Annotated in this window: 44 protein-coding genes and 1 riboswitch (1 of these 45 running past the window's edge); of the genes, 11 read left to right on the top strand and 33 right to left on the bottom strand. The window is 59.9% G+C overall.

The features are described from left to right. The 14 genes from RQ593_RS03915 to sdhC form a co-directional block, all read right to left on the bottom strand. A protein-coding gene (locus RQ593_RS03915) for an exopolyphosphatase (RefSeq protein WP_311449876.1) crosses the window boundary here: on the bottom strand, positions 1-279 show its 5' portion. It extends 675 nt beyond the left edge of the window; only the first 279 of its 954 coding nucleotides appear in the window; its start codon is at positions 277-279; its stop codon lies off the left edge, out of view. A 152-nt stretch (positions 280-431) separates the two neighbouring features. Then, on the bottom strand, positions 432-1031 hold the full coding sequence (locus RQ593_RS03910; RefSeq protein WP_070614690.1) for a DUF501 domain-containing protein: 600 nt from the start codon (positions 1029-1031) through the stop codon (positions 432-434). A gap of 84 nt (positions 1032-1115) precedes the next feature. Beyond that, positions 1116-1760 (bottom strand): septum formation initiator family protein, encoded by a 645-nt coding sequence (locus RQ593_RS03905; protein WP_102033969.1) that lies wholly within the window; start codon positions 1758-1760, stop codon positions 1116-1118. Between the two features lie 100 nt (positions 1761-1860). Next, positions 1861-2769 carry a beta-1,6-N-acetylglucosaminyltransferase gene (locus tag RQ593_RS03900; RefSeq protein ID WP_049354986.1) on the bottom strand — a complete coding sequence of 303 codons (909 nt, stop codon included), beginning with the start codon at positions 2767-2769 and terminating at the stop codon, positions 1861-1863. A gap of 355 nt (positions 2770-3124) precedes the next feature. Next, positions 3125-4405 (bottom strand): phosphopyruvate hydratase, encoded by a 1281-nt coding sequence (gene eno, locus RQ593_RS03895; RefSeq protein ID WP_049350039.1) that lies wholly within the window; start codon positions 4403-4405, stop codon positions 3125-3127. 302 nt (positions 4406-4707) lie between these two features. Continuing rightward, complete coding sequence (locus RQ593_RS03890; RefSeq protein ID WP_053089016.1) at positions 4708-5511, bottom strand: macro domain-containing protein; 804 nt, start codon at positions 5509-5511, stop codon at positions 4708-4710. Beyond that, positions 5508-6455, bottom strand: coding sequence for a Sir2 family NAD-dependent protein deacetylase (locus RQ593_RS03885; RefSeq protein WP_294643962.1), 948 nt, complete (start codon positions 6453-6455; stop codon positions 5508-5510). Before RQ593_RS03885 ends, RQ593_RS03890 begins: the two co-directional genes overlap by 4 nt. A 145-nt stretch (positions 6456-6600) precedes the next feature. Next, on the bottom strand, positions 6601-7347 hold the full coding sequence (locus tag RQ593_RS03880) for a MazG family protein (protein ID WP_294643964.1): 747 nt from the start codon (positions 7345-7347) through the stop codon (positions 6601-6603). Positions 7348-7435: 88 nt separating this feature from the next. Continuing rightward, positions 7436-11194 (bottom strand): ornithinee aminotransferase, encoded by a 3759-nt coding sequence (locus tag RQ593_RS03875; RefSeq protein ID WP_311449875.1) that lies wholly within the window; start codon positions 11192-11194, stop codon positions 7436-7438. Between the two features lie 248 nt (positions 11195-11442). Further along, a complete protein-coding gene (locus RQ593_RS03870; protein ID WP_049354982.1) occupies positions 11443-12693 on the bottom strand; it encodes an amidohydrolase in 1251 nt (416 codons plus the stop codon). A gap of 242 nt (positions 12694-12935) precedes the next feature. Then, positions 12936-13724, bottom strand: a complete 789-nt coding sequence (locus RQ593_RS03865; protein WP_005506828.1) for a succinate dehydrogenase iron-sulfur subunit — start codon at positions 13722-13724, stop codon at positions 12936-12938. 1 nt (position 13725) lies between these two features. Beyond that, positions 13726-15489, bottom strand: coding sequence for a succinate dehydrogenase flavoprotein subunit (sdhA, locus tag RQ593_RS03860; RefSeq protein ID WP_049346822.1), 1764 nt, complete (start codon positions 15487-15489; stop codon positions 13726-13728). A 51-nt stretch (positions 15490-15540) separates the two neighbouring features. Then, a complete protein-coding gene (locus RQ593_RS03855; RefSeq protein WP_049341505.1) occupies positions 15541-16026 on the bottom strand; it encodes a succinate dehydrogenase hydrophobic membrane anchor subunit in 486 nt (161 codons plus the stop codon). 3 nt (positions 16027-16029) lie between these two features. Beyond that, positions 16030-16488 (bottom strand): succinate dehydrogenase, cytochrome b556 subunit, encoded by a 459-nt coding sequence (sdhC, locus tag RQ593_RS03850; protein ID WP_005506819.1) that lies wholly within the window; start codon positions 16486-16488, stop codon positions 16030-16032. Between the two features lie 348 nt (positions 16489-16836). Here sdhC and RQ593_RS03845 point away from each other — a divergent pair, with 348 nt between their 5' ends. Together RQ593_RS03845 and RQ593_RS03840 are read left to right on the top strand one after the other, a co-directional pair. Next, positions 16837-17946 carry a mannose-1-phosphate guanylyltransferase gene (locus RQ593_RS03845; RefSeq protein ID WP_311449910.1) on the top strand — a complete coding sequence of 370 codons (1110 nt, stop codon included), beginning with the start codon at positions 16837-16839 and terminating at the stop codon, positions 17944-17946. A gap of 287 nt (positions 17947-18233) precedes the next feature. Then, positions 18234-19646 carry a hypothetical protein gene (locus RQ593_RS03840; protein ID WP_311449874.1) on the top strand — a complete coding sequence of 471 codons (1413 nt, stop codon included), beginning with the start codon at positions 18234-18236 and terminating at the stop codon, positions 19644-19646. A gap of 118 nt (positions 19647-19764) precedes the next feature. Here the strand turns inward: RQ593_RS03840 and RQ593_RS03835 are convergent, their stop codons facing one another. The 3 genes from RQ593_RS03835 to RQ593_RS03825 all read right to left on the bottom strand — a co-directional run bounded on the left by RQ593_RS03835 (position 19765) and on the right by RQ593_RS03825 (position 22421). Then, positions 19765-20343, bottom strand: coding sequence for a 2'-5' RNA ligase family protein (locus RQ593_RS03835; RefSeq protein ID WP_311449873.1), 579 nt, complete (start codon positions 20341-20343; stop codon positions 19765-19767). Between the two features lie 51 nt (positions 20344-20394). Then, on the bottom strand, positions 20395-21459 hold the full coding sequence (gene trpS, locus RQ593_RS03830) for a tryptophan--tRNA ligase (protein WP_070676095.1): 1065 nt from the start codon (positions 21457-21459) through the stop codon (positions 20395-20397). Positions 21460-21545: 86 nt separating this feature from the next. Further along, on the bottom strand, positions 21546-22421 hold the full coding sequence (locus RQ593_RS03825) for an exodeoxyribonuclease III (RefSeq protein WP_294603979.1): 876 nt from the start codon (positions 22419-22421) through the stop codon (positions 21546-21548). Between the two features lie 80 nt (positions 22422-22501). On the opposite strand from RQ593_RS03825, the gene RQ593_RS03820 reads away from it, so the two are divergent. Continuing rightward, on the top strand, positions 22502-23335 hold the full coding sequence (locus tag RQ593_RS03820) for a GntR family transcriptional regulator (RefSeq protein ID WP_397545895.1): 834 nt from the start codon (positions 22502-22504) through the stop codon (positions 23333-23335). Positions 23336-23439: 104 nt separating this feature from the next. Here the strand turns inward: RQ593_RS03820 and RQ593_RS03815 are convergent, their stop codons facing one another. From RQ593_RS03815 to purN, 5 genes are all read right to left on the bottom strand, one after another. After that, positions 23440-24318: a bifunctional methylenetetrahydrofolate dehydrogenase/methenyltetrahydrofolate cyclohydrolase gene (locus RQ593_RS03815; RefSeq protein ID WP_294603980.1), complete on the bottom strand. Its 879-nt coding sequence runs from the start codon at positions 24316-24318 to the stop codon at positions 23440-23442. 204 nt (positions 24319-24522) lie between these two features. After that, a complete protein-coding gene (gene glyA, locus RQ593_RS03810) occupies positions 24523-25797 on the bottom strand; it encodes a serine hydroxymethyltransferase (protein WP_311449872.1) in 1275 nt (424 codons plus the stop codon). 288 nt (positions 25798-26085) lie between these two features. Further along, the gene (locus RQ593_RS03805) at positions 26086-26667 is read right to left on the bottom strand and encodes a TetR/AcrR family transcriptional regulator (protein WP_005506809.1); all 582 of its coding nucleotides are present in this window, start codon (positions 26665-26667) and stop codon (positions 26086-26088) included. 225 nt (positions 26668-26892) lie between these two features. Continuing rightward, a complete protein-coding gene (gene purH, locus RQ593_RS03800; protein ID WP_311449871.1) occupies positions 26893-28503 on the bottom strand; it encodes a bifunctional phosphoribosylaminoimidazolecarboxamide formyltransferase/IMP cyclohydrolase in 1611 nt (536 codons plus the stop codon). Between the two features lie 214 nt (positions 28504-28717). Next, the gene (gene purN, locus RQ593_RS03795) at positions 28718-29299 is read right to left on the bottom strand and encodes a phosphoribosylglycinamide formyltransferase (protein ID WP_311449908.1); all 582 of its coding nucleotides are present in this window, start codon (positions 29297-29299) and stop codon (positions 28718-28720) included. 262 nt (positions 29300-29561) lie between these two features. Between purN and RQ593_RS03790 the strand changes: the two genes are divergently transcribed. Next, positions 29562-30140 carry a 4-hydroxyphenylpyruvate dioxygenase gene (locus RQ593_RS03790; protein WP_311449870.1) on the top strand — a complete coding sequence of 193 codons (579 nt, stop codon included), beginning with the start codon at positions 29562-29564 and terminating at the stop codon, positions 30138-30140. Between the two features lie 12 nt (positions 30141-30152). On the opposite strand, the gene RQ593_RS03785 is transcribed toward RQ593_RS03790, so the two are convergent. From RQ593_RS03785 to RQ593_RS03770, 4 genes are all read right to left on the bottom strand, one after another. After that, positions 30153-32585, bottom strand: coding sequence for a DUF6350 family protein (locus tag RQ593_RS03785; RefSeq protein ID WP_311449869.1), 2433 nt, complete (start codon positions 32583-32585; stop codon positions 30153-30155). Between the two features lie 117 nt (positions 32586-32702). Then, positions 32703-33137, bottom strand: coding sequence for a plasmid stabilization protein (locus RQ593_RS03780; protein ID WP_049337480.1), 435 nt, complete (start codon positions 33135-33137; stop codon positions 32703-32705). 10 nt (positions 33138-33147) lie between these two features. Then, positions 33148-33375 (bottom strand): hypothetical protein, encoded by a 228-nt coding sequence (locus RQ593_RS03775; protein ID WP_005506796.1) that lies wholly within the window; start codon positions 33373-33375, stop codon positions 33148-33150. 35 nt (positions 33376-33410) lie between these two features. Next, positions 33411-33545: riboswitch (SAM riboswitch) on the bottom strand. 56 nt (positions 33546-33601) lie between these two features. Continuing rightward, entirely contained in the window at positions 33602-33832 is a 231-nt protein-coding gene (locus RQ593_RS03770) for a hypothetical protein (protein ID WP_311449868.1), read from the bottom strand. Here RQ593_RS03770 and RQ593_RS03765 point away from each other — a divergent pair. Together RQ593_RS03765 and RQ593_RS03760 are read left to right on the top strand one after the other, a co-directional pair. Continuing rightward, a complete protein-coding gene (locus tag RQ593_RS03765; RefSeq protein ID WP_311449867.1) occupies positions 33812-37984 on the top strand; it encodes a DEAD/DEAH box helicase in 4173 nt (1390 codons plus the stop codon). The genes RQ593_RS03770 and RQ593_RS03765 overlap by 21 nt on opposite strands. Before the next feature lie 199 nt (positions 37985-38183). After that, positions 38184-39020, top strand: a complete 837-nt coding sequence (locus RQ593_RS03760; RefSeq protein WP_311449866.1) for an aldo/keto reductase — start codon at positions 38184-38186, stop codon at positions 39018-39020. A gap of 163 nt (positions 39021-39183) precedes the next feature. Here RQ593_RS03760 and RQ593_RS03755 read toward each other — a convergent pair whose 3' ends face one another. Beyond that, positions 39184-41715, bottom strand: a complete 2532-nt coding sequence (locus RQ593_RS03755) for a Tex family protein (protein ID WP_311449865.1) — start codon at positions 41713-41715, stop codon at positions 39184-39186. A 412-nt stretch (positions 41716-42127) separates the two neighbouring features. Between RQ593_RS03755 and RQ593_RS03750 the strand changes: the two genes are divergently transcribed. Beyond that, entirely contained in the window at positions 42128-43717 is a 1590-nt protein-coding gene (locus tag RQ593_RS03750; RefSeq protein WP_311449864.1) for a dehydrogenase, read from the top strand. A 147-nt stretch (positions 43718-43864) separates the two neighbouring features. Here RQ593_RS03750 and RQ593_RS03745 read toward each other — a convergent pair whose 3' ends face one another. Both RQ593_RS03745 and RQ593_RS03740 read right to left on the bottom strand, forming a co-directional pair. Beyond that, entirely contained in the window at positions 43865-45340 is a 1476-nt protein-coding gene (locus tag RQ593_RS03745) for an amino acid permease (RefSeq protein ID WP_311449863.1), read from the bottom strand. 438 nt (positions 45341-45778) lie between these two features. Next, the gene (locus RQ593_RS03740; protein ID WP_311449862.1) at positions 45779-47272 is read right to left on the bottom strand and encodes an amino acid permease; all 1494 of its coding nucleotides are present in this window, start codon (positions 47270-47272) and stop codon (positions 45779-45781) included. 475 nt (positions 47273-47747) lie between these two features. On the opposite strand from RQ593_RS03740, the gene trmB reads away from it, so the two are divergent. After that, the gene (gene trmB, locus RQ593_RS03735; protein ID WP_005508988.1) at positions 47748-48554 is read left to right on the top strand and encodes a tRNA (guanosine(46)-N7)-methyltransferase TrmB; all 807 of its coding nucleotides are present in this window, start codon (positions 47748-47750) and stop codon (positions 48552-48554) included. A 225-nt stretch (positions 48555-48779) separates the two neighbouring features. On the opposite strand, the gene RQ593_RS03730 is transcribed toward trmB, so the two are convergent. The 4 genes from RQ593_RS03730 to dnaK all read right to left on the bottom strand — a co-directional run bounded on the left by RQ593_RS03730 (position 48780) and on the right by dnaK (position 52974). After that, the gene (locus RQ593_RS03730) at positions 48780-49286 is read right to left on the bottom strand and encodes a heat shock protein transcriptional repressor HspR (RefSeq protein WP_311449861.1); all 507 of its coding nucleotides are present in this window, start codon (positions 49284-49286) and stop codon (positions 48780-48782) included. A gap of 3 nt (positions 49287-49289) precedes the next feature. Next, positions 49290-50276 carry a DnaJ domain-containing protein gene (locus RQ593_RS03725; RefSeq protein ID WP_311449860.1) on the bottom strand — a complete coding sequence of 329 codons (987 nt, stop codon included), beginning with the start codon at positions 50274-50276 and terminating at the stop codon, positions 49290-49292. Between the two features lie 284 nt (positions 50277-50560). Beyond that, positions 50561-51139: a nucleotide exchange factor GrpE gene (locus tag RQ593_RS03720; protein ID WP_311449859.1), complete on the bottom strand. Its 579-nt coding sequence runs from the start codon at positions 51137-51139 to the stop codon at positions 50561-50563. 2 nt (positions 51140-51141) lie between these two features. Beyond that, positions 51142-52974, bottom strand: coding sequence for a molecular chaperone DnaK (dnaK, locus tag RQ593_RS03715; RefSeq protein ID WP_311449858.1), 1833 nt, complete (start codon positions 52972-52974; stop codon positions 51142-51144). A 703-nt stretch (positions 52975-53677) separates the two neighbouring features. Between dnaK and RQ593_RS03710 the strand changes: the two genes are divergently transcribed. The 3 genes from RQ593_RS03710 (at position 53678) to RQ593_RS03700 (ending at position 57449) form a co-directional block, all read left to right on the top strand. Then, the gene (locus tag RQ593_RS03710; protein ID WP_311449857.1) at positions 53678-55399 is read left to right on the top strand and encodes a pentapeptide repeat-containing protein; all 1722 of its coding nucleotides are present in this window, start codon (positions 53678-53680) and stop codon (positions 55397-55399) included. A gap of 135 nt (positions 55400-55534) precedes the next feature. Beyond that, positions 55535-55663, top strand: coding sequence for a hypothetical protein (locus RQ593_RS03705; RefSeq protein ID WP_304268824.1), 129 nt, complete (start codon positions 55535-55537; stop codon positions 55661-55663). Between the two features lie 181 nt (positions 55664-55844). Next, entirely contained in the window at positions 55845-57449 is a 1605-nt protein-coding gene (locus RQ593_RS03700) for a pentapeptide repeat-containing protein (RefSeq protein ID WP_311449856.1), read from the top strand. Positions 57450-57671 lie beyond the last annotated feature (222 nt).

Below are 57671 nucleotides of genomic sequence, written 5' to 3'. Positions count from 1 at the left end.
CGCATCACGGGTCGCACTAGTCGCCACGAAACGCACCGAATCAGCGCCGTGCTCCTTCAGCAGCTGCGCATACTCACGCGCCGCAGCGAAAGTACGGTCCAGCGCCTCCTGCGCCAGCCAGCCGGTCGCGTCCACGCCCTGACCCAGACGCACAATGCGCATCTCACGCACAACGTCCTTCAGGACGGTCTTCTCGACCCCGTCCACCACCTCAGTAGTGGAATCAGCAACCAGCAGGCGAATAGAGTTCGTACCGCAGTCAATCGCACCAACGCGCACGGTGGGTTCCTTTCAGGTCTTCAATACCAATCAGTGCCAAAGGCAACGCGAGCGCCGCAGGCGAAAAATTTTCGCTTTTCGGCGCTCTTTCTTCTATCTATTATGCGCCCGCACCGTCCTTCAAGACGATGCGGGCGCACCAGAATCAATATTTAGGCTTCTTCACGCCACGCGGGGTCGCAGGAGCAGACCTCGGGGGTCCACCACTCGGCGATAGCGTCCAGGCCGCGGTCACCCATCGGGTTCACGCCGCGACCCACCGACAGGGTGTGGCCGATAACGGCGTGCAGGCACTTCACGCGGGTCGGCATGCCGCCGGCAGAGATGCCGTCAATCTCCGGGACCTCTTCGGTGCCGCTGATCAGGCGGATGCGCTCACGCTCAGCCAGGTAGTTCTCGTGTGCAGCAGCGTACTGTGCCGCCAGGTCCGCATCCTCAGCGAGCGAGTCGGTCATCTCGTACATCAGGCCGCCCGCCTCCAGACGGGAAGCCGCAGCGGTAATCACCGGATGCGCCAGGTAGAACACGGTCGGGAAGGGGGTGCCGTTGCTCAGGCGCGGCGCGGTAGCAGCCACGAGCGGGTTACCGCACACGCAACGCGCCGGAATCTCGACCACGTCGCGGACCTTACGGCCCAGCTGCGCGGAAAGAACGCGGACGTCCTGCTCGGTGGGGGTCAGAGTTTCAACAGTTACGCCGAAGCCGCCGGGGGTGCGTGCCTTCAGCTCTTCAATGGTGTTTTCGGTGCTCATAATCCTAAGTTTCTGGAACGAGGGGTCGCCTCGTCCACTTGTGCCGGGTGTCTGCATGTGCAGGGTTGCTGCCGGCAGCTGGGGCTAGTTCTTCTCGAGAGAATTCCAAACCTTAGTAGTCCAGGCTTCCTCGGGGGCGTTCTTCGCATTCGCAGAAGTACCGTCCGCCTTCGTAGAGTCCTCGGTAATGCCGGTGACCACGTAGGGGGTGTCGCCGGGGTTCACATAGTAGAGGCGGCTACGTGCCTGCTGGCGAACATAGTTGTCGTCGTTCCACCAGGTCTGCTCCGCCTTCAGCTGCGCGTTCTCCTGCTGCAGCTGAGAAATGTGCGTGTTGATTCGCTTAATTTCCCGGTCCTGGTCAATGTAGGTGACCACCGGGTATGCGGTACCGAGCGCAATCACGCCCACCACAACAGCGGTCAAGAAGCTACGGCCGGAGAACATGTGAGCCGCCACGGGGGCGTCATATCCGCCCTCTTCACGGCCCTGCTGCGCCGCGGCGCGGCGGCGGGCACGTTCCTCACGACGAGCCTGCGCCTGACGTTCACGCTCAGGATGACGCTGGTTCAAACCCACGCCAAAGAAGAGGGCGCTGGCCTTCTTCATCAGGGAGGTGCCGGCTTCCTTCGCGGCTCCACGCGGTTCCTCGGAGGTGGTAGCGCCCTGAGCGGGTTCGGTGGAACTCGTAGAGTGCGACCGGGTCTGCTGGTTTGCTCGCTGGCTCATTGCTCTATCCTTCGTTCCTTCTGTACCGCTAAACGCTTCCTTCATATTCTACCGGGTTTGTAGCACCACTTTTCTTCACGGGTGAGGCAGAATCTGAGGATTATAGAATCTGTCGTTGACGCAGAATATCGAGCAAATCCTGCGATTTTTCAGCATCAACTTTTCGGATGAACCACTTGCCTGACGCATCAATCTTCTCAAGGTCACCGCTATGTAGAAGAGCAGGGTTCTCGCGTTCAGGATCCCAATCAATGTAATGGTGGTAAACCTTGTTCTCTTCCTTCATAGTTCCAGGAACAAGCTGACCATCAGTATCCCAGTTGGCAGCATGTTCCTTCGCAGAAGAATTCAGGAGAGCAGTAGCACCCCAAATCTCATCAGAAACGTGGGTTTTTCGCAAGAACTTCTGCATAGCCTTGCCCTGGTTGGAATCGAGGAATTTCACCATTGCCAGCGCTCCTTCACGAGAAACAACCCAAGAAGAAGAGCCACGGTAAAACTGCACCGGATACTTCATACGAGGCCGGCGAGAGTAGTATACGTCCCAAAGTTTCTGAACCAGGGAGTACATCTTATTGCCCAAACGTGCTTTCAAGTCATAGGAACGCGGGTACTTCAAAACAGTGTAGAACTGCGTACCCGGTGCCATTGCATAGAAGTTCATCCAGCATCGGTCACGGTTCTCTTCTCGGCTTAGGTACTCAATGTATTCAGTGAGTGGACGAGCCGGATAATCTTGGCCAGACAAGAAAATATAGTGATGAGCGTCGGGGAAGGTCTGCAGAGCCTCACGCAGCAGAACTTGCATAGCATGGGTTAGGGAATAACCTCCCCAGTTAACGTTAAACCGGCGGCTGACAAAATGAGCATCAGCAGTTTCAAATTCCTGCAAATTAGCTTTTTTATCGATAAAAGCGACTGTTTCTCCACCCGAGTTTTTAATGATTCGGGTGAGTTCAAGAAATTGCTGAGGTCGCGAATGGGCGAGGATCATAAAACATACAGTCATGACAGTCCTTTAAGAAATTGAGTGGAAAAATCTGGGTGTCCTATCAAGGCATAAAAATAAGGTCGCACCGTAACTATCTGTCATGAATCACATCACGATATAGTCAGGTACGACCCGAGTAGCCGAACAGAGAGCACCAGTTAGCTCATAGGTTTAAGTCGTCAATTGACGTCTTAAACCATTTGAAAGTATGAAGCGTGAGTGAGTATATACCCAAGATTATATGCCTCTAACAAGGAAAAACCGGGTCGACCCACAATACATGACGTGATGAATTACCTCACGATGTATCCGGATCGACCCGGCCTGTTCAGGGAAGTTCAACAGAACATCCCTTATAAGCTTTCAAGCGTCATTATGCCTTGAAGCGGGGGAAAGCGGACTTGCCAGCGTAAACAGCTGCATCGCCCAGCTCTTCCTCAATGCGCAGCAGCTGGTTGTACTTAGCAACGCGCTCGGAACGTGCGGGAGCACCGGTCTTGATCTGGCCAGCGTTGGTTGCAACAGCCAGGTCAGCAATGGTGACGTCCTCGGTCTCACCGGAACGGTGAGAAACCATGCAACGGTACTCGTGGCGCTGAGCCAGCTCCATTGCGTCCAGGGTCTCGGTCAGCGAACCAATCTGGTTCACCTTCACGAGCAGAGCGTTAGCAGCGCCCTCCTTGATACCGCGAGCCAGGCGCTCGGGGTTGGTCACGAACAGGTCGTCACCAACGATCTGGACCTTGTCACCAATCTGCTCGGTCAGGGTCTTGTAGCCCTCCCAGTCGTTCTCATCCAGGGGATCCTCGATGGAAACCAGGGGGTACTTTGCAACGAGGTCAGCGTAGTATGCGCTCATCTCAGCTGCGGACTTCTTCTGGCCCTCGAACTCGTATGCGCCGTCGTTGTAGAACTCGGAGGAAGCAACGTCCAGTGCCAGTGCAACCTGCTCGCCCGGCTTGTAGCCAGCCTTCTCGATTGCCTCAACAATCAGGTCCAGTGCAGCTGCGTTGGACTCCAGGTTGGGTGCGAAGCCACCCTCGTCGCCCAGGCCGGTTGCCAGGCCGCGGTCGTGCAGCACGGACTTCAGGGAGTGGTAAACCTCAACACCTGCGCGCAGAGCGTCAGAGTAGTTGTCGAAGCCGATGGGAGCAATCATGAACTCCTGGATGTCAACGTTGGAGTCTGCGTGAGAACCACCGTTGAGGATGTTCATCATGGGGACGGGTAGAACGTGAGCGTTCGGGCCGCCGAGGTACTTGTACAGGGGCAGGTCAGCGGACTCAGCAGCTGCCTTAGCAACAGCCAGGGAGACACCCAGGATTGCGTTTGCGCCCAGCTTGCCCTTGTTGTTGGTTGCATCCAGAGCAATCATGGCTGCGTCAACAGCGCGCTGGTCGGAAGCCTCAATGCCGATGACCTCTTCAGCGATTTCTTCGATAACAGACTTCACTGCACCCAGAACGCCCTTGCCCAGGTATACGGACTTGTCGCCATCGCGGCGCTCAACAGCCTCCCACTCACCGGTGGATGCGCCCGAGGGCACAGCTGCGCGTGCGAAAGCACCGTCTTCGAGCAGAACCTCAACCTCAACGGTCGGGTTGCCACGGGAATCCAGGATCTGGCGTGCGTGAACTGCGGTAATAACAGCCATGAATTGTTCTCCTTATGAGATGTCAAGGATGTGAACGGCTCACCCGGTAGTGGACAAGTCGCGTCCCCTAAATTCTAGCAAAACTCCCACACAAACACACTAGTTGCCACCGCTTTTTTATCGCCATAATGAAGGTCTCAATAACCCTTAGTCAGGCGCTACAAAGCGGAACAAGACCCACACTCCCCCACATTGGGAGAGTGTGGGTACCCGCCCAAAGCACAACATGAGCCCAAATACCGCGGTAGAACGCACAGGTAACCAGGCGAGAAATAAATCCCCATCCCGGCACCCCCTGTCCCCTACGACAACCCTAGAAGTTCCGTGTACAGTTGCTCATCACGTTCAGTGAACACATTGAAAACCACCGCGGGCACCATTTGATGCGCCGCGCGTGCCGCATCCAGCTCCTCACGGACCGTTTCCACGGCACAGCGAGCCGCTTCGTCCTGAGGGAACCGGAACTCGCCGGTACTAATGCAACACAAGGCAACAGAACGCATACCCTGCGCTATCGCAGCCCGAAGGCAAGAACGGTAGCAAGAAGCTAAAGCCTGCCGGTCGGCGTCCGTCAACTCCCCGGTAATAATCGGCCCGACCGTATGCAGCACATAGCGGCTCGGCAAACGATGCGCGTCAGTCACCATCACCGAGCCGGTCGGCTCCGGCATCGGACGTTGAGCGACCTCTCGGGCGCACTCAGCACGCAAACCAACCCCGGCAGCACGGTGAATCGCGTTATCAATGCAACGATGCTGCGGCACAAAACACCCCAGCAGACGTGAGTTCGCCGCATTCACAATGCCATCAACCCGCAGACGGGTAATATCTCCGCGCCACAGATACATTCCCGCATATTCACCCTCCGCTGCAGTAGCATCAGCCAAACTAGCTAGCGACGGCAACTGCGCCTCATATTCGGCGAATGCCGCCTCCTCCAAGGCGAGAAGCTCCTCCCCTGGTTCAGCTGGAACACGCACAGCGTTAAGGGAACCAATCAGCGTCCACAGCTGATGCGGGTCATCAGGCAGAGTTGGCAACACCTGACCGGAATTCTGCGCATACTCCTCCGCGAGAGCGAGAGCATAGCTTTTGAGGGCGTTCACGAGGCGACCTCCTCACCTTGAGCCTCTGCTACCGAGGTACCCTTCTTCGTCAGCAGGTCCCGTAGAACCTGGTGCATATCCTCAGCAAAAGATACGGTTCGTTCCTTGTTCTCTGCCATAGCCTCCGGATGGTCACGGTTCAGCCGCACAAGGGTTGCAGTCTCCAGCACATGCGTAATCCGTTCAAAGGGGAAACGAATCCAGACCGGGGTCATAAAACCAACCCCAAGTTCCAGAAGAAGAACCTTCTTACCCGGCATGGACTGCAGAACCTCTTCCCACCGCTTCTCCTGACGCTGACGAGCCGACGAATTCACAAAAGAACCGTCAACACGCAGGTGAGTGGTCAGAGGTGCACCGCATCGCGGACATACGGGCACCAGATTCGAAGGGATACGCAGATTCTCGTCCGTCTGCTCAACCATGGCACGGACCATCTCTTCGTTACTGTAGACCTCCTGACTACAGGGTCGAGAGCACTGGAAATCACCGTAATTGCCCTGCTGCTCAAAGATGCGCTCAGGATCAAAACCGGCCTTAGCAAAGAGAGAATCAACGTTAGTGGTCAGCACAAAATACTCTTTACCCGTCACCAGTTCACGCAACTGCTCGTACAGGGGAAGACTACCCGGTTCGTAGCGGTTCACAAGGATGTGCCGAGCCCAGTAGCCCCACTTCTCTTCCAAGGTTTTGAAGGGATAGAAACCAGCCGAGTACATATCGGTCATACCGTATTTCTGGATGTACGGGGCAAAGTTACGCGTGAAGCGCTCCCCACTGTAGGTGAGTCCGGCGGCGGTAGAGAAACCCGAACCGGCACCAATCACAACAAGGTCGGCTTCTTGAATAGCCTTGGCGGCACGCTCAATCGACTGAGAGTAGGCAGATTCAGCAGACATTCCGTGCATACTCTGCTGGGCTTTCGGGCTGGACGAGGTGGTCATTCTTCCTCCTGACAGGGCTTCCGGTCATTACTATCTTTTAGAAACTTAGTGATACTCAGATAGTAAAAGAGGGCCCCGCAGTCACTTCAACGTAACTACGGGACCCTCAAAAAGTAATTTGCCCCACAAAGAAGCTCAAGTGTGCCTAGAAGCTCGGCTCGTCATGAGTGTGCTGAGCAATGTAACGGCGAGTGTACGAACGCAGGGCACGCTCGGCATCCAGGCCGTTACGCTGGGCACGGCTCACCAGCGCAAACAGCAGCTCACCGAAATCCTCCTCAGTATGCATATAGCGCAGGTCGTCCTCCATGCTCGTAGGCTCCGGCGGCAGAATAATACCCGCCTTACGTGCCTTCACAGCAGTCTTCTCCGCCATAGCGAGCGCCGGCAGATGAGGAGGCACACCATCCAGCGCGCCGCGGTCGCTCTTCTCCTTCTTCTTCAGTGCATCCCACGCCACCTGCTGTTCAGCTGCGGTGCGGGGCGCCTCCAAAGAGTTCTCGGACTCAGCTGCGAACACGTCCGGGTGGCGCGAACGAAGCTTCTGCACCAGACCCTCAACCACCTGCACAATGTCGAAGCCCTGGGGGTTCGCCGCAGCAATATCGGAGTGGAATACCACCTGCAGCAGCACGTCGCCGAGCTCTTCACGTAGCAGCTGCATGTTCGGCTCGCCGCCGGTTTCTACCGCCTCGACAACCTCGTAGGCTTCCTCCACCAGGTAGCGGATTAGGGAGGCGTGGGTCTGCTCAGCGTCCCACGGGCAACCGCCCGGGGCTCGCAACAGCGCCATCGTCTCAACCAAGGTGCCAAAAGCTTCAGCCGCGCGGGCGGCGGTGTCCTGAACGTTCTGCGCCGCAGAAGTGTCAGGCGTATTAGGGGTATCAGTCATAACAATCTTCCTCATCGAAAAAATGACAAACATAGCACGCCGCGCCGACCCCCACACGGGGAGCCGGCGCGGCGCACCTTACAAGGGTTTAGAGGTTCCAGTGCGACAGGGCGCTCGTCATATGAGCCGGAATCTTCGAACCCAGACGCGGGAACATGCGCAGCTCCTCAACGTAACGTTCAACATCCAGCGGACGCGGGTAGGTGACAAACGCCTGCTCATTCGCATAATCGAATGCCGCCTGAACCGGCACGCCCGGAGTGAAGGTCAGGCTCATGGCCAGCGGCGAGCCCTCGCCCTCGCTGTACGAGTCGGTCTTCAGCGCCGGGATGTCCAGCAGGGTCTCGGGGATCAGCTCGAAGGTGCGGACCTGCTCCCAGAAGCCGTTGCGACGCACGTGAGTCAGAGCATCGTAGTAGGAACCGAGCGCACGCACGCGAATCAGCACGGTGGTTGCGTCCTTTGCGGTGCCGTTCTCGCCGAAGAGGTGCTCGACGACCGGTGCCAGACGCTGAGCGACCTGAGCCTCAGTCAGAACCAGGTTGCCGGTTGCCAGCTGAGTCTCCGAGGGAACCAGCGGGCTCTGCACCGCGGCGGAGGGGGTGTCCGGCTCAGCCACGATGGTGGGCAGCTGGTTGTGCTCGCTCAGAGCCGACGCAGAGATGCTGGAGGAAAGGCCCGCGGGGGCGGTCTCCGGCAGAGCGGCGGGTGCAGCAGGGGCAGCCTGAGCGGCGGTCTCGGATGCAGGCGCAACCGCTGCGGGAGCCTCAGCACCCTTCTCAGCAGTTTCTTCCTTCGCCTCAGATGCCTTTGCTTCGGTTGCCTTCGCAGCGGCGCCGGCGGTACCCACAGCGGCAGCTGCGGCAAGAGCACCTGCCAGGCCGGGAGCGACAGATGCGCTCTCAGCGACGGGCTCAGCGTCTTCCAGGGCAGGTGCCTCAGTGTGCGCTTCAGCGGAAGTAGCGGAGGTCTCCTGCTCGGGCAACAGTTCAGAGTCATCCAGGAACGCGGGCAGGGCGGGCTCTTCAGCCTTCTCTGCGACCGGTTCTTCAGCGGGTTCCTCAACAGACTGGGTACGATCCAGGGTGAAGGACTCAGCAACCACGGGGGCGGCAGCCTTCGACTCCTCCACAGCGGGCGCTTCCTCAGCCGGAGTTTCCTCAGCAACTGCGGCAGTTTCCTCAGCGGCAGGAACTTCTTCCTCAGCGTCCAGCTTCTTCTGAGCGTTGGCAACGATGGCAGCCAGGGCGGCTTCCATATCTTCGCCGGTCTCTACAGAGTCCTCGGCAGATACCTCGGATGCCTCAGCGGCAGATTCTTCAGCATGCTCGGTTTCGGGCTCTACGGTAGCGGCACCGAAGACCGGGTCGTTCTCGTAATCGTGCTCGAACTCAGCTTCAACCGGCGCAAACTCAGCCTGAGCAGGCTCGTCAGAAGCTTCGACAGATTCCTCTACGTCTTTCTTCTCCTGAGCGGAGGCGACAGCAGCACCAGCCGCTACGGTACCGGCCGCAGCAAGACCGGCGGCAGGCAGCAGACCCGAAGAAGTAGCCTCATCAGCAGTTTCAGCAACGGGCTCTTCAGCGGCTTCAACAGCGGCCTCAGCCTCGTTAGCCGCCTGCTTCTGAGCAAGCTCAGCCTCCAGCTCACGCTCGATAGCCTCACGCTCAGCATCAACCGAGTCAACGCGCTGAACAGAAGCTTCCTGAGTCTCCTCCTGCGAGGTAGCCTCAGCAGCCTCAGCGGTTGCAACGGGCTTAGCCTCGACAGCAGCGCCCTCCAGCAGGAAGCTCTCACGGGTGGTCTCGCCGTCCACCATACCCAGGTACGATGCGTGAACCTCCAGGCCGTCACCCAGACGCGGGTTCAGGGAGACCGCCGCACGGTTCCAGGTTGCGCCAGCCTGCTGAGCCTCGGTGTACAGTGCCGCCACGGGCGCGAACCAGTCAACACCGGGCACCACAATGCCGGTTTCAACCTCACGGCCGCGGTGCAGCAGACGGTAGTGCATGTCCTCATCTACTTGGCGCAGTTCCAGGCTCATGGTGCCCGAACCGCGGGTACGCATGAGCTCCGCCAGGCTGTAGAGAGCGCGCTGCTTGGGGAGAGCGGGCAGGGTTGCCGCGCCCTCGGCGGGCTCGCTCAGGACGATGGACTCGGCAACCAGCTCAGCCTCGTCTTCGCTAATCTTCTGCTCAGCTTCCTTCAACTCTGCAGCGGGCTCTTCACGAGCGGAAGCCTCCTGCTTCTCCGCTTCCTTCTTGTCGATGGCCTCTGCGGTCAGGGCGACACCCTGAGAGGTGCCCTTCTCAGCCTTCTCCTCAGCCTTCTCCTCAGCCTTTTCAGCCTTTGCGGCGGAGGCAACAGCAGCGGCAGCAGCCACGGGTGCAGCAACAGCGACAAGAGCAGGAGCTACAGAGGCGCTCTTGGCAGGCTCACCTTCCTCAGAAGCGGAACCTTCAGCTGCGGAGTCCTCAATCTTGGTAGCAGGCTCTTCCGTAGCGGTTTCTTCCACGGTGCTTTCTTCAACAGCGGAAGCGTCAAAGATCAGCTCTGCGGTGTTCTCTTCTTCAGCGTCGAAGTCCTCAGCCTCGAGCGCTTCATGCTTCTCCTCAACGGATACAGCGGAGAGCAACTCGGTCTCATCAGAGACCGCGTCTTCTTCCTCAGTAAGTTCAGATGCCAGCAGTTCGGGTGCCTCAACGACGGCCTCAATCGGCTCTTCCTCACCAGCGGCAACAGGCTCTGCAGCCTCTTCTACGCCTGCGGTAAGGTCAATGGTCTCTTCGGCTTCGAAGTCTTCAGAAACCTCAGCAACAGGTGCGGGTGCCTCAGAGGCCTCAGCGTCTTCGACAGATTCAGCAGACTCTGCTTCCTCGGCAGCTACCTCATCAGCAGGAGCTTCTTCAGCGATTACCTCATCGGAGGCGACCTCGCCAAAGGTCTCCTCTTCGCTATCGAGGGTGATGCCCAGGCGTGCCGCATAGGCTGCCGCCAGGTCGTCCAGACCGGTGTTCTGTGCCTCGGTGACGGCGGCGCGGGTACGGGCAGCCTTCATGTCTTCTACGGTCAGGGACTCCTCAGCATCAGCGGGAGCATCCTCAGATGCAGGCTCAGATACAGAATGAGCGTTCTCAGACTTGTTGTCGGTGGGTTCTACAGATGCTTCGACGACCTCATGTTCTTCGCTGTCTTCTGCCTCGCCTACAGTCTCCTCAGCGACCTCAGCGGCAGTATCTTCGGTGTTCTGGGCACGCACAGCACGCAGGTGCTCCTCAAACTGGGAACGCGCGTCCTCAGCGGCATCCTTAGGTTCCTCAGCCTCTACAGATGCGTCCTCGGCTTCAGTCTCTTCGTCATCACGCAGGAATGCGGGGGTAGCGGGCTTAGCAGCCTCAGCAACCGGGGCGGCTTCTTCTTTAACGTCCTGGACCTCAGTAATCTGCTCGACCTCAACAGGCTCCTCAGAATCCTGGGGGAAAGCGCCAAGCGCCGCCAGCAGGCTACGGCGCTCCTGCTCCTCCGCCTGTTCCTCGGTCAGCTCCTCAGCAGCGGAAGATTCTTCAACCTTCTCATCGCCGTGCAGGAGGGCACGCTTGAGATCCTCAACAGCGCGGTGCTCCTCGCTCTGCTCTTCGTCGTGGTTCTGGTGGCGTGCGCTCTCAGACTTCACGAAGCGGCGCAGGGAGTCCTCCCACTGCTGCTGTTCCATAATCTTCTGGCTCAGTCGTGCATTCTTGGGAGCGTCTTCGCTTGTCTGTTCTTTCTGAGCCTTGGCAGTTTCGGCGCTCTGTTCTTCGCGCGACTGTTCATCCAACTTCTTCTTGCCGATTCCAAAGAAGCTCATTGGGTGTCCTCCTCCGGCGTGCGCCGTGTGATGATGCGCTATCTCCTTCATCCCCCGAGGGTGTGTGAGCACGGGGTCGGGAACATAACGCAAATGTCCTCATAATCCTTTTAATTCTATCGCGTGCATAGAGTTTCACCCCGTCACTCGGTGAGAGGTAACGGGGTGAAACTTGTACAGCTTTCAAGGCTTGATGCGGCTATATAGCCGTACTTTCAAGCCTGGCTTATAAGCTTTCGAAAAGCTCTTTAGCGTGCCTCATCGCGGATGGGGTTTGCCGCCTTCGCTGCCTTCGCCAGCTCAAAACGGACGGCACGCAGGGCAGTTGCCGCCATGACGCGCACACCAATGCCGATCGCCTGCTCGCTCGGGGCGTAATCACCCTGGTGCAGATCATAGGTGGGGTCGCCGGGGGCGCGGGTACCCAGGCGGAACATGGAGCCGGGAACTTCCTGCAACATCCACGCGAAGTCTTCGCCGCCCATGGACTGCTCGACCAGCACGATGGAGTCTTCGCCCAGCTCGGCGCGAGCCGCGTTCTCCAGCATGGTGGTTTCCAGGTCGGTGTTCACGACCGGGGGCACGCCGCGGATGTGCTCAACTCGCGCGTTCACGCCGAAGGGCACAGCGACCTGCTCGATGACTTCATCCAGCATGTTGCCCGCCTGGCGCCACACCTCAACATCCAGGCAACGCATGGTGCCCGCCAGGTAGCCCTCGGCGGGAATAGCATTGGGAGCAACGCCAGCACTGACCTGGCCCCATGCCACCAGCACGCCCGAACGCACGTCGGTGCGGCGGGTCAGCACGGCGGGAACCTGCACAGCAATCTGACTCATCGCGTAGATGAGGTCCTCGGTCAAGTGCGGGCGGGAGGTGTGGCCACCGTGACCGCTCAGGTGAATCTTCACGGTGTCGGATGCACTAGTAATCGCACCGATGCGGGTACCAATCTGGCCCAGGTCCACCTTCGGGTCGCAGTGCAGGGCAAAGGCACGCGGGATGTCCTTCAGCAGACCCTGCGAAATCATCTGCACCGCGCCACCGGGAAGCTGCTCCTCGGCGGGCTGGAAGAGAATACGGACGCTACGACCCAGCGGGGTCTTCTCGTTCAGTTCGTGCAGTGCCAGAGCCACGCCGAGCATGACGGTCTGGTGAATATCGTGGCCGCAGGCATGCATCACACCGGGCACGGTGGAGGCGTAGGGCAGGTCGGTCTGCTCAACAATGGGCAGAGCGTCAATATCGGCGCGCAGAGCCAGGGCGAAGGGGCCGCTTCCAATGTCGACGTAGCAGCCGGTTCCTTCGCAAGCGACCGGGTTCATGCCGGCTTCTCGCAGTCGATTCATGAGGCGCTCAGTGGTCGCCACCTCACGGAAGGAAAGCTCCGGGTTAGCGTGCACTTCGCGGCGGAACTGCACGAGGGTACCCATCATGCGCTCCACCCAGTCGTCAAAGACGGGGGTAGACAAATCGTAGCGAGAATTAGCGAAAACCATACACAGTAGAATAACGCCGCACACCGAGGTTTACCTACCTACTCCCCCTTTCTGACAGCCCTCGAGAATATCTATGACTTTATGACAGATTGTGAAGAGTTTTTGTGTGCCCCGGAGCCCCGATTGATGCTCTGTTCAGCCTTTTCTGCCGGGCCTTTTCTGTCAAACAATTCAAGCCGCCACCCGGTGTGGGTGACGGCTTGAATCGTCAATGCTGTATCAGCTGATACCGCGTGCTCAGATTAGAGCGAGCGGCTCAGGATTGCCTGCTTCACCTCGGCAATAGCCTTGGTGATCTGGATGCCACGGGGGCAAGCCTCGGTGCAGTTGAAGGTGGTACGGCAACGCCATACGCCTTCCTTATCGTTGAGGATCTCCAGACGCAGGTCGCCTGCATCATCGCGCGAGTCGAAGATGAAGCGGTGTGCGTTCACGATAGCGGAGGGGCCGAAGTACTGACCGTCGGTCCAGAAGACCGGGCAGGACGAGGTACATGCTGCACAGAGGATGCACTTGGTGGTGTCATCGAAACGTGCACGATCCTCAATGGTCTGCAGGCGCTCACGCTCAGGCTCGTTCGAGTCGTTGATGAAGAACGGCATGATTTCGCGGTATGCCTGGAAGAAGGGCTCCATGTCAACGATGAGGTCCTTTTCGCAGGGCAGACCCTTGATGGGCTCAACGGTAATCGGCTTGGACAGGTCAAGGTCCTTCAGCAGGGTCTTGCAAGCCAGGCGGTTACGGCCGTTAATGCGCATTGCGTCCGAGCCACAAATACCGTGTGCACAGGAGCGGCGGAAGGAGACGGAGCCGTCTACTTCCCACTTGATCTTGTGCAGGGCATCGAGCACGCGGTCGGTGCGGTACATGGTCAGCGGGAATTCGTCCCAGTAGGCCTCGGAGGAAACTTCCGGGTTGTAGCGGCGAATCTTGATGACCACATCGTACGTGGGGATGGAATCGGAGTCGCCGCCGGTCATACCCTCAAACAGCTTGACGGATTCCGGTTCGGGGAGTTCGTTTTCAGCCATTTTAGTACTTACGCTCCTTCGGCTCGTAGCGGGTGTAGACAACGGGCTTGGTTTCGAATCGCAGGCCCTTGACACCCTCAAACTCGGATTCGGGGTCGAGGTAGACCATCGAGTGCTTCATGAAGTTGACGTCGTCACGCTTGGGGAAGTCCTCGCGGTAGTGACCACCACGGGATTCCTTACGGTGCAACGCGCCAACGGACATGACCTTTGCCAGCTCAATCAGGAAGCCGAGCTCGACAGCCTCGAGCAGGTCGAGGTTGAAACGCTTGCCCTTGTCCTGGATGGAGATGTTCTTGTAACGCTCTTCCAGTTCAGCAATGGTTGCCAGTGCTGCGCGGATGGTCTCGTCGGTACGGAACACCTGCATGTCAGCTTCCATAGCCTTCTGCAGGTCTGCGCGGATAGCGCCGACCTTCTCGGTGCCCTTGCCTTCGAGGATGCCGTTGAGCATGTTCAGAACGCGATCTGCTGCGTCATCCGGAACGGGTACGAACTCAGCGGATGCTGCGTACTCTGCAGCCTTGCGGCCTGCACGCTTACCGAACACGTTGATGTCCAGCAGGGAGTTGGTGCCCAGACGGTTTGCACCGTGGACGGACACACAAGCAACCTCACCAGCTGCGTAGAGGCCGGGGATGGTCTCCTTGCTGTTGTGGTAGACCTCGGTCTCGTTGTTGGTGGGGATACCGCCCATTGCGTAGTGCGCGGTGGGGAACACCGGGATGGGCTGGTGGTGCGGTTCCACTGCCAGGTAGGTACGAGCGAACTCGGTAATATCGGGCAGCTTCTCGTCGATGTGGGAGGGCTCCAGGTGGGTCAGGTCCAGCAGCACGTAGTCCTTGTGGGGACCGCAACCGCGGCCTTCGCGCACCTCGTTTGCCATTGCACGTGCCACGATATCGCGGGGTGCAAGGTCCTTAATGGTGGGTGCGTAGCGCTCCATGAAGCGCTCACCGTCAGCGTTACGGAGAATACCGCCTTCACCACGAGCACCCTCGGTGACGAGAATGCCCAGGCCAGCCAGGCCGGTCGGGTGGAACTGAACGAATTCCATGTCCTCCAGGGGCAGGCCTGCACGCAGTGCAATAGCCATACCGTCACCGGTGAGGGTGTGTGCGTTGGAGGTGGTCTTGAAGATCTTGCCGCAGCCGCCGGATGCGAAGATCACGGACTTAGCCTGGAAGACGTGGACCTCGCCGGTTGCCAGGTCGTAGGAGACGACGCCGGCGGGGCGGGGCTTGCCCTCTTCGTCCTTGACTAGGATCAGGTCGAGAACGTAGAACTCGTTGTAGAACTCCACATTGTGGCGAACGCAGTTCTGGTAGAGGGTCTGTAGAATCATGTGGCCGGTACGGTCAGCTGCGTAGCATGCGCGGCGCACAGCAGCCTTACCGTGGTCACGGGTGTGACCGCCGAAACGGCGCTGGTCGATGCGGCCTTCGGGGGTTCGATTGAAGGGAAGACCCATCTTTTCCAGGTCGAGCACAGCGTCGATAGCTTCCTTAGCCATGATTTCTGCTGCGTCCTGGTCGACCAGGTAGTCGCCGCCCTTGACGGTGTCAAAGGTGTGCCACTCCCAGTTGTCCTCTTCAACGTTTGCCAGAGCGGCGCACATGCCACCCTGTGCCGCACCGGTGTGGGAGCGGGTGGGGTATAGCTTGGTCAGTACCGCGGTGCGAACTCGCTGGCCGGCCTCAATAGCGGCACGCATACCTGCGCCGCCGGCACCGACAATCACTACATCGTACTTATGTACCTGCATGATGTTCTTTCTGTGTTTTAGATGTTTTCGTTTGTCTCGGATACGTCGCCGTTAGCGTGCCGAGCAGAAGCTGGGAAGCAGTTCAGCCGCTGCGCCGGAGGGGCAGGGGTCGAACGCGAAGATGGTGAGGGTACCAATCAGCAGGACGAATGCGCATGCAGCAAAGAGGATAACCTTCAGCCAAACGCGCAGGCGGTCCTTCTCAGCGTAGTCATCGATGATGACGCGGATGCCGTTTGCACCGTGCAGCATAGCCAGCCAGAGCAGCAGCAAATCCCAGACCTGCCAGAAGGGGTTCGCCCACTTGCCGCCCACGAAGCCGAAGTCGATGGCGTGGATGCCGTCGCCGACCATGAGGTTGGAGAAGAGGTGGCCGAAAATCAGCACGACGAGTACGACGCCGGACAGGCGCATACCGAGCCAAGCGAACATCTCAAAGTTGTTGCGCTTGGAGGAGGAGCGGTTGTATTTCACACCGTCGATGCGGTTGTCACGCAGACGGGGTACATAGGTGCGGGGCTTAAGCGGAGTAGCCATAGTTTAGTGACCTCCCATGTGCGAGAAAACGATCGGCAGGTGACGTGCGGCGAAGCCAGCGACGGTAATTGCCCAGAGGAAAAGCACAACCCAAAGAATCTTGATGTGCGTGTAGGTTGCCTTCTGGCTGATTTCGACGTTGCCATCCTTGTTCTTCGCCTGGATGTGCTCCACGTGCGAGTTGGTTGCCTTACCCCAGAAGTCGATGAGGATAATGCGAATACCGTTGAACGCGTGGTAGACGATGGCGGCGACAAGCGCGGTCTCACCCAGACCCATGATGGGGTTCTTGTACAGGCTCAGTACGCCGTTGTAGGCCTCCGGGGAGATACGCACGACGGCAGTATCCAGGATGTGTACAAGAAGGAAGAAGAAAATCGCGATACCGGTAATGCGATGAGCAACCCAGGACCACATGCCCCAGCGGCCGCGGTAGAGGGTTCCTTTAGAACCATTCAACACTGAATAACCTCCTGCTGCGACGGCGAGCATCTGGGTTCTGGTACCGCATTTTTAGGCCCCAGCTTCCAGGCACAGCTGTGTGCTCACCGACTGCTTTTTGTTCGTCTGTTACTTCCAAGATATCAGGTAAATTCACAGCTTACTGACACCCTGTTTAGGGTTTTTTTACAGGTTCTAAAAGGGAATTAGGGCATGTTTTTATTGCGATATCGCCTACTTCCCCGTGTTTGTACGGGACTTACCTTAACCTAACCTCAAACATCGCCTAAATGAGAGCCGCCTGACACTTTTTTGTTAAAACCTAAAAGAATTCGATATATGACAAATTCACCCGCTATTCTTGAAGCGATGAATACTGCACTCACTCGATTCCGCCCGCTCATTCCCGCCGGCGGTGTTGGCTCGCGTTTGTGGCCCCTGTCCCGCGCGCACGCCCCGAAATTCCTGCTCGACCTCACCTCGTCGGGCAATTCTCTGCTGCGTGACACCTACGACCGTCTCATCGACCTCAGCAACGGTTCCGTCATGGTGGTTACCGGCACTTCGCACGCCAATGCGGTCACCCAGCAGATTCCTGAACTGCGTGCCGCTGACCTGGTGCTGGAGCCCTCCCCCAAGGATTCGGCTGCAGCTATCGGCCTGGCTTGCGCTATTATCCACCGCCGCGAACCGGACGCCATCATTGGCTCCTTCGCAGCTGACCACGTGATCAGCCCCGTGGATGAATTCCACCGTGTTGTGACCGAAGCTGTCATCACCGCGGCAACCGGCAAGATTGTCACCATCGGCATTACTCCCACCGAGCCCTCCAGCGCGTTTGGCTACATTCACGCCAGCGAGTCCTTGGGCATCGAGGGTGCCCCCAACACTCAGGCTGTGGACACCTTCGTGGAGAAGCCCGATGCCGCTACCGCGCAGAAGTACCTGGATTCCGGTGAATACACCTGGAACGCAGGCATGTTCGTGGCACCGGCGGCCCTGATGCTCAAGCACCTCGAGGCGAACGAACCCGAGCTGTACGCGGGCATCATGGAAATCGCTAACGCTTGGGACACCCCCGAGCGCGAGGCTGTTATGGACCGCGTCTGGGAGACCCTGCCGAAGACTGCTATCGACTACGCTGTGGCTGAGCCCGCAGCAGCAGCAGGCGACGTTGCAATGGTTCCCGGCTCCTTCAGCTGGGACGACGTTGGAGACTTCGACGCCGTGGCACGCCTGAACACCGAGAAGAGTGGCGAAGAGCTGACCATTCTCGGCGAGAAGGACAACGTCATTAACCACGGTTGCTCCGGCATTATTGTCGCGAACACTGACCGCAAGATCTCTATCATTGGTCTCGATGACATCGTTGTGGTGGATACCCCCGATGCTCTGTTGGTCGCTCCGCGCTCCAAGGCTCAGGCTGTCAAGGACGCTGTGGGTGAGGTCAAGGCGCGAGGCCTGAACAACCTCCTTTAAGTTTTTAGCCCCGAGTAGGTACGTGAACCCTATTCGAGCAAAAGACACCTCTAGAAACCGGCTCTCTTCTTTTCAGAAGGGAGCCGGTTTTTCTTATGCCCTGATGAGACACTTCGCGGGTCGGTTCAAGGCTTTCGCATAGTGGGGCCGGGAAGGAATCCCCCTTCGAATGAGAAGAGCGCAGGACGCCCTGCAGGCCCGACGCAGACTGCACTTCCAGACTCTGATATGAGCCAAGGAGTAGCTTCTATAGAGAACCATTCTCATGTTAATCTTGGTGCATGCACATGACCCGTAAGTTTTTCCTCACCCGTGCCGGCGCACTCGGCGCAGTAGCCGCCCTCGCCCTGACCGCATGCGGCTCCCAGGCCACCCAGAACGCACAGACCAGCCCCAGCGCTTCCACCTCCGCGAGCGCAACCCCCGCACCCATCACCGAAGGCAAGGGCGCAGCAAGTCGCGTCGCCATCACCTACGACGGCGGCGTACTCGTATACGACGCCAAGGACATGAAGCTGCTCGCAGACATCCCCAAGGAAGGCTTCCTGCGCCTCTCCGACGCTGGCGATAACCGCCACCTCGTCGTTGCAGACGGCAATAGCTACACCTTCCTGGACACCGGCGTATGGTCCGTAGCGCACGGCGACCACTCGCACTACTACACCACCGCGCCCTCCCTGTCTTCTCTGTCTCTTGCAGCTGACCACACCGGTCACGTCATCAAGGACAACGGCAAGGTTGCGGCCTTCGCCGACGGCACCGGCTCCTTTGCCGTGTACGATCCGGCGAAGCTGACCCACGATAAGCGCACCGCCTCTTCCCTGGAGACCACCACCGTCACCCTGCCGAAGCCGCACCACGGCTTCGCAATCCCGCTGCCCAACGACCAGTACCTGGTAGCAGTCGGCGACTCAAAGACCCGCACCGGTGCCGCTGTTGTGGACGCGCAGGGTAAGACCGTTCTCGAGAGCCCCGCATGCCCCGGCGTTCACGGTGAAGCTATCGCCAAGGACGGCGCGTTCTCCATCGGTTGCACCGACGGCGCGCTGGTCTACAAGGACGGCAAGTTCACCAAGATCACCAACCCTGAAGACCCATACTCTCGCTCCGGTAACCAGGCGGGCAAGGCTGACTCCCAGTACGTTCTGGCGGACTACAAGACCGACAAGGACGCTAAGCTGGAGCGCCCGGAGAAGTTCTCAATCATCGACACCGTTGCGGCAACCCGCACCGTCTACTCCCTGCCTTCTGGCGTGAGCTACACCTTCCGTTCGCTGGCTCGCGGCCCCCAGGGTGAGGCACTGCTGCTGACCACCGACGGTAAGCTGCGCGTCTTTGATCCGGCAACCGGTGCCGAGCTGGGCTCCGTACAGCTCATGGAGGCGTGGACCGAATCTGAGACCTGGCAGGACGAGCGTCCGGCGCTGTGGGTGGACGGTAAGACCGCCTATGTGACCGACCCGGCAACCAAGAAGCTCATTGCGGTGTCCCTGTCGAACCCGGCAGCACCCAAGGAGCTGATGAGCGTGGAGCTTCCGAAGACCCCGAACGAGATCCTGGGTGTTTCCTCCGCGAACGCTGCACCGGTTGAGGCTGAGGCGCACGGCTCGCACGGCGCGGCTTCCTCCTTGGCTTCCGCTGACGCGCACGAGCACGAAGCACACGAGTCCGGCGAGGCTCACGAGGGCCACTCCCACTAGGACGCTCCCACCAGCACGCTCACACTGAGATAAACCTAGCGAAAACGTAAAGAGAGATGCGACCGATAACCTATCGGTCGCATCTCTCTTTATGTATGCCGGGTTTATACGCCAGCTCCTAACGCAGCGGCAGAACCCCAATTTCTTCCCAGTTCTGCCCGTCGTAGGAGTAGTAATGCAGATGATCCACGGTGAAGGTACGCTGCTCGGCGGGCAGGGCATCAAACACCTCGTGGGCGTTCGCTACCTGCTCCTCTGTGAGCCCGTGGCCCAGGGTCACGTGCGGCACGTACGGGAAGGACGCCGCACCGGTGCCGAACAGGTCAACCAGCTTCTGATGAATCTGCTCGAACTCGGCCTTGCCTGCCTCCAGGTTCAGGTACTCCACCTCGGTGACCGGGCGGAAGGATTGTACCGAGCCCCAGCGCGCCTCAAAACGCGGTGCGTCCAGCGCCTCGCGGAACTGCGGGGACTGCACCGCAGCCAGCAGCGATTCAGTCAGCTCCGTCAGGTACACGGTCACGTGCGTGCTAATCGGTGCCGCAGCACCGCCAACTACCGTGCGCTTCCACTCTTCCAGGCGCTGAACATTCTCACCGCTCACATGCGCAATAACGCTCAGGTAGCGGTGACCGGGTTTCAGGGTCGGGGATACAGGAGCCGTCGTGGGGCTCGAAGAGTTCTCTTGTGCTGTCATCTCAATCGTGCAGGTAATGCGGCGCCTCAGCCGGGCAGGCTGAACAGCGCGCTAGATTGCGGCGGCAGGCAGGAAGCCAACCTTCTTGTACACGTTCTCAATGGTGACGGTAGCGATCTCGCGGGCAGCGGATGCCCCCACAGCCAGCAGGCGGTCCAGCTCGGCGGGGTCGTCCATCAGCTCGAGGGTGCGCTCACGCACCGGGGTGAGGCGCTCCACCACGATGTCGGCAAGGTCGACCTTCAGGTGGCCGTACATCTTGCCCTCGTAGCGTGCCACGATCTCGTCAATGCTCTCGCCGGTCATTGCCGAGTAGATGGAGAGCAGGTTGGAGACGCCGGGCTTAGCCTCGCGGTCGTAGGCGATGACGGAGCCGTCATCGGTCACGGCGGACTTGATCTTCTTCTGGGTGACCTTGGGGGTGTCCAGAAGCTTAATCAGGCCCTTATCGGATGCCGCCGACTTGGACATCTTCGAGGTCGGGTCCTGCAGGTCGTAAATCTTGGCGGTTTCCTTCAGAATCACCGGCTCGGGCACCACGAAGGTCTCACCGAAACGGGAGTTGAAACGCTGAGCCAGGTTACGGGTCAGCTCCAGGTGCTGACGCTGGTCCTCGCCCACGGGCACGCCGTCCACCTGGTAGAGCAGGATGTCGGCAGCCATCAGAATCGGGTAGGTGAACAGGCCCACGGAGGCATTCTCAGCACCCTGCTTCTGGGACTTGTCCTTGAACTGGGTCATACGGGACGCCTCACCGAAGCCGGTGAAGCAGTTCAGAATCCACGCCAGCTGGGCGTGCTCGGGCACGTGCGACTGCACGAACAGCGGGGTGCGGGTCGGGTCGATACCGGAGGCGATGTACTGCGCCGCGGTCAGGCGGGTACGCTCACGCAGCTCCTCGGGGTTCTGAGGAACGGTGATGGCGTGCATATCCGGGATAAAGAACAGACATTCGTTATTCGGGTCGTCCTGCAACGCCACCCAGTTGTTCACAGCACCAATGTAGTTACCCAGGTGCATCGAATCAGCCGACGGCTGCGCACCCGAGTAGATACGTGCCTTCTGCTGAGAGGCGTTAGGGATGAGGGACTTATCCTGCTTCTTTTCGTCTGCCATAGTTATTTCCTGTGCAGTTCTTCCTGTGCGGTGCTGCGGACGGTGCAGCACATCTTCAAAAACTTATCTGTAGGTGGGTCCGAGTCTTACTCACCGATGCGGTAGTCAACCACGAGCGGCGCGTGATCGCTGAAACGCTCATCGTAGCTTGCCGCACGGTCCACGACCGCTTCCACGGCGCTTTCGGCGAGCGCCGGAGTCGCCATGTGGTAGTCGATACGCCAGCCTGCGTCATTATCGAACGCCTTACCGCGGTAAGACCACCAGGTGTAGGGGCCGGGCACCTGACCCGCCAGCTCACGAGCCACATCGCGGTACCCGATATCGCCGAAGAAACGGTCAAAGTAGGCGCGTTCCTCCGGCAGGAAGCCGGCACGCTTCTGGTTCGCCTTCCAGTTCTTAATATCTAGCTCGGTGTGGCCCACGTTCAGGTCACCCACAATGAGCACGTGGTCCGAGTGCTTTGCGAGTTCGGGCATGCGCACCAACATACGCTCCAAGAAGCGGTACTTATCGTCCTGCTTCTGGGTACCAACCTCGCCGGAGTGAACGTAGGCGCTGACCACGGTCAGGGTCTTGCCATTGGGCAGAACGTAGTCCGCCTCAACCCAGCGGCCCGAGTCGTCAAAGTACTCTTCACCGATGTTCGAGCGGGTTGCGACCGGCTGGTTCTCCAGAACCTCACCGGCGGAGTTCGGGGTGCGGCGGGTCGCCACCAGCACGCCCGCACGACCCTTAGCGGCGGCCTCCGCGTGCAGAATATGCCACTGGGATTCGTCCAGCAGCTCACGCACGATAGCGTCGGGGGCGCGCACCTCCTGCAGGCAGAGAATGTCGATGTCACGGTTCGCCAACCACGCCGCCATATCCTTCTTGTAGGCGGCTCGGATACCGTTCACATTCACGCTTGCCACGCGAAGCAGACCGCTCGGGCGCGGTGCAGGAGTAGTAGAAAAATGCATAGTCTTAATTATGCCAGTTTGAGGGAAGAGAAATTTTCACTCGTGCGCGTTTTTTCTCTGGCTGAACGGTAAACTATTGGGTGATGAATTCACACTCCTCACAGACCACCGACCACGGTGCCCCCTCACATTCTGCAGGCACCACCGCATCCGAAAGTACCGCTCACAACGCTGAGAGCCGCTACGAGCTACCCCCGATTCCCGGCCCGAAGTATGAGCAGGTTATCCACTACATTGAGCAGCGCTACATTATTCCCGGCAAGCCCGGCGATAAGCTGCCCACCGAGCGCATGATTCAGCAGAACTTTGGGGTGAGCCGCCAGACGGTTCGTAGCGCCCTGAAGGTTCTGGTTGAACGCGGCCTGCTCTACAACGTGCAGGGCTCCGGCACCTACGTTGCTGAGCGTAGCGACGCGACCTACATTCCGCGCGTGGACACCTTCGTTGATGATATGCGCCGCCGCGGCTTTGAAGGCTCCACCCGCATGATTGCGACCCGCTGGGTGGACGCTACCGAAGAGATCTCCACTCACCTATCCGTGCCGGTGGGCGAGAAGGTGCTGTTCGTGCGCCGTCTACGCCTTGCCGACCACGAAGTCATTGGCTTTGAGCGTTCCTACTTCGTGAAGGCAGCCGCAAGCAGCATCCTGGACGCCATGATGGCAGAAATGTCCGGCACTTCGAGTTCCCTCGATCAGCTCGCTAACACTCCCAACGCAATCAAGCACGCTCGCGTACGCACCAGCGCGGCGCTCTTCACCGACGCCGATGCCGAAGCATTCAACCAGCAGGTACCCGTGGGCGAGGCGGCGTTCAAGGTCTGCGCAACCGGCTACACCGAGGAAGGTAGCCCCGTCGAGTATGCAGAGACCCTGTACCTCGCTGATGCCTACTTCTACGAGATGATTCTCTAGCATCTGCCTTTTCTTGTGATGACAGTGTGAAGGGCGGTGCCCCGGTAGATTGTTCTACCGGGGCACCGCCCTTTTGAGTTATCAGCTCTGAAACGTTGCGAGCCTTATGCCGCCTGACGCTCCGCGGTCTCAACCACGTTCACCAGCAGCTCGGCACGGGTCATCGGGCCCACGCCACCGGGGTTCGGGGAAACCCAGGACGCCTTCTCAGCCGCCTCCGGAGAGACGTCGCCGAAGAGCTTCTTCTTGCCGGTCTCCGGGTCCTCAGCGCGGGAAACACCAACGTCCAGCAGGATTGCGCCGTCCTTGACCTGGTGAGCCTTCAGCACGTGCGGAACACCCACAGCGGCGACAATGACGTCAGCCTCGCGCAGCACCTCGTCCAGGTTCTCGGTACCGGTGTGAGCCAGGGTTGCGGTCGCGTTCACCTCGCGGCGAGTCAGCAGCAGGCCCAGCGGGCGACCCACGGTAATGCCTCGACCGAGCACGACCACATTCTTACCGTTCCAGTCGATGCCGTGACGCTTCACCAGCTCAATCACACCGTTCGGGGTGCAAGGAAGCGGGGAATCCAGCGGCTCAGAAACGTTCAGCACGAGCTTGCCGAGGTTGGTCGGGTGCAGGCCGTCAGCGTCCTTCTCGGGGGCGATGCGCTCCAGAACGCGGTTGGTGTCCAGGTGCTTGGGCAGGGGCAGCTGCACAATGTAGCTGGTGCACGCCGGGTCGTTGTTCAGCTTGTCAATCTCTGCGTCGAGCTCTTCCTGAGTGATGTCACCGGGCAGGTCCACGCGGATGGAGTTAATACCGATCTCTGCGCAGTCGCGGTGCTTAGCGCCCACGTACGAGCGGGATGCCGGGTCGTCACCGACCAGGACGGTACCCAGGCCGGGGGTGATGCCCTTAGCCTTGAGCGCCTCGACGCGCTCCTTCAGCTCCGCCTTGATGGCTGCGGCGGTTGCGTTACCGTCTAGAATCTGGGGCATTGTTTTTCCTTCCATAGATTGCGGCGGGTTCGCCGAAACGGATGGTCCATGTGTTGGGTTCTAGGGTGTGCCCCTAGAGGTGCCACTCCCCCGTTACATCCCTCGACGGATGTGGCGGGTAGAGCGGCAAAAGTAAGAGGGCGAAATAACCCCGCCCTCGCATCAGCCACACAGGCGGATGCGCGAACGGGGTTATTCATGGGTCTACCAGTTCTCGCTGCCCTGGTAGAGGGGGTACTTGGCGCAGAGCGCATCAACGCGGGCACGCAGAGCGGCAATGTCCGGGTTCGGCAGCAGAACGGAAGCGATGATGTCGGCAACCTCGGTGAAGCCCTCGGCGTCGAAGCCGCGGGTCGCCAGCGCGGGGGTACCGATACGCAGACCGGAGGTCACCATCGGCGGGCGAGGGTCGTTCGGCACAGCGTTACGGTTGACGGTAATGCCGGCGTCGTGCAGCAGGTCTTCTGCTTCCTTGCCGTTGAGCGCGTGGTTGCGCAGGTCAACGAGCACCAGGTGAACGTCGGTACCGCCGGAAGCGATTGAAACGCCGGCGTCCTTCACGTCCTGCTGCAGCAGGCGGTTCGCCAGGATCTGTGCGCCCTCAACGGTGCGCTTCTGACGGTCCTTGAACGCGTCAGATGCGGCGACCTTGAACGCGGTAGCCTTCGCAGCAATCACGTGCATGAGCGGGCCGCCCTGCTGGCCGGGGAACACTGCCGAGTCAATCTTCTTCTTCAGTTCCTCAGTGCAGAGGATGAAGCCGGAACGGGGACCACCCAGGGTCTTGTGCACGGTGGAGGAGACCACGTGTGCGTGCGGGACGGGGTTCGGGTGCAGACCCGCAGCCACCAGACCAGCGAAGTGAGCCATGTCCACCCACAGGTATGCGCCGATTTCGTCGGCAATCGCGCGGAATGCGGCGAAGTCCAGCTGACGAGGGTATGCGGACCAGCCGGCAATAATCAGCTTGGGACGCTCAGCCAGCGCCAGTTCACGCACCTGATCCATGTCAACGCGGCCGTTCTCATCCACGCTGTACGCAACAACGTTGTACAGCTTGCCGGAGACGTTCAGCTTCATACCGTGGGTCAGGTGGCCACCGTGTGCCAGGGACAGGCCCATGATGGTGTCGCCGGGGTTCAGCAGTGCGTGCATGACGGCGTTGTTCGCCTGCGCGCCGGAGTGGGGCTGAACGTTCGCGTGCTCTGCGCCGAAGAGTTCCTTCACGCGAGAGATAGCGAGGGACTCAACGATGTCGACGAATTCGCAGCCGCCGTAGTAGCGGCGGCCGGGGTAACCCTCAGCGTACTTGTTGGTCAGCACCGAGCCCTGGCTTTCGAGGACGGCACGGGGGACGAAGTTCTCGGATGCAATCATCTCGAGGGTGTTCTGCTGGCGCTTGCGCTCCAGCTCAATGGCTTCTGCAACCTCGGGGTCGAGGTCGGCGAGGGGCATCTCGAGGATCTTCTGCTCGGACATTACGCTCCTGGGAGTGTTTTTGCGTTATCTTCGGTCGCTCATCATCGGGGTTGCCGCGGCGTGTGCCGGGCGGTCTTCGGGAGGCGGCGGGCGCCTCCAGCTGAAAACCCCGAATGAAAAAATATGAGCTACACCTCATAATACCGTAAAGCCCGCTTTCCTTCGAGAAGGAAAACGGGCTTTACCAAGCATCACGATGAAGTTTTACAGCGCCAGTACGGCACCAGCGCGGGGCGCACAACACACCCCGACAGGCTTATCATGGCAGTTTACGTAGGTCTGTGCGCCCTACGCCTGACGCAGAATAGCGGATGCATACTCCAGGTACGCCTCGCGAGCGCTTTCCTTCTTACCGCCAGCCACCAGCTGGGTCTGCACCACATAACCGGTCAGCACCGACAGCACCGCGGCACCAATTACGGTCAGCCACTCTTCAAGCTCCTCTTCGGTGAAGTCCAGCTCAGCGGCGCCCCAGGCGCGGTAGCGCTCCAGGGACTGATCGCGCAGGTAGCTCAGCTGCTCAGAAACCACGGTCGCCAGCTGCGGCATTGCCACAGCCTCGCCCCAGGTGACGAGCAGGTGACGGCGAATCTTGGGGGTGTCCAGCACCTTCAGGCACCCGAACACGTAGTCCCAGGGCTGTTCGGCGCGGATGCGGTCGAAGGGCGCCATGTCCATGCGGGCTGCCGCCAGGATAATCTCATCCTTGGAAGAGAAGTGGTTATAGATCGCTCCAGCAGACAGGCCGGTGGCCGCAATAATGTCGCTCATCGAAGCCTTCTGATAACCGTGCTTGATGAAGCATTCGCGGGCGGTCTCTACAATCTGAGAACGCCTGTTCTTTTTGTATTCTTCGCTGACTTTAGGCACAACCTAATCCTAGCGAACTTTTAGCCAATCCGTGCGCATCCGGGTCACCGTTGACGCGCCCTCATGCGCAAATCCGGCGCAAAATAGAGCAAAAATTCTATAAATACGACTGCCCACAATACGGATGCACGGGCACCAGGTATGAAAGCGGGGCACCCCGGGTTTACCCCAGGATGCCCCGCTCACAGCAGGTAGCTCAGCGCGTACTGAGCCCGCTACACATGTTTAGTGGAAGAAGTGGCGGGTACCGGTCAGGTACATGGTCACGCCAGCAGCCTTAGCCGCCTCGATAACTTCCTCGTCGCGGATCGAACCGCCCGGGTGCACGACGGCACGCACGCCGGCGTCCAGCAGAACCTGCAGGCCGTCAGCGAAGGGGAAGAACGCGTCGGATGCGGCAACCGCACCGCGGGCACGCTCGTTACCTTCACCGCCGAGGGTGTTCGCGCGCTCCACCGAGAGCTTGCAGGAGTCCACGCGGTTCACCTGGCCCATGCCGATGCCCACTGCGGCACCGTTATCGGCAAGCAGAATAGCGTTGGACTTGGGCGAACGCAGTGCACGCCAGGCGAACTCGAGGTCGCGCAGGGTTGCCTCGTCAGCTGCCTCACCGGCGACCAGGGTCCAGTTCTTCGGGTCGTCACCCTCAGCCTGCAGGCGGTCAGCCTCCTGGAAGAGTGCGCCACCGGAAATGGGGCGGTACTCGATAGCCTCACGGGCGAAGTTCTCGGGCAGAACCAGCAGGCGCAGGTTCTTCTTCTCGCGCAGGATCTCCAGCGCCTCGGGCTCGAAGCCGGGAGCCACGACAACCTCGGTGAAGATGCCCTTGACGGTCTGAGCCATAGCGGCGGTCACCGGGCGGTTAGCGGCAATCACGCCACCGTATGCGGACAGCGGGTCGCATGCGTGCGCCTTCGCGTGAGCGTCCGCAATCGGGTCAGCCGCGCCGGGGGTTGCCACAGCAATACCGCAGGGGTTGTTGTGCTTGATAACGGCAACAGCCGGCTCGTCGAAGTCGTAAGCGGCACGCAGAGCGGCGTCAGCATCAACGTAGTTGTTGTAGCTCATCGCCTTACCGTGCAGCTGCTCCGCCTGAGCAATACCGGGGGCAGCGGCGGGGTCAACGTACAGGGCGGCACGCTGGTGCGGGTTCTCGCCGTAACGCAGGGTCTCGCTGCGCTCAAAGCCCAGGCCAGCGTACGGGGGCCAGAAGTTAGCATCCTCATCCTGCAGGAACTGGGATGCGGTCCAGGTAGCCACAGCGGTGTCGTATGCGGCGGTGTGGGCGAATGCGCCAGCGGCAAGGCGGCGGCGCTCGTCCAGGGAGAAGCCACCGTTCTTAGCGGCCTCAACGGTGCGCGCGTAGTCGGCGGGGTCCACAACAATAGCGACGGCGTCGTGGTTCTTCGCGGCAGCGCGAACCATGGAGGGGCCGCCAATGTCGATCTTCTCGATGATGGCGTCCTGATCGGCACCGGATGCAACGGTCTCAACGAAGGGGTACAGGTTCACAACCACCAGGTCGAACGCCTCAACGTCCAGCTCGTCGAGGGTGTCGATGTGCTCCTGCTTGCGGCGGTCCGCCAGAATACCGGCGTGGATGCGCGGGTGCAGGGTCTTCACGCGGCCTTCGAGGCACTCGGGGAAACCGGTCACTTCGGTGACCTCGGTGACGGGTACGCCTGCTGCCGCGATGGTGGATGCGGTGGAGCCGGTGGAGACCAGCGCGACGCCAGCCTCGTGCAGGCCGCGGGCGAACTCCTCCAGACCGGTCTTGTCGTAGACAGAAATGAGGGCGCGGCGCAGGGGCACGCGATCGAGCTCAATGAGAGACACAAATACTCCGATGCTTTAGACGTGCACGCCGGTTCTCGGCGGCACAGCTGGTGGATGGACGTAGCCTGCCCGGATAGACAGGATATGTGTGGGGGTATTCCCCGCCGCTGTGCGTGACGCTAAGGTGAGCGCGTCAAATGGGCACAACGGAACGTGTGTGGGCGGCGGGGTTTGAGCTCGGCTCATTCCGCCGCGAAAAATTTAGTGGGCGAAATTAGCTGTCAGATGCAGTGCCGCGGGATTCAGCGCCGCGGGATTCAGCGAGAGACGCGATGGTCTGCACGAGCAGGCGGCGCTCCTGCACCTTAATGCGTTCGTGCAGGGTCTCTTCGGTATCGTCGTCCAGAACGGGCACTGCCGCCTGGGCGAGGATGGGGCCGGTATCAACGCCGGCGTCGACGAAGTGCACGGTCAGGCCGGTAATCTTCACACCGTGCGCCAGGGCGTCACGCACGCCGTGCGCACCCGGGAAGGAGGGCAGCAGGGCGGGGTGGGTGTTGATGATGCGGTTGCTGAAACGCTCGACCAGCTGCGCGTCAACAATGCGCATGAAGCCAGCGAACACAATGTAATCGGGGTTGTAGGAAGCGATCTTTTCTTCCAGCGCGCGGTTCCAGGAGGGGCGGTCGGCGTAGTCGCCGGGCTGAACCAGGAAGGTGGGTACACCCGCCGCCTGGGCACGCTCAATGCCCAGACAGGGCTTGTCGGCGCCCACTGCCGCAATGTCGAGGGGAAGCTCGCCCGCTGCTACAGCGTCGAGGATGGACTGAAGATTCGTTCCGGAGCCGGATACCATAACCACAATTCGCACCCGACTAGTATAACCCGTCTCACACCCTTATCCAAAGGGGGTAAGAGGTTCACAAAACACCCAAAGCCCAAAGGTGAGCACAAAGAAACCCCGGCGGGATGAATCCTCACCGGGGTTCACTGGAGTTCATGGGGGTTCATGGGGGTTCATGGGGGTTCATGGGGCTTCACCGGGGTTTGCTGGGCGCAAACTCAACAGGGCACGCACTCAATAGGTCACGGGCGCACGGGACGGTACCCTTATAGGTATGTCTACTCCCCCGCAGAACACTCCAAACAACGCACCGAACAACGCACCGCAGCAGCCCACCCCGAGCAACGGCGCACCGCAGAACCAGCAGGTTCCGCCGCGAGCGCCGCAGAACATGATGCCGCAGCCTCGAGGACCTCAGGGTAAGAAGCCGCGCAAGCCCATCGACCCCATCGAACAGCAGAAAGCGAATATTCGCACCTCGCTCATGCTGATTGCTGCCGCGCTGGTGATTTTTGCGGCGTCTTCCTTCGTGCTCTCCACGATGCCGCTTTTCTTGGCGCTCTTCATCTTCGCTCTCGCCGGCATTACCCTGAGCATTATTGCGATCGTGCGCACCGCGGTCTACCGCGGCCCCTGGTTCTTCTACATTGCCGCGGGCGTCAGCATTATCTACGGCGCGATGACCCTGCTGGGCGGCATTGGTCTTGCCCTCATGCCCGGCGCGCAGGAGTACCGCGAGTGCCGCGCCGCCGCGCTGACCCAGACCGACATGTACACCTGCGACCAGAAGTTCCAGGGCACGATGGACAAGCTCACCGGCACGTCCAGCTCTAGCTCTTCTGCAGCTCGTTAGGGGTTCTGCGCGCTAGTTCTTCTTGCGGGCGTTAGAACCCTGCGCATTAGAGCCCTGGGACTTCGAGGAGCTGACATCCAGCGGGGGCAGCTCCACGGTAGACGCCTCATCGGTCACCAGCGGAAGGATGCCGGTCTGGCTACGAACCTCAAAGATGCGGCTCATCGCCTGATCGGCAGAGAGGACATCCAGCTCGCGATCCACAAAATCACGCTCTAGGTCGTTCTTCTGCTTCTTGCGTGCCGCCTTGGCCGCCTTCTTCGCCTCGCGCTTCTGCGCACGCTCAAGCGCGCGGTCCTGAGCGGAATCCTGCGGGGCGGGTTCAGCGTGGGCGCTCTCTGCCGCCTCTGAACCCTGCGCTGCGGCGGGCTGCTCAAGACCAAAACCGAAGTACGCCATAATGCGGCTCGCACGGCCCTTCGAACGCGGCGTCTGCTCTGCGGGCTCTTCAACAGCGTTCTCACGCTCAGCTGCCACAGGTTCGGCAGCCTCGTAGACGGGCTCCTGGATCAGCTCGCGAGTCTCCTCCTCGGAGGGGTCATGAGCGTATACGGCGGGGTCATAGGTGCTGTGTTCGTATGCAGTGTGCTCGTTGGAGGCAGGCTCAACAGATGCTTCAATGCTCTCGTAACCCTCAGCCTGCCCAGAGTCAACGTAGGCAGAGTCAGCGTGGGCAGAGTGCAGGTAATCGACCTGCTGAACGGCCTCAATCGGCTCGTACTCCTCAGCGGGGCTCTCTTCAGCAGCAGCCTCTTCGGAAGCGGGCTCTTCAGCCGCCTCTTCACGCTCTTCAACGATGTCTGCAAAAGCGTCCGCCGCCGCACGCTGCGCCAGCTGTTCGGTCGCCTCCACGGGGACGGCAACCACAGGCTCCTGCGGATGCACCGGAACGTGACCGGTCGCGACCTCAGATACAACAGACTGTTCAGGCTCAGCAACGTTCTCGGAAGTCTGTGCGCGTGCCGCCTCCTCAGCTTCACGTTCAGCCGCCTCACGCTCTGCTGCTTCACGCTCTGCCGCTTCACGTGCGGCGGCTTCCTCAGCCTCACGCTCCATACGCTCCGCACGCGCCTGCGCACGCTGCTCACGGTACTCCGCAAAACGCTCACGGGTCGAGGCAGTAAAGCTCATCAGACGCTCACCCAGGTTCGGGCGCTCATCCGCAAAACGAGGCAGCTCACGGCTGCTGTCCGGCACCAGGGCGCGGCTCAGCAGCATACCGAAAGTCACGCCGGCACCCACCGTCAACGCGGTATGCGCCGCGAAGGTCAGCGGCTCAGCACCAACCTCCGTAAAACGACCAATACCCAGGGAGCCGTACGAAATCCAGCCCAGCCACAGGGCACCAAAGGACGTCAGAATACCGGTCACCACGCCCAACGCCACAGCAGAAATCAGCGCAGACAGCGGGCGGAAGGGAACCTTCAGCGCAACCCACTCATCCAGGTGATCCTCACCCTCACGCAAGAACCACCAGCCAGCAATCGCACCGGCAGCCAGCGGCACCAGCAGACCCAGCAGGCCGGCGCTTCCCAGGGACTCGGGCACAGCGCCCAGAATCGGAAGCATCGGCAAAGTACCGGCATCGCTACTGGTCAAACCAACCGAGGTACCCGCGCCAAAGGAGAAACCGGCACCGGTCGACCACGCAATCGCATAAATCACCAAGTTCGGCAAGAAACCCAGCTGCAACAGAGTCACCGCAGTATCACCCACAGCACCCGCGTGCAGCTCCTGGTAGGTGGCAACAATCTGCGACCAGCCCGCCAAAATACCGATACCCAAAAGCACCGCACCCAGACCAATCAGCGCCACAAAAGCAACCACCGCGGCACGCACCACAGCCCAAGCGTACGAACCCGCCCACCGCGAATACTGACTCATCTGCGAAATCTGCTCCGCAGTATCAACACCCACCATGCGCGAAAGCGAACGCGCCTCACGGTAGCCACCCCACATCAGACCAGCCACCACAATACCCAACGGCACCAGGGCAGCATTCAGCGCCTGAAGAGGCTGAGGATGCGGGCTCGCCCAACCGTACATCGCCGAACTAATCAGCGCATAGGTCACCGAACCGGACAGCACCGGAATCAAAAACTCACCCTCATACGAGGCGCGCGCCAGGCGACGACCCGAACGGTAACAAAGCAACAGAGGCAGAATACTCAAACCCAGCGGCACCAGCGTCATCGTGCCGGCAGAAGCACCAAAAGCAGCCGCAAGATCCAGCGGAACACCGTGAATCAGAAGCCACAGGTGCGCCGACATGGCGGCCACGGAGGAGAACTCCATGTCGCCAAAACCCTTAGTCGCCCACACGGCAGACATCGCCGCAAACACGGCAAGCGCAGAGAACAGGGCAGTAACAATTAGCTCAACAACACCCTGAAGCCACAGAGGCATGGGCATGGAATAACGCGAGATAGGTGAGGTGCTTTTCATCGTCCTTCAATCATGCCACGAATTAACGACGAAACCCGCCTCCGATTAACACTCGAAAGCGGGTTCTCACAACTATTCACACAGGTATGCACGCGAGGACGCGCATCCGACAAAGTTTTAATCCTCAGTCCACGGGTTGGAAGCTTCAACACCCCAGGCGCGGTACACCTGCGCCTTAGAAGAAATCAGCTCCAAATCATAGGCACTCGCGCTCGCCGCCATCAGACCCTCCAGGGCGGCGGTAGGCAGCGGACCGGCATCATCACGACCCACAGCATGCACGCCGCGCGGCGCCTGACGGCCCGCCCACTCGAGGCTCACGCGCGCATCCACATTAATAACGTGGTCGCCAAAGCGCTCAAGAAGTTCGGTAATCCAGCGATCAGTTTCCGGGTAGGGGTACAGGCCCTTCAGCTCGCCAATACTCAGCACAGAAATGTACATGTGCCGGAACGAGCGGCGGCGCAGAAAAGCGACCACGGCGGGGTCTGGATCCGCCTTACGGATCTCCGCAAGAACGTCGGAGTCCAGGAGCATACCGGAGAAATTCATACCCCTAATGCTACGCTACGCGCAGACCGGCGTACTCAATAGCGGGGATGCCCTCAGGGTTCGGCAGAAGAAGGAAGTTCAGGAACTCGTCGCGCTTAGAAGAAATGCGGGAGTAATCGTCAATGCTGACTGCGGTGTATCCGCCTCGCGCGGGGACAGCTGCGGCACGCAGGCTTTCCTGGTAGGAGCGGGAGGGGTTCAGAGAGATTGCTGCTTCGGTTGCAGAGCCGTTGTACATGTGACAACCTGCGCCGTGAGTGGCGCGATCCTTTCGCGTTGCTCTTGTCTGTACCAATTACCACCGGTTATTCCGGTGGTGAATACAAACCGCTTCGTCATCCGAGCCACCCGTGAACATGGGGTTGGCGTTCGACCATAGTCGGAGCTTATCAGTCGAAACTCTTGAAGCTGGGTTTAGCTTACAGCATTTTCTCAAGTTAAGTAAAGCGTTTTTTGAAAGAGATTTAGATTATTAGCGTTTTGGCTTGTGGGAACGTTTTAAATGGGGTGAATTTTTGATACTGTGCGGAATATCTTATGTGAATACCGGTGTTTTTATGCGTTAAAAACTCCCCCACCACAAATACGAAATACACCCCAAACCACCGCTCAATAGTCGCCCCGGCAACCAGCCCGGCAGTCAGTCCAACAGCCAGCCCGGCAGCCGCCAGCAAATGACCGGCGACAAGGCGCATACCCGCACAATACGCGATAATGAGCTGGTGAGCGCCAACAATCCCTTCCCCGAAATTCCCGTCACCGTACCGCAGATCATTCGCCAGGCCGGGCACCGCACCTACCAGCGCGGCGTCGCCTACCAGCGCAACCGCGAAGTCATCCGCTACAGCTACGACGAAGACGAGCGAACCCTCACCGGGCTCGTCAACGGAAGCACCATCATCCCCTACGAAGTGACCATTCGCTTCTTCCCCGCCGTCAGCGGCTCCGCAACCTTCACCGCCCGCTGCACCTGCCCCGTGCTCACCGATTGCAAGCACGCCGTAGCACTCATGCTCACCGCGCTCGACCGCGCCTCCGTAGCGAAAAAGGCACTCAGCGAACACCCCGGACCGGTCGGCGTACCCGGTGCCGCGGCAAAGGACGCGGCAGAGGCAAAGGGACCCGCAGATTCAAAGAGCGCGGACGTTGCGGAGGCGAAGAAAGTCGCCGACCCGCTCGCGGCGCTACGCGCCTCCGGTGCGCTCACCACCGCGGCGAAACTGCCCGCGCCCGATGCAGCGACTGCCGAGCCCGCAAACCCCCAGGGAAGCTTTGCACTCAACGAGCTAGGCGCCTCCCCGAGCCTGCAGGCAGAGGCATCCGCAACCAAAATCTCGGCATGGCGACGCGATCTCTCCTCCGTTCTTTCCGCACGTCAGGACCTTGCAGGCATTGATTCAATGCGCGTGAGCGGTGCCCTGGATTTCTCGCTGAGCGTCTCCGGCTCCTACGCGCGCGGCCGCAATATGCCCGGCGCAACCCCCAGCATTAACCTGCTCGCCCGACCGCTCATGGCGTCCAAAACCGGGCGCTGGATCAAGGGCGGACTCAGCTGGGAAACCTTCGCCTCCAGCGTGGGCGGGCCCGTCGGGCGGCACGAAATCTACCCCGAACACGAACGATTCTTCGCCGAGCTCTACTCGATTGCCCGCCCCTGGCAGAACATGTACTCCTCGCACCGCGACTGGATCTCAATCAGCGCTTCTGCCTCCACTCTGCTCTGGGACGTACTCGCCCGCGCGGAGGATATTGGTCTGCCGCTGCTCGTCAACGGTCGCGAGGTGAACTACGCCGTGCTGAGCCCCGCGCAGGTGCGCCTGCACGCCGCCGCCAGCGAAGAGAAACACGCGGAAGGCACCGGACTGCAGCTTCAAGCCGCGCTCAGCTGGGAAGGACGCGAAGGCGAACTACTGCGCCAGCTCTGGCTACCCGCCGCCCACTGCCACCCCATCGGCACCCCGCGCACCGGCTTCTTTGCCCTGGGCGGGCTCGCCCAGCAGGAGTACGAGCAGGCGGCAAAGGCGGTGCACTGGAAGACCGCGCGCCCCGGTGCGCTGGACGAGGTGGGTCGCGAATCCTTTGTGCAGAAGGAGGCGCCGGCTGAGGAGGCTGAGAATAGCGCGCCGACGATTGCCCCGGTACAGGGTGAGCGGGTGCGCTACTCCCCAGCTGTGCCCGAGCTGCCCGAGGGTGTGGAGCTGGCGCTCATCCCCCTGGTTGAGCCGCTCGATGCCGCCTCCGAATCGCTCATTAGCGCCGGAACCGTGCACATTCCCGCCGCGGAACGCGCCACGTTCCAGAAGGAATACCTGCCCGCGCTCAGTCGTTCCATTCCCTCGCTGACCCCCGATCCGGCGCTGGCGCTGCCGCGCGTGAAGCCGCCGCATCTGGTGCTTGAAATCAGCTTTGACGAGCAGGTACGCCACGACGCGCAGCTGAGCTGGCATTGGGAGTACCCGCTGAACCCCTTCGCGGAGGACAGCGCAGAGGAGGCGAGCGCCGAGGATGCAAGCGCGCAAAATCCGGCGACTGGCTCCGATGTGCTGTCCCTGCCGGTTTTCGGTTACCCCGGTGAAGAGGGTGGCGAGGTTCGCGATGAGCGTTTTGAGGCGCGCGTACTGCGTTCGGTGCGCACCATTCTTGCCGCTCACCCGGCGCTTTCCGGGCTGGAAGAGCGCCGCATCGAAGGCTGGGAAACCCGCGAGCTGCTCAGCGCGATTCTGCCGAAACTTCGCCGTGTTTCCGCTGTTCAGGTGCGTTTTAACGGCACCCCGCCACAGTTCGTGGAGACAACCGACGCGCTCATTGAAATCACCGTGAACGAGGGCAATTCTCGCGACTGGTTCGGCCTGGGCATTGCGGTGAAGGTCAACAATTGGACTGTACCGTTTGCACAGATTTTTGAGGCGCTCGATCGCGGGGCGGACCGTATTCTGCTCGGTAACGGCACCTATTTCTCGCTGCGTCGACCCGAGTTTAAGACCCTGCGCACCCTCATTGCGGAGGCTCGCGAACTCGACGATGCGGGCGGTGAGCTGCGCATTAACCGTCACCAGGCGGGGCTGTTCTCTGAGCTGGAGTCGCTGGCGGCGAGCGTGCATACGACCGCGCGGTGGGATGCTCAGGTGCGTTCGCTGCTGGAGCTGGTTGAGGGCCTGGAGGATGCCGAAGAGAGCACCGAAAAGGGTACTGAAAAGGGTACTGAAAAAGCATCTGACAAGGGTGCTAAGCGTTCCTCTGCATCTCAGAAGGCTTCCCGTCGGGTGATTGCTCAGCGCCCGGTGCCCACCGGCCTGCAGGCGACCCTACGCCCCTACCAGGTGGAGGGTTTCCAATGGCTGTCCTTCCTGTACGAGCAGCGTCTGGGCGGTATTCTCGCAGACGATATGGGTCTGGGTAAAACCGTGCAGGCTCTCGCCCTGCTCGCCCACGCGATCGAGGAGCATCGTGCCGCCTCCGAGCGTGCTGCCTCTGAACGTACCGCCTCCGAACATGCTGCCGGGCGCGGTGAGAGCGTCGAGCCGTTCGCGCCTTTCCTCGTGGTCGCGCCGACCTCCGTCATCGCCAATTGGGCGGCGGAGGCTGAGCGATTCCTACCCGAGGCGAAGGTCGTGACCATCACCGAAACCACCGCCGGTAAGACCCCGCTGGCTGAGCGCATCGCGGGGGCACACCTGGTGCTGACCAGCTACACGCTGCTGCGCATGGACGAGGACGCGTACACCGGCTACGCCCGCACGCTGGGCCGCACCGTTGACGAATCCACGGGCGAACTCTCCGCCCCCGAAGGCTGGGGTGCGCTCCTGCTGGACGAGGCGCAATTCGTCAAAAACACCGGCACCCGCGCCTGGTCCATCGCCCGCGCGATGCCCGCCCGCACCAAGATCGCGATGACCGGCACGCCCATTGAGAACAACATCATGGAGCTGTGGGCGCTGCTGGCGATTGTGGCGGACGGCCTGTTCCCCTCCGCCCGCGCGTTCCGTGACCTGTACGCTCGCCCGGCGGAGTCCGGTGAGGACCCGGCGCACGCCGCGGCGACGGCTGCTCGTCTGCGCCGGCGCATCCGCCCGCTCATGCTGCGCCGCACTAAGGAGCTGGTGGCGGCAGAGCTTCCGGCGAAGAACGATACGCGCGTGAACCTGCCGCTGGCTGCCGGTCACCGCCGCATCTATGACACGCATCTGCAGCGTGAACGTCAGAAGGTGCTGGGTCTGCTGGAGGACATGGACAAGAACCGTTTCACGATCTTCCAGTCGCTGACCCTGCTGCGCCGCCTGGCGCTTGATGCCGCGCTGATTGACCCGGAGGCCTACGCCGGGGTGTCCTCGGTCAAGCGCGACTACCTGGTTCAGCAGCTACCCGACCTGCTAGAGAAGGGCCACCGCGTGCTGGTGTTCAGCCAGTTCACCGGCTACCTCAAGAGCATTTCGGCGCGCCTGGCGGAGGAGGGCATCGGCCACCTGTACCTGGACGGTTCGACCCGCAACCGCGCCGAGGTCATCGAGGCGTTCACGAGCGGTCAGGAGCCGGTGTTCCTCATTTCGCTCAAGGCTGGCGGTTTCGGTCTGAACCTGACCGAGGCGGACCACGTGTTCATCATGGATCCGTGGTGGAACCCCGCCGCCGAGCAGCAGGCGGTGGACCGTATTCACCGCATCGGCCAGGACAAGGAGGTGCACGTCTACCGTCTGGTCGCCGAGGGCACAATTGAGGAGAAGGTCATGCAGCTCAAGGAGTCGAAGGCCGCGCTCTTCGATGCGGTGGTCGGTGAGGGCGAGTTCGCCTCCGCGGCGGTGACGGCTGAGGATGTGCGTGAGCTCTTTGCGCCGGCTGTCGAGCGATAGCCGCCCTCGAGCCCGAGCGGTAGCCGCCCTCGAGTCTGAGCGGCATTTCTGGCACCCGTCATTTTTTGTCATTTGGTTACGCCTCAGGCTAGATTCGCGCCCGATTCTGCTGCGGCTCTTCTCAACGGGGGCTCTGGGGCGTAGCCTTGAAGGACTACTTACGGAGGCGCCGCCTCCCCATAGATTCCAAAGGAGCAGCATGAGCTACAACGTACCCAACGTAAAGTTCAACAACGGTCGATCCATTCCGCAGCTGGGCTACGGCGTGTGGCAGGTTGAGGACGAGGTTGCCGAGAAGGTCGTGGCCACCGCCCTGGAGATCGGCTACCGTCACATCGACACCGCCGCTATCTACGGCAATGAGGCGGGCGTGGGCCGCGCTATCGCTAACTCCGGCGTGGCTCGCGAAGACATCTTCCTCACCACCAAGCTGTGGAACTCCGACCAGGGCTACGAGAGCGCTTTTGAGGCGTTCGAGGCGTCCCTGGAGAAGCTGGGCACCGATTACGTTGACCTGTACCTGATTCACTGGGCTAAGCCGCAGCAGGGCCTGTACCTGGATTCGTGGCGTGCGCTGATTGAGCTGCAGAAGCAGGGTAAGGTCCGTTCCATTGGTGTTTCGAACTTCCCCGAGGAGCAGCTGCGCGAGATTATCGAGGAGACCGGTGTGGTTCCGGTCATCCACCAGGTTGAGCTGCACCCCTACTTCTCGCAGGAGGCGCTGCGCGCCGTTCACGCCGAGTACGGCATCGCGACTCAGGCGTGGAGCCCGCTGGGTAACGGTAGTGACCTGCTGCAGAACCCCGTGCTGGCTGAGATCGCGGAGCGCCACGGCGCAACCCCCGCGCAGGTCGTGCTGGCGTGGCACCTGGCTAAGGGCACCGTGGCTATCCCGAAGTCTGTGACCCCCTCCCGCATTGAGGAGAACCTGGCGTCGGTGAACGTGAAGCTGACCGCCGAGGACATCGCGGCTGTAGATGCGCTTTCCAGCCCCGAGGGGCGTATTGGCGCTGACCCGGCGAACATTGACTTCTAAGGTGTAGCTCGGGCGTATAGCTCGATACACACCTAAATAAAGCCCCGACAGGCACGGATAGTGCTTGTCGGGGCTTTTGTACACTCTTGCGGGAGCTAAGGTTTTAGAGAATGCTCATTCGCGGATTGCTCGATAAGTCGGCGAGCGATCGCACTCTCCCCCGCTAGTTCTCGTCCTCTACCAGCAGGGAGAGGGAGATGCGGCGGCGCGCCGGGTCGACCTCCACCACGCGCACCTGCACGATGTCGCCGCTGCGCACAATATCGTGCGGGTTCGCCACGTAGCCGCGGCTCATCTGCGAGATGTGCACGAGGCCGTCCTGGTGCACACCAATATCCACGAACGCACCGAATGCCGCCACGTTCGAGACGGTACCCTCGAGCACCATGCCGGGGCGCACATCCTCGAAGTGCGAGACGGACTCGGAGAAGCGGGCGGTGCGGAAGCTACCGCGCGGGTCCAGGCCGGGGCGGCGCAGCTCGGCGAAGATATCCTCGACCGTGTACACACCGGCGGCGGCTTCGTCCGCGCTCACCTGAGTATCGGTCTGAGTGCCGCTATCCTGCACGTAGTCGGCGGGGTTCAGCCCGGCGAGCGGGTCGGTTCCATCCGAGGTACCCAGGGCGCCGGCAACCCAGTGGGCGCCGTTGCGTGCCTGCGCGTCGGCAATGATGCGGCGCGCGAGCGGGTAGGCTTCCGGGTGCACCGCGGAGGCGTCCAGCGGCTCCTCACCGCCGCGGATGCGGATGAATCCTGCCGCCTGGCGGAAGGTCTTCGCACCCAGTCGCGGCACGTTCAGCAGCTGCTGACGGTTCGTGAAGGGACCGTGTTCGGTGCGGTAGGCGACGATGCGTTCGGCGGTTGCGGTGCCCACGCCCGCCACGTGCGCGAGCAGCTGCACGGAGGCGCTGTTGAGGTTCACGCCCACGGCGTTCACGCAGTCTTCGACGGTGTCGTTGAGGGCGCGGCGCAGGGCGGCGGGCGGCACGTCGTGCTGGTACTGGCCCACGCCAATGGACTGCGGGTCGATTTTGACGAGCTCGGCGAGCGGGTCCTGCAGGCGGCGGGCGATGGAGACGGCGCCGCGTACGGTCACGTCGTAGTCGGGCAGTTCGGCGGCGGCGAGGGCGGAGGCGGAGTAGACGGAGGCGCCCGCCTCGGAGACAGTCACCTTCTGGGGCGCGTCTACGCCTTCTTCACGCAGGGTGCGGATCAGTTCGCTGGCGAGCTTGTCGGTTTCGCGGCTTGCGGTGCCGTTGCCGATGGCGATGAGTTCCACGCCGTGCTCGCGGCAGGCGGCGGCGAGCTCGCGCAGCGCTTCTGCCCACTGGTTGCGCGGGGCGTGTGGGTAGACGGTGCCCACGCGCAGCGGCTCACCGGTGCCGTCAACTACGGCGTATTTCACGCCGTGGCGCAGGCCCGGGTCCAGGCCGAGGGTGGTTTTGTGGCCGGCGGGTGCGGCGAGCAGAATATCGCGCAGGTTGGAGGCAAATACCTCGGTGGCGTGCTGTGCGGCGGCGTCGAGTAGCTGGTGGCGAATGCGTTCGGCAAGCCGCGGGCGCAGGTGGCTGCGCCATGCGGTGCGGACGGTGGCGGCGAGCCAGCCGAGTACGCGGTCTTCGTCGTCGACGGTGTTGAGCACCTGCACGGGGATGCGTAGCGCGGCAGCGACTTCACGCTCGTATGCAGAACGGACGTTCTCGTAATTTTCGGCGGCGGCCTCAGCTTCGGCACGGGCGGCACCGCGCAGGCGGCTGAGCGCCACGGGGGCGGGTGCCACATCCACCTTGAGGCGCACCACGCCGGCGTCCTTGGCGCGGTGCAGCGCCAGCACGCGGTGCGGCGGAATGGAACGAATACGGTCCGAGAAGGCGAAATAGTCGGAGAACTTCGCGCCGGTGCTTTCCTGACCGGCAATCACGCGGGACTCAATCACGCCGCCTTCACGTAGGCGCTTGAGGAGCTTTTCGCTGAGCACCGGGTCGGTGAGGGCGCGGTCAATCAGGATCGCGCGGGCACCGTCGAGGGCCTCTTCGGCGCTGTGAATCTGCAGGGCTTCGTCTGCTTCTGCCGCCTCAATGCCCTCATCCTCGTCGTCTTCGTCGTCTTCGGTGCCGTCGGTAATGTACGCGGCGGCAATGGCGTGCGCCTCGGCGAGGGGCACCTCCAGCAGGTCTTCAACGAGGGAATCAAGCCCGGCGGCACGCGCCATCTGGGCGCGGGTCACGCGCTCGCTGCGGTACGGGGCGTAGATGGCGTTCACGTCTGCGATGGTGGCGGCGTTCATGAGCGAGGAACGCAGCTGCAGCAGGGTGAGCGGGTCGATGAGGCCTTCGTCGGCGCGTTCGGTGAGCGCTTCGAGCACGCGGTTGCGGCGCTCTTCGAGGGCGCGGAGCTGACCCAGACGCGACTGGATGGTGCGCAGCTGGGTGTCGGTGAGTGCGCCCGTTGCTTCTTTGCGGTAGCGGGCGATGAAGGGTACGGAGTTGTCGGCGTCGAGTAGCACCACGGCGGCGCGGATGCGGTGCGGCGCAATGCCGGTTTCTACGGCGAGCGCGTTGATGAGGTGCTCGGCGGGCGGCTCAGCTGCGCCACCGGTTTCGTGTTTTTCGCGGTGTGCGGCGCTGCTGGGCGCGGGGTCTGCAGCTCGATTCGCACGCGGGCGGATACTGCTCGGGAGGGGGTGTTCGCTCATCCTTCCAGTTTCGCATATTTCGCCGCGGCTCACGGGTTGGCCGGTGATGCTGGGGGTAGAGTCAGCGTGGGGCGTATTGTGCTCGTCTGGGCGGGTGCGGGTGAGCGTATTTTTCCGCCGTATTTTCTAGTGCAGAATGCGAGTCTTTGTGCACATTTTGCCCTGTGGGTTCGCTAAACGTTGTCATCTTTACGTAAGAAACCGTGTTGAGGGTTCACCTATTTGAATAGTGGTAAGTTTCAGCGATAAATTTAGATAAAAGAGGATATTTTTTGAAAAAATATCTCTTATTTGTGCAGATAAGGGGTGGCATCACACCACGCAAACGCCCTTGTCTGCGTGCACGCATTCAGGGTTTCGGCGGCACGGTACGACAAGGTGCTGCCACATCCCGCAGATGAAAGAGGGACCCATGCGCGAACAAGCCGCGCTATCAAACGCTCCGGAGGGCTACTTAGATTTTCACGACGAGTACGCGGAACTTATCGCCGAACTCGCCGCGCTGGGGTTCACCCCTAGCCAGGTTCTCCGCCGCCTCAACTTTCTGTACCCGCACATCAACAAGAAGCATCTGAACTATGCCCTGAACTCCGGTATCTGGCAGTTTGGTCCGGTCACGGCAGAGGCCCCGAGCTACACGGTGCTCGCCTGCGGCCTCTGGTATGTTTTCGCGGAAGCCTACGATCTGCCCCCGGAGCCCGAGTACACGGCGCTGATTCTTGATTGCGATATTATCCACGACCTGCCGCCCGCGTTGGAGGCGCGCCACTTCAATAGCGAAGACATCGCCCACATTCTGGCGAAGATCGGCGCTACGCTCAAGTACCTTGCCGCACACCCCTACTCCCAGCTGGAGGAAGAAGCCTACGCGCAGACCCTCGAGGACATCCGGCAGCGCGGCGTGAAAGAAATCGGTACCGAGGGCGGTAGCCTGTACACCCTGCTTGCCGCCAGCATGGAGGGCGAATCGGCGTGGCCGGCACCGGTTCAGACCGTCAACGATTACCTCGGCGACGGCGACTGGTCCCTGGGCATGCTCCGCACCGGCATCTACCCGGCAGAAGCGCTCGAGAACGAGTGGTATATCGACGCCGCGGCGGTACCCGAGGATTTTGCGCCGAAGACTCTGAGCCTCTTTTTGAGCTATTGCGCCCGCTACGACCGCGAGCCGACGGCGCTGAACTACGGCTACTGGTCTACCATTCCCACGCTCATTGAGCAGGTGCCGCCCCTGGGTGCGGTACGCGCCAAGTTCGGCTCCTGGCAGACAACCCTGCATCGCGGACGCACGCAGATTGCCCGCGAGCTACGCCTGTGGACGAGGAACGAAGCCAACGTAGCTGCCGTGGAGGCGAGCGCCACTGAGTCGAACGAGGCCGAGGCGAGCGCCGCTGAGGAGCTTGAGCTCCTCGACGCTGAGCTGACTAACGCTGAGCTCACCGATGCAGAACTAGCAGAGCCGGATACCCCGGACGGCTCCCCTGCGGGCGCTCCCGCAGAATCGGCAGAACCCGCACGTCTGAGCGCCCGCGAACTCACCGAGCAGGGCATCGGCGTGGTGCAGACCGCCCACACCGACCTGGCGGCGTACCACCGCACCCAGTGGGAGCAGACGGTGGAGGTCTTCGGCGAACGCCTCGCGCAGCTTGCCTGGAACCGCCGCCTGAGCACCTACTACTTCTTCGATGGCGCCTCCCTCGAGGACGCCGACCCGACCCCCATGGTGACGATTTTCCGCTCCCCCACCGGCTTCCTCTGCGAGTTCGAACCCACCGTCGAGGCGCTGCCCGCCTTCGACCCGGAGTTCCTACAGGGGCACGGCTGGAGGCACCCGGTGCCGGTGCACGCGCTGTGGAACCTGCACGCACTCGACCCGATGGAGGCGGCTGCCGCCGTCATCGAGGCGATGCGTTCCGGTTGCGGCTGTGAACGCTGGGATTTCTACCGCACCGATGATGACGAGGATCCGCTGGCGGAAGAAGCTGAGGTAGCGTCCGTCTAAGCAAGCACTCCCGCGAGCCTCTCGTCGGGTTCATCCCTGGAGACAGCGAAAGCCCGCGTCCCCGCTCCCTGAGAGGAGCAGGTGACGCGGGCTTTACGCATACGCTGATAGCCGGTACTGGCAACCAGTATGGCTTAGCGTGGGTGTTTAGCGTGCCGAGAAAATCTCGGACGCCTCCACAATCGCAATCTGCGCGGTGCGGGTCGAGATTGCTTCGTGGCGGCGGGCATCAGCGCGGCGCTTGAAGACCCAGCCGATACCCAGAATCACGAACCAGATGGGCATCGCGAGCAGACCCATGAGAGTTTCCTCGTTCATGGTCAGCACACCAATGGTGAAAGCGAAGAACGCCAGCGCCAGCCACGCGGAGAAACGGCCGCCAGGCAGACGGAACTTCGACTTCTTGTGGCGCGAGGGGAACTTCTTGCGGTACATCAGGTAGCTGACCATAATCATGGCCCACGCAAAAATCACGAGCACCGCAGCCACGGTGGTGACCAGGTTGAACGCACGAGAGATCGAGTCGCCCGCGTAGAGCAGCACAATCGAGGACAGCAGCATCACGGCGGAGAGGAACAGCGCGTTACGCGGCACACCGTTCTTAGAAATCTTGCCCAGGAACTGCGGGGCGCTGCGCTCGCGCGCCAGACCGAATGCCATACGCGAGGTGGAGAAGATACCGGAGTTCGCCGAGGAGGTTGCGCTGGTAATCACCACGAAGTTGATGATATGCGCGGCGATACCCAGGCCCGCCAGAGTGAACATGGCGACGAAGGGGCTCTTATCGGGGCTGACCAGGCGCCAGGGGGTGACCATCAGGATGACGGCGAGTGCACCCACGTAGAAGACCATAATACGTACCGGCACGGCGTTAATTGCCTTGGGCAGGGTCTTTTCGGGGTCCTTAGTTTCTGCGGCGGTGGTACCGACCAGTTCGGAGCCCATGAACGCGAAGACGGCAATCTGGAATGCACCGAGGAAGCCAAGCAGGTGGTTGGGGAACATGCCGCCGTCATTCCAGAGGTTTGCAACGGATGCCTGTGCGCCACTGGGTGAGGTGAAGCCGACGGCGATCATGCCGCCGCCAACGATGATCAGGGCGACGATGGCGACAATCTTAATCATGGAGAACCAGAATTCGATTTCGCCGAAGTTCTTCACGGAGACCAGGTTCAGGGTCAGCAGAACGCCGATGACGGCGAGCGCCGGGATCCATGGCTGCAGGTCGGGCCACCACATGTGCAGGTAGCCGACGATTGCGATGATGTCCGCGACGGCGGTGACCACCCACATGAACCAGTAGGACCAGCCGAGGAAGAAGCCCGCCATGGGGCCGACAAGGTCGGTGGTGAAGTCAGAGAAGGACTTGTACCTCAGGTTGGAGAGCAGAATCTCGCCCATAGCTCGCAGTACCAGGAAGATGACGGCGCCGATGAGCATGTACACGAAAATAACTGAGGGACCCGCCATGGAGATGGCGCGACCGGAGCCCATGAACAGGCCCGTGCCGATGGCACCGCCGATGGCGATGAGCTGGATGTGGCGGTTGCTTAGACCGCGGTGTAGTCGCTCTCCCTGTTCGGGAGCTTTAGGATTCAGGCTGACGTTGTTCTGTTCAGTCACGACGTCCTCTTTTCAGCGGTTGTACCCCGTACCGCATGTACCCCTAGTGTAATGAGAATCATTAAGATTCAGGAGGTATAGCTAATGCATGAATATGCGGCCATTTGCTTGCGGGGTGTCCCCGGATTTCGGGGCGAGGCTGAGGCTCTGCCAGCTACCGCGCAGTATTCGGAAGTGTCACACTATCGATTGACGCGGAGTTTTTCTGAGAGCCCTCACAGCTACTTGGATAGTTATTCTACAGGTATTAAGTGCAAGAAAACAGGATTTACGGCAAAAATGTGACCTATTTCTATTATTCACGTCATATCAAGCGGTGTAAAAAATGCCGCCCGGAACGTAAACAGGCAGGCACGAGGGCACGCGAAAGCCCCGCCTCCGCATCCTAAAAGAATGCAGAAACGGGGCTTACCAACAGCGCCGCAGAAAGAGCAGAAACTACTGCTGACCAGCCTTGTCAGCAGCCTTGTCAACAACATTGCCAGCAGCCAGCGCACGAGCATGCTTAGCGGCGTGACGGCGGGTCAGAATCTCGTAGCCAATAGCCAGAGCAATGAACCAGATGGGGGTCAGTGCCAGGCCGATTGCGGTGTCCGGGTACAGGCTTAGGGCGTAGACCATGACGGCGAAGAAGACCAGACCAAACCAGCTCATGCCAATACCCCAGGGCATCTTGTATGCGGATGCCTCGTGGCGTTCGGGGAACTTCTTACGGTAGACCAGGTACGCAATCAGGATCATGCTCCAGGTGAAGATACCCATCATCGACGCCACGGAGGTCACCACGGTGAACGCCTCCATGATGCCGCTACCGGCATACAACATGACCAGGCTAAACAGCAGCATCACGGTGGTCAGGTACAGGGCGTTAGCGGGCACACCGTTCTTGGTGAGCTTACCCAGCGCGGAGGGTGCGGCACCGTCGTGTGCCAGACCGTAGACCATGCGGGAGGTCGAGAAAATACCGGAGTTCGCCGAGGACGCCGCGGAGGTCAGCACCACAAAGTTCACCAGGGAGGCGGCAACAGCAATGCCCGCCAGGGAGAACATGCCCACGAAGGGGCTCATGGACTTATCCAGCTTGTCCCAGGGGGTGACGGCGAGGATGGTCAGCAGCGGCAGCGCGTAGAAGAGGCCAATGCGGAAGGGTACCGCGTTAATTGCCTTGGGCAGGGTGCGTTCAGGGTGTTCGGTTTCCGCCACGGCGGTACCGACCAGCTCAGCACCCACGAAGGCAAAGAGCGCAATCTGGAAGGCACCCAGGAAGCCCGTCAGGCCCTGGGTAAAGATACCGCTACCGGAGGGGCCGGGGTGATCCCAGAGGTTTGCCACAGAGGCGACGGTACCGTCGGGCGCGGTGAAGCTGAAGGCAACCATGAGCGCACCAACAATAATGAGGGCGACAATCGCGACGATTTTAATGACTGCGAACCAGAATTCGATTTCACCGAAGTTCTTCACCGAGGGCAGGTTCAGCAACAGCAGAGCCACGATAACGGTCAGCGCCGGGATGAAGGCTGGGATTTCCGGCCACCAGTATTTGATGTAGCCGGTAATGGCAATGACGTCCGCGATACCTGTGACGACCCAGAAGAACCAGTACGACCAGCCGACGAAGAAGCCGGCGCGCAGACCGAGGATGTCGGTAATGAAGTCGGTGAAGGACTTGTACTTGGGGTTGGAGAGCAGAATCTCGCCCATGGCGCGCAGAACAAAGTAGATGACGCTACCGATAATCGCGTACACAAAGACGATGGAGGGGCCGGTCAGAGCGATGGTCTTTGCTGAGCCGAGGAAAAGGCCGGTGCCGATGGCGCCGCCAATAGCGATCAGCTGGATGTGTCGGTAGCTCAGTCCGCGCTGGAGCTTGGAGTGCTCAGCCTCCGAATCTAGGCCGGTGACGGAGTTCTGCGGCGTTGGCTGCTGTGTCACGTATTCCTCTTTTCTACGTCAGTTACCCTGTTGTTGCTCGGGGGCGATTCCGGGTGGTTGGTATTCACGCATATTTCTTAACGGCGTACGGGAAGGTGAAATTCCTGTTTCCGCAACCCGTGCCGGTTTTGGGGCTTATGGGCTCCAGGGGCGCGGGTTTGCCGGGGCTTGTATCACCGATAAGAAATATACAGAGAATGCATAATTTCAAATTTTACCCCCTCATACCCACACAAGCGCAATGAATCCAACATGGCTAGGATTTGAGACGGGGCGAGCCTGTGGCATCCCTCAGCCTCCACCCGGAACACACCCCGCATCACCCCTGAGCCGCCGCACTTTTGTCTGCGCGCTAAATTTCTACGCCCGCCGGACGTACACCGCACCCACCCCACGCCCGGCTAGTTCAGCGTCATGCCAGCCCCGCACACCGCGAAACCGCACGGTGCAGCGGCCCTGCGCTATTCTTTTAGGTATGTCTACTGAGAACACGCAGCCTAGCCAGGCACCCGAATCCACCGAAGAAAAGGCCAAGAAGCCGGTTCCCGAGGAATTCTTCCGCCAGCCCTACTCCTTCGTCCGCCGCGGCGACCGCCTCACCGCGCGCCGCCAGAAGGCGTGGGACACCTACTCCCCCACCCACGTGCTGGACATTCCACGCCTGCGCACCGACACTTCCGTCGCGCCCGAGGCGACCTTCGACCCGGTTAAGATTTACGGCCGCGAGGCGTACCAGGTCGTCGAGATTGGTTCCGGTCTGGGCGAGGCGATTGTGCACCGCGCAGCTGAGGTGCCCGAGGCGAATTTCCTCGCCGTTGAGGTGTACACCCCCGGCATCGCGGACCTGCTGCTGAAGATGGGCAACGCCGGCGTGGAGAACGTGCGTGTGGCTCAGGCGAACGCACCCGAACTGCTCGACAACATGCTTGAGGAGAACTCCGTGGACGAGCTGTGGGTGTTCTTCCCGGACCCCTGGCACAAGTCCCGCCACCACAAGCGCCGCCTGGTGTCCCCGGCGTTCGCTGATAAGGTTGCACGCGTGCTCAAGCCCGGCGGCATTTGGCGTCTGGCGACTGACTGGGAGGAGTACGCCCTGGTCATGCGCGAGGTTCTGGAGGCGCACCCCGACTTTGAGAACGTGAACCCCGGCGCCGGTGCGACCGAGGAGGATCCGCTGGGTGGTTGGGCTCCGCGTTGGGAGGGTCGTACCCTCACCAGCTTTGAGCGTAAGGCTCAGGAGGCGGGCCGACGCGCGCACGATCTGACCTACCGCCGTAAGTAAGCGGAGCAGCGCTAGTACGCGACTTATACGTTAAGGAGGTGAGGCTCCCCGGTCATTCGGGGAGCCTCACCTCCTTGTGTGTGGGTCCAAGTGCATGCGGGGCGGGGGTCTACCCTACCTCGCGGCGCATGACACAAAGACTCACAAGCCTATATGGGCGGCTGACTAGCACAAATGAGCTAGAACAGCCGAACCGTTTATCCAAGTGTAGCGGGTTTAGCTGGTTTAGCGCTGCGGCTTCGCGTCATCCGCCGTAGCCGACTGGTGACGCTGACGGTACAGCACCACAGCCGAAGAACGCTGACGAGGCGCCGGGCGGGTACCGCGGGCAATATGCACCACATCGCCACTGGTACCGGCTGCGAACACGCGCTCCGCCATGCCCAGCTTCACCTTCGCGTCCTCAACCTGATGCTGCAGCGCCGCAATCTGCTCCTGCTGATCCTCCACAAGGGACTGCAGCTCAATAATACGGCGAATACCCTCCAGGGAGACGCCCTCCTGCGAGAGCTGCTGAATCTGCTGCAGACGGTTAACGTCACGCTGCGAATAGCGGCGCGCCTTACCGGGCGCACGCGAAGGCTGGACCAGGCCGATGCGGTCATACTGGCGCAGGGTCTGCGGGTGCATGCCCGCCAGCTCAGCCGCCACAGAAATCACGAAAACCGGCAGGTCCACGCTGTGCAGCGGCTTGCCGCTACGGGACTTAGATGATGATTCTCGAGATGCCATGGTTTACTTCGCCTTCTTCAACAGATCCTTACGCGGGTTCTCCTGCGGTGCCAGTTTTACGAACTTATCGAATGCTTCCTGCGCCTCTGCGCTCAGCTCGGTGGGCAGTACAATCTCCGGGATGACCAGCAGGTCGCCGTCGCCGCCCTTAGCCTTGAAGCCGCGGCCCTTAGCGCGCAGTCGGCGGCCGACCTGGCCGGGTGCCAGGCGCAGCTTCACGGTGGATGCGTCGGGCAGAGGCACCTCAATCACTGCGCCGTCGACGGCCTCGGCGAGGGTGACGGGTGCGCGCATAATCAGGTTGTTTCCCTCGCGCGAATACACGGAGTCATCGGAGACGCGCACGGTGACCTTCAGATCGCCGCCGCGCAGACCCTTGCCGCGCAGGCGGACCTTCTGACCGTCCTTAATGCCTGCGGGGATGCGTGCCTCGGTGTGGGAGCCATCCGGCAGGAACACAGTCACGGTTGCGCCGGTGTATGCCTGAGCGAGGCTGATGCGGGTGCTGGTGCTGCTCTCTTCGGGGGCTGCGTGCTGTGCACTGCCGAAGCCGCCGCCGCCCATGCCGCCAAAGTCGGCGCTGGTGAAGCCTGCGGAGCGTCGGGAACCGCCGGCGCTACCGCCGAAGAGGCCGCCGAGCAGGTCGTCAATGTTGATGCCTGCGCCGCCGTTGCTGAAGCCGCCGAATGCGTCCGCGCCGGGGTAGCCGCCGCTAAAGCCGCCTGCACCGAAGCCGCCCGCGCCCATGCCTGCGGCGCCGTAGCGGCGAATCTGGTCGTACTCCTCGCGCTGCTTCTTGTCGGAGAGCACGTCGTATGCTTCCGAGATTTCCTTGAACTTCTTCTCCGCCTGCTCGTCGCCGGGGTTCAGGTCCGGGTGGTACTTGCGGGAGAGCTTGCGGTACGCCTTCTTGATGTCGCTCTCGCTCGCGTCTTCGCTCACGCCCAGGGCCTTATAAAAATCGTCGGTTAGCCAGTTTTCGCTTGCCATATGTTTGTTTCTCCTCTCGCGGTGATGCGCCGCCCTCCTCGGTTACGGGACGGCTAGCAGGGCACCACGTTCTTGTCTTAATGCTCTATATAAAAGTTTAGTCTACTTGACTCAATTTTGGAAGGGGGTAGACCAAAATTTAGCGCCCTACAAGGCTTTTTAACCACCGCCGCTACATACCGAGACCACGCACATATCGCAAGCAAACAACAGGGCGGGCGCTCCCCCGTCTGGGAGAGCACCCGCCCGTCGTTAGTTATTCAGCCAATGCCTAGCCTGCCACCTTACGGTGCGACAGCCACAGCCACCTGAGCGGTACGAACCACACGGTCGTTCACGCGGTAGCCGTAACGCAGAACCATGGAGACATGGTCCTCAGGCACCTCGTCGGTGGGCTGCTGCAGTACAGCTTCGTGGATGTTCGGGTCGAAGGCGTCGCCTACTTCACCGAAGCGCTCCACGCCCTGCTTGCCGAGCAGCTCTTCGAGCTTGGTAGCGATGGAGGCGAAGGGGCCGTCCTGCAGGTCGCCGTGCTTGCGTGCGGCGTCGATATCGTCGAGCACCGGCAACAGCGCGGTCACCAGTTCACTGGTTACGAAGCCTCGCAGCTGCTCCTTTTCGCGAGCGGTGCGGTTCTTGAAGTTAGTGAACTCTGCCTGCAGGCGAAGCAGGGAGTCCAGGCGCTCCGCGGCGAGTGCCGCATCCGCAGATTCTGCCTCGACAGCGTCCTGGAGCTCAGCCTCGACGGCTTCCGCGGCTTCCTCGGGGCTTTCGACCGATTCAGCTTCGGGGTGGCCTTCCGCTGCGGGGGCATTGAATGCCTCCTCCAGCGGGTCGGGGGTGATGTTTTCCTGCTCAGCCATGATTACTTCTTCTCGTCTTCGTCGATGACCTCGGCGTCGACAACGTCCTCATCAGCGGCGGGCTTGGACTCGGAAGCGTCAGCCTGTGCTGCTGCATAGAGTGCCTCGCCCAGCTTGGATCGGGATGCCTGCAGCTTCTCGAATGCGGACTTCACTGCTGCGTCGTCTTCGCCCTCGAGTGCCTTCTTCAGCTCATCAACGTCGCCCTGAACCTCGGTCTTGACGTCCTCGGGCAGCTTGTCGCCGTTCTCCTTCAGGAGCTTCTCAGTGGTGTATGCGACGGACTCGGCTTCGTTGCGGGTGTCAGCAGCCTCGCGGCGTGCCTTGTCCTGCTCTGCGTGTGCTTCTGCGTCCTTGACCATGCGGTCGATGTCGTCCTTGGAGAGGGAGGTGCCGCCGGTGATGGTCATGGACTGCTCAGCGCCGGTGCCCTTGTCCTTTGCGGAGACGTGGACGATGCCGTTTGCGTCGATGTCGAAGGTGACCTCAATCTGGGGCACGCCACGGGGTGCGGGGGCGATGCCGGTCAGCTCGAAGGTACCCAGGTTCTTGTTGTCGCGAGTGAACTCACGCTCACCCTGGAAGACCTGAATGGTCACGGAGGGCTGGTTGTCCTCTGCGGTGGTGAAGGTCTCGGAACGCTTGGTCGGGATTGCGGTGTTGCGCTCGATCAGCTTGGTCATCACGCCGCCCTTGGTCTCGATACCGAGGGAGAGGGGGGTGACGTCGATCAGCAGAACGTCCTTACGGTCGCCCTTCAGCACGCCTGCCTGCAGTGCTGCACCCATTGCCACGACCTCGTCAGGGTTCACGCCCTTGTTGGGCTCGCGGCCGGTGAGCTCCTTGACGAGCTCAGCGACAGCGGGCATACGGGTGGAGCCACCAACCAGGATGACCTCGGAAATCTCGGAGATGGACACGCCAGCTTCCTTGATTACGTCGAGCACGGGCTTCTTGGTACGCTCGAGCAGGTCGCGGGTCAGTTCCTCGAACTTTGCGCGGGTCAGCTTCTCATCCAGGTGGATGGGGCCTTCGGGGGTCACGGACAGGTACTGCAGGGAGATGTTGGTGCTAGAAGCGCTGGACAGCTCCTTCTTAGCCTGCTCAGCTGCCTCCTGCAGACGCTGCAGTGCAATCTTGTCCTTGGAGAGGTCTGCGCCGGTGTTTGCCTTCACCTGTGCGAGCAGCCACTCGACGACGCGGTGGTCCCAGTCGTCACCACCGAGGCGGTTGTCACCGCTGGTTGCGCGAACCTGGATGGTGGAGAAGCCGTCGTCGTCCTTGCCGACTTCCAGCAGGGAGACGTCGAAGGTACCGCCACCGAGGTCGAAGACCAGGATGAGCTCGTCTTCCTTACCCTTGTCCAGGCCGTATGCGAGTGCTGCGGCGGTGGGCTCATTGACGATACGCAGGACGTTCAGGCCTGCAATCTCGCCGGCTTCCTTGGTTGCCTGACGCTCAGCGTCGTTGAAGTATGCCGGGACGGTGATGACGGCGTCGGTGACCTTGTCGTTCAGGAATGCCTCTGCGTCGCCCTTCAGCTTCATGAGGATACGAGCGGAGATTTCCTGCGGGGTGTACTTCTTGCCGTCAATCTCGGTGGTCCAGTCGGTGCCCATGTGGCGCTTGACGGAGGAGATGGTGCGGTCGACATTGGTCACTGCCTGACGCTTTGCAACGCTACCGACCAGAACCTCGCCGTCCTTGGAGAATGCGACGACGGAGGGGGTGGTGCGGGTGCCCTCTGCGTTAGCGATGACGACCGGATCGCCACCTTCCAGTGCTGCTACGACCGAGTTGGTGGTACCGAGGTCAATACCTACTGCACGTGCCATATATTTATTCACTCCTTGTGATCAGTGCCCCGCTTCTTCTAATGCGAGGCGGGATAGTTTGAAAGTTTTGGAGGCGGTCGGTGCTGCGCGCGCCGCCCCGTGTGGAGTGGTCTGCGCGGCTGCTTTGAGCCTCATGTACTCAAGTATGCACCCTCTCAGAGGGCGTGTCAATAGGGTTGAGCGAACTTTACTCAACTTTTTTATGTGGAGGGGCATGAGGGGTGGGTTTTTCGGGGCTCTAGAGGGGTATTTTGCGGGCAATTTTGGGGCGGCGATGAGGCGCGGACGGGCGGTTTTGCCGCGGAATTCCGGGGTTTTTGGTCTGGATGCGGGCGCGGTGCGGCGATTCAGCGCACGGCGGACATGGGCGGGCTAACTGGGCGAAAAATTTTTTAAAAAGAGGGTGAAAAACCTAAAAATTGGGGTGCGAGAGGTGCTGCGAGATTCCTATACAGAGAAGGTACGGGCAGATTTTTGGGTCTGGGAACTCAACCTCTAGCAGCGCTGTTAGAGCCGGGGTGAGACGTCAGAGGTTCACCCCTCTTATATATAGAAGACCGCCTGCAAGCTCCATCGCTCGCTTTATAGAGGTATCTCCGCTTGTCCGGTCCGCAATTCCCCAACCTTCACCTATGGCTTGAGGCTACCCGTCTGCCGTATGCTGGTTACGACCATATTCTCTCAAAGTAGACAGGAGATTATTGTGCCTCCCCAGGAGACACCTCCCAAGGAAAGTCCTGACCCAATTAATGTACTTATCTCAATCATAAAACCGGGGTGGAAAAGGGTGCTTTTCCTTATTCTTCCCGCCATTGGGCTAATTATTGCGCACTTTATATGCTACTCAGATTCTCCTTCTACCCGCATTAATATAATCAGGCTATGCTTAACAATAATCACTGTTATATATATTGGAGTCAGCATTGACGAAGCATATAAGAAAAAATCTGACATTGTAGATTCATTTCAAAAAAATCAGCCTCAATTTTTTACAATAATTGTTATTCTCGGCGGCACACTCGCAATCTTAATTCCGATGATTATGAATGTCACAAAGCTCATTGGAGATGGCGCTCCTCTGACAACTGCATTGCTTGGTATTACGGGTGGAATTATTGCCATATTCGGATATTATAAAACTCACCAGAAAAGCGAGCTTGAACGTGAGCAATTAGATACCCAGAAACAGAAAGATGCTCGAGACCATATTCGTCAGCTCCATGATTCCTACAACGATCGTTTTGATAAAGCAGTTGCGGAGCTTAACAGCAACGATGTGAAATCTGCTTATGCAGCTGTACCTAAATTAGCTAAACTTGTCGATGCTTGGTTAGATTATAAAGATCTCAGCGATGATAAGAAAGAATTGAAGAAACTGAAAAAGAAGGCAAAGAAAGAAGCTCAAACAATCATAAACATTCTTTGCAAATATATACGCACCATGCCTGGTGAATACACAGAAGAAGACCTTAAAAACATAGGTGCCCTAAACAGCGCAGACCAGGATAAACTTAAAAATGAATCCGAGGTTCGCCGTCTCATTTTCTCCGAGATTAGTGATCGGTCCAGTACGGTTATAATTAAAGAAGACGAAATATCCATCATTCCTGGCACATGGAGCAACTTCGATTTCGATTTCAGTCGAGCACCAATTTTCTACCCACTCAATAACCTCACAATTGAGAAAGGTAATTTTTCTTCTGCCAAGTTCTACAGCAACGCAGACTTCAGCGGGGTGACTTTCACCCAAACCGCAGACTTCAGCTGGGTGACCTTCACCCAAAACGTGCGCTTCAGCGGGGCGACCTTCGCCCAAAACGCGGACTTCAGCTGGACGAAATTCGCCCAAAACGCGGACTTCAAGAGAGCGACTTTCGCCCAAAACGCGGACTTCAAGAGAGCGACTTTCACCCAAACCGCAGACTTCTACGAAGCGGCCTTCACCCAAACCGCGGACTTCAGCGGGATGACCTTCGACCAAAAGGCGAACTTCAACGGGGCGACCTTCGACCAAAACGCAGACTTCAACGGGGCAATCTTCACCCAAAACGCAGACTTCAGCAGGGCAATCTTCACCCAAAACGCAGACTTCAGCTGGGCAACCTTCACCCAAAACGCAGACTTCGCGGGGGCAACCTTCGTCCAAAAGCGGAGCTTTAAGGATGCGTTCTTCAAAAATTGTGCGCCAACCTTTATGAACGAGATTTTGGGAGCCTGGTTCTCCGTTCACACGGTTCAAGAGGACTACATTTTTTCAGTTTCTAGCGGCAGTAAACCTATCCCACCGGGTGAGGCCGAGCTTGACGGAATAGAACGCCAGATTCCGGTCGGAGCTGCGCTCTTCGACCTCGATTCAGGCCGTATAAGTGAGCCTGCGAAGCCCATAGAAGAGTCTGATAATCAGGGAGAAACCCCCTCCAAGTAAGGCTCATTAGAGATGCCCCGCCTGCACGAGATGTGCAGGCGGGGCTTCTTCTTTTGCCCAGTGCGAGCGCACAAGGGTGGGGTCCTCCCCTATGCTGGATATAAGCCAGCACCGGAGCAGGAAGGGAACACCACCATGAACCTCAACAAACTCTTCACCGCGCTGCGGCAACGCAAAAACACCCCGGCACACAACCTGCAGACTGAGCGGCGCGAACGCTACACGCACGCTCTCGAACAATTCCTCGACGGGCAGCCCGCCTGAGATTTCAGAGATTCGCCCCTCTTATATATAGAGGACCTGTATGCAAGCTTCATCGCTCGCTTTATGAAGGTATCTCCGCTTGTCCGACCCGTAATTTTTCAACCTTCACCTGTGGCTTGAGGCTACCCGCCTGCCGTATCCTGGCTAGGACCATATCCTCTCAAAGCAGACAGGAGACTCCATGCAGCACTCCCCCATTCAACCCACACCAGATGCAACTCCTCCAGATACCAACGGCAAAAAGGCAACTATCCGCAATTTCTTTGCTAATAACTGGATACCACTTATTATATTTTCAATATTCACATATATCGCAATTTGCTTTTTCCTAGATGTCCAAAATATATCTCATGAACATCTAAACAAGACTCAACAGTTGCTACAAGAAATAAAAGAAGGCAGAGACGCAGCCAATGAAACAATCAAGGAAATCGATAGCCTTCGAAACAGCTTTTCAATCCATGGGCTTCTTCTAATTCTATCTCTGATTATTCTTGTCTCTTGCTTCTCAAAACCTATAATGAAACTCCTAAATGAGTATCCCCAGCGAGTCTTTGTCTCAAGTATCGCATTAGGCGGAATTCTCGCGTTCTCGATACCTCAATATTTGTATTCATATAAATACATTGGGGAAACCAAAGATATAACTACTTCACTTTTAACTGTCACCGGCGGAATTTTGGCAGTCTTTACACTGCTAAAGACGCATCAAAAAAGCGAGCTTGAACGTGAGCAACTAGATACTCAGAAACAGAAAGATGCTCGAGATCATATACGACAACTACACAATTCGTACAGTGATCGATTTGATAAAGCCGTAACAGAACTTAATAGCGGCAAATCAAAGGATGCTTTTGCAGCGGTGTATAAACTCGTCCACCTTGCCGACGATTGGTTAGAATACAAAGATTTATCGGACAACAAGGAAGACCAAAATAAATTAAAAAATAGAGCCCAAAAAGAGACTCAGACAATCATCGATATCCTTTGCAAGTATATTCGAACCATGCCTGATGAATATACAGAAAAAGACATAGAATCCTTAGACGCCACAACACAGGATAAACTTAAAAATGAATCTGAGGTTCGCCGTCTCATTTTCTCCGAGATTAGTGATCGATCCAGTACGGTTATAATTAAAAAAGACGAAATATCCACCATTCCTGGCACATGGAGCAACTTCGATTTCGATTTCAGCCGAGCGCCCATTTTCTATCCCCTCAACGCCATCACAATTGAGAAAGGTAATTTCTCTTCTGCCAAGTTCTACAGTAAAGCAAACTTCGACAAAACGACCTTCATTCAAACCGCAGACTTCAGCGAGGCGACCTTCACCCAACCCGTGAGCTTCTGGGAAGCGAACTTCGCCCAAACCGCAGACTTCAGAACGGCAACCTTCACCCAACCCGTGCGCTTCTGGGAAGCGAACTTCACCCGAGCCGTGAGCTTCTGGGGAGCGGACTTCGCCCAAAGGGCGGATTTCAGCGCGGCAACCTTCAGCAGCAATGTGGACTTCGAAGATGCGACCTTCAAGAGATTTGAGCCGACTTTCACTGCAGATTATTGGGGGAAAACCCAGTTCTCCGTCCACACGGCTCAAGAGGACTACGATTTCTCAGTTCATAGCGGCAGCAAGCCTATTCAACTTGGCAAAGCTGAGCTTGACGGAATAGAACGCCAGATTCCGGTCGGAACTGTGCTCTTCGACCCCGATTCAGGCCGTAGAAGTGAGCCTGCAAAGCCGCTTGAAAATTCAGATACTGAGGAAGAAAAGCCCACTGCATAAGGCTCACTTCTAAAAGACCCCGTCTGCACACCTTGAACTGCCTCCCGTTTCTTGGACATCAAAACTAAAGTCCAAGAAACAGGAGGCTTTTCATGTCTATAAATCTGGGATTAAGACATGATCGTTTGCTCCGGGAGCAAGCAGCGCAAATGTTCGAGAGAGGATTCGGCTATGGTCTGACCGCCAGGAAGCTTGGTGTGTCCGCCGCAACTGTGAGAGAGT

Origin of the sequence: uncultured Rothia sp., from assembly GCF_963507905.1 — a bacterium.
Classification (GTDB): domain Bacteria; phylum Actinomycetota; class Actinomycetes; order Actinomycetales; family Micrococcaceae; genus Rothia.
The sequence above is the reverse complement of the archived record's forward strand: the minus strand, read 5'-3'. Positions and strand labels throughout refer to the sequence as shown.

Excerpts from the sequence above, each read along its gene's own strand:
- RQ593_RS03910 (WP_070614690.1), bottom strand. The coding sequence starts at position 1,031 with ATGAGCACCGAAAACACCATTGAAGAGCTGAAGGCACGCACCCCCGGC.
- RQ593_RS03905 (WP_102033969.1), bottom strand. The coding sequence starts at position 1,760 with ATGAGCCAGCGAGCAAACCAGCAGACCCGGTCGCACTCTACGAGTTCC.
- RQ593_RS03900 (WP_049354986.1), bottom strand. The coding sequence starts at position 2,769 with ATGACTGTATGTTTTATGATCCTCGCCCATTCGCGACCTCAGCAATTT.
- eno (WP_049350039.1), bottom strand. The coding sequence starts at position 4,405 with ATGGCTGTTATTACCGCAGTTCACGCACGCCAGATCCTGGATTCCCGT.
- RQ593_RS03885 (WP_294643962.1), bottom strand. The coding sequence starts at position 6,455 with ATGACCACCTCGTCCAGCCCGAAAGCCCAGCAGAGTATGCACGGAATG.
- RQ593_RS03880 (WP_294643964.1), bottom strand. The coding sequence starts at position 7,347 with ATGACTGATACCCCTAATACGCCTGACACTTCTGCGGCGCAGAACGTT.
- RQ593_RS03875 (WP_311449875.1), bottom strand. The coding sequence starts at position 11,194 with ATGAGCTTCTTTGGAATCGGCAAGAAGAAGTTGGATGAACAGTCGCGC.
- RQ593_RS03870 (WP_049354982.1), bottom strand. The coding sequence starts at position 12,693 with ATGGTTTTCGCTAATTCTCGCTACGATTTGTCTACCCCCGTCTTTGAC.
- RQ593_RS03865 (WP_005506828.1), bottom strand. The coding sequence starts at position 13,724 with ATGGCTGAAAACGAACTCCCCGAACCGGAATCCGTCAAGCTGTTTGAG.
- sdhA (WP_049346822.1), bottom strand. The coding sequence starts at position 15,489 with ATGCAGGTACATAAGTACGATGTAGTGATTGTCGGTGCCGGCGGCGCA.
- RQ593_RS03855 (WP_049341505.1), bottom strand. The coding sequence starts at position 16,026 with ATGGCTACTCCGCTTAAGCCCCGCACCTATGTACCCCGTCTGCGTGAC.
- RQ593_RS03845 (WP_311449910.1), top strand. The coding sequence starts at position 16,837 with ATGAATACTGCACTCACTCGATTCCGCCCGCTCATTCCCGCCGGCGGT.
- RQ593_RS03840 (WP_311449874.1), top strand. The coding sequence starts at position 18,234 with ATGACCCGTAAGTTTTTCCTCACCCGTGCCGGCGCACTCGGCGCAGTA.
- RQ593_RS03835 (WP_311449873.1), bottom strand. The coding sequence starts at position 20,343 with ATGACAGCACAAGAGAACTCTTCGAGCCCCACGACGGCTCCTGTATCC.
- trpS (WP_070676095.1), bottom strand. The coding sequence starts at position 21,459 with ATGGCAGACGAAAAGAAGCAGGATAAGTCCCTCATCCCTAACGCCTCT.
- RQ593_RS03825 (WP_294603979.1), bottom strand. The coding sequence starts at position 22,421 with ATGCATTTTTCTACTACTCCTGCACCGCGCCCGAGCGGTCTGCTTCGC.
- RQ593_RS03815 (WP_294603980.1), bottom strand. The coding sequence starts at position 24,318 with ATGCCCCAGATTCTAGACGGTAACGCAACCGCCGCAGCCATCAAGGCG.
- glyA (WP_311449872.1), bottom strand. The coding sequence starts at position 25,797 with ATGTCCGAGCAGAAGATCCTCGAGATGCCCCTCGCCGACCTCGACCCC.
- purN (WP_311449908.1), bottom strand. The coding sequence starts at position 29,299 with ATGGTATCCGGCTCCGGAACGAATCTTCAGTCCATCCTCGACGCTGTA.
- RQ593_RS03790 (WP_311449870.1), top strand. The coding sequence starts at position 29,562 with ATGTCTACTCCCCCGCAGAACACTCCAAACAACGCACCGAACAACGCA.
- RQ593_RS03785 (WP_311449869.1), bottom strand. The coding sequence starts at position 32,585 with ATGAAAAGCACCTCACCTATCTCGCGTTATTCCATGCCCATGCCTCTG.
- RQ593_RS03780 (WP_049337480.1), bottom strand. The coding sequence starts at position 33,137 with ATGAATTTCTCCGGTATGCTCCTGGACTCCGACGTTCTTGCGGAGATC.
- RQ593_RS03775 (WP_005506796.1), bottom strand. The coding sequence starts at position 33,375 with ATGTACAACGGCTCTGCAACCGAAGCAGCAATCTCTCTGAACCCCTCC.
- RQ593_RS03765 (WP_311449867.1), top strand. The coding sequence starts at position 33,812 with ATGACCGGCGACAAGGCGCATACCCGCACAATACGCGATAATGAGCTG.
- RQ593_RS03770 (WP_311449868.1), bottom strand. The coding sequence starts at position 33,832 with ATGCGCCTTGTCGCCGGTCATTTGCTGGCGGCTGCCGGGCTGGCTGTT.
- RQ593_RS03760 (WP_311449866.1), top strand. The coding sequence starts at position 38,184 with ATGAGCTACAACGTACCCAACGTAAAGTTCAACAACGGTCGATCCATT.
- RQ593_RS03755 (WP_311449865.1), bottom strand. The coding sequence starts at position 41,715 with ATGAGCGAACACCCCCTCCCGAGCAGTATCCGCCCGCGTGCGAATCGA.
- RQ593_RS03750 (WP_311449864.1), top strand. The coding sequence starts at position 42,128 with ATGCGCGAACAAGCCGCGCTATCAAACGCTCCGGAGGGCTACTTAGAT.
- trmB (WP_005508988.1), top strand. The coding sequence starts at position 47,748 with ATGTCTACTGAGAACACGCAGCCTAGCCAGGCACCCGAATCCACCGAA.
- RQ593_RS03730 (WP_311449861.1), bottom strand. The coding sequence starts at position 49,286 with ATGGCATCTCGAGAATCATCATCTAAGTCCCGTAGCGGCAAGCCGCTG.
- RQ593_RS03725 (WP_311449860.1), bottom strand. The coding sequence starts at position 50,276 with ATGGCAAGCGAAAACTGGCTAACCGACGATTTTTATAAGGCCCTGGGC.
- RQ593_RS03720 (WP_311449859.1), bottom strand. The coding sequence starts at position 51,139 with ATGGCTGAGCAGGAAAACATCACCCCCGACCCGCTGGAGGAGGCATTC.
- dnaK (WP_311449858.1), bottom strand. The coding sequence starts at position 52,974 with ATGGCACGTGCAGTAGGTATTGACCTCGGTACCACCAACTCGGTCGTA.
- RQ593_RS03705 (WP_304268824.1), top strand. The coding sequence starts at position 55,535 with ATGAACCTCAACAAACTCTTCACCGCGCTGCGGCAACGCAAAAACACC.
- RQ593_RS03700 (WP_311449856.1), top strand. The coding sequence starts at position 55,845 with ATGCAGCACTCCCCCATTCAACCCACACCAGATGCAACTCCTCCAGAT.